Origin of the sequence: Phytoactinopolyspora mesophila (assembly GCF_010122465.1) — a bacterium.
Classification (GTDB): domain Bacteria; phylum Actinomycetota; class Actinomycetes; order Jiangellales; family Jiangellaceae; genus Phytoactinopolyspora; species Phytoactinopolyspora mesophila.
In genome coordinates, this window is the sequence record NZ_WLZY01000008.1 from 1 (window position 1) to 57,671 (window position 57,671).

Consider the following 57,671-nt stretch of genomic DNA (forward strand, 5'->3'; position numbering starts at 1 on the left):
TGTGGTCGCGAACCCGCGACCACAACCCACTGACGATCACCTCATCACGACCACAACCCACTGACGATCACCGCGTAGTTACACGGTGGTCCAGGCGCTGTCCTTGGTAGCGCTCCGCTCGACGGCGGCCAGCACCTTCTGCACCCGGAGCCCGTCCTCGAACGACGGCTCGGGGTCGCGGTCCTCCGCAATCGCCGTGAGCAGGTCAACAGCTTGGTGGGTGAACCCGTGCTCGTATCCGAGGAGATGACCAGGCGGCCACCACGCCTCGAGATAGGGGTGTTCGGGCTCGGTCACGAGGATCCGGCGGAAGCCCGCGGACGACGATTCCTCATCGGCGTCGTAGAAGTGCAGCACGTTCATGTCCTCGAAGTCGAATGCCAGCGCACCGGCAGAGCCGTTGATCTCGATCCGGATGGCATTCTTGCGGCCCGTGGCATACCGCGTGGCCTCGAAGGTAGCCAGCGCTCCACCGGTGAACCTGCCGAGGAAGACCGCGGCGTCGTCCACGGTGACCTCACCCAACTCGGCAGACTCCGCGTCACCGACGTGGCCGCCGAGCTTGCTGCCCGTCCCCGCCGCGGGCTCGGGCTGCGGGCGCTGCCGCCCAAAGGTCTCCATCATGGCGCTGACGCCGGAGATCTGTTCACCGGTGATGAACTGGGTGAGGTCGACGATGTGTGCGCCGATGTCGCCAAGTGATCCGGATCCTGCCCGATCCTTCTCCAACCTCCACGACATCGGCACCTGGGGATCGACCAGCCAGTCCTGCAGGTACTGAGCTCGCACATGGCGGATCTCACCGATGCGGCCCTGTGCCACCAAGGTCTGGGCCAGCTTGACAGCAGGGACGCGCCGGTAGGTGAACCCGACCATGGACCGCACGCCGCGATCACGTGCCGCTTGTGCCGCCTCGACCATGGCTTCGGCCTCGGCAACCGAGTTGGCCAGCGGTTTCTCGCACAGGACGTGTTTACCCGCCTCCAACGCCGCGATGGCGATCTCGGGATGGCTGTCGCCCGGAGTACACACGTCGACCAGTCCGATGTCGTCCCGGTTGATCAGCGCCCGCCAGTCGGTTTCGACTTGTTCCCAGCCGAACCTCTCCGCCACCGCGTGTGCACGCTCGACCTGCCGTCCCCCGAGCACGGCCAGCCGGGGCGCCAATGGCAAGTCGAAGAAGCTGCGTGCGTTGCGCCACCCGTGCGAGTGGGCAGTACCCATGAAGGCGTAACCCACCATGCCGATCCCCAGTATCGGCCTGCTGTCATCAGTCATAGAAGATCCCCTGTAGTTGATTACGGTTTTCTGGTGGCGAATCGTGGCCGAGCCAGCGCGAAGCCGAACTCGCCCGACGCAGGTTTCGTCTCCGAAACACCTCCGTGCTGACACTATTCAACGGCAGTGCTTGTGCGCTGGCGCGGCGACGCCCCGTCGTTCACGATGCAGAGTCCTCGCCGCCGGCACGGCGAGGACCCCGTCCTTACCCGCATGTGTCTTCAGCTACGCCCGCCGATGCCCGACCGCGCCGCGGCGCGAACCAGCAGCGCACGTTCGTTGCTGGTAATGACAGCGTCGGCCAGCAGGTCGCGGGTGACACCGTCGACATGCGAGACGAACTCACCACGGTTGCGCCACTCCCGCCCGTCGTCGAGCAGTTCGCTGACGCAGGTTCCGGTCCCGGCATCCCGGTCTTCGACTCCGGAATCGGCGACACCAAGCACAATCGTGCCCTCGCACACCTGCGACGGCGGCGGCCCCGCCACTCCTTCGCCTATCGCATCGAAGAAGTTCAGGTTGAACAGCTCCGCATCCGCGTCGGCGTCCGGGTTCGTGAACACCAGGTACGCGGTGAACGTCGTGCCCGGATCGTTCACCTCGGTCGACACGAACTCCCAATCGCCCCCGGTGTTGGTCACCTCGGCAGCGCCGAGCAGTTCCCCGTCCGGCGCATCGCGGCGAAGCTCGATGGTTCCGCCGGCTCCCTCGGAGCGGACCCGGAACTCGATCTCGTCGATGTTCAGCAGGTGCACCGGTTCGAAGGCCACCCAATCGCCGTGGTTCACGTCGGACAGCCGCTGACCACCGCTCTCCTCCGGGTCTTGCGCGTTCTGGGTGCTCACCCCTTCGGCCGCGTCGTAGAACTGCGCCTGCTTCCGCTTCGGCTGAAGTGTCACCTGATCGGTACCGGTCAGGGTGGGCAGGCCCTCGGCGCCGCGGTCGGTGTACCGGGCCGTGAGCACCCAGTACACGTTCAGATCCGGACCGTGTCCGGAGTCGGCGGGGGTGTCGAAGGTACCCTCGCATCCTCGCTGCTCACCCATGGGATGAGCATGTTCGTCGTGACCGAGGGCGGAGTTCAGGATCACCTCGTCGCAATTGATGTCGCCGTCTTCGACGTCGGTCACGTCGATCCGATAACCGCCACCTTCGCCCCAGTCGAAGAACCCGCCGTCCACCGGCAGCGCCAGATCGACCTCGGGCGCGGTATTCCCGACGACGATCGTCGTGCCTGCCTGTCCGGTCAGCCCATTGGTGTCGGTCACGGTCAGCGTGACCGGGTAGACGCCGTTTTCGGTGAACGTGTGCGTGGGGTGTGTCTCGGTGGATGTCGCTCCGTCGCCGAAGTTCCAGTGGTACTCGGCGATCTCCACGTCCTCGTCCGGGTGCTCCGTCCCTTCGCTGGAGAAGGCAACTTCGAGCGGGGCCTGGCCGGAGCGTACCGACGGGGTCACCCGGGCACGTGGCGAGCGGCCGTCGGCGACGTAGTCAACCCTGGACAGCTGTGCCAGCGGGTGCTCGACGAAGAACCCGCCGCCGTACTCCAGCACGTACAGTGAGCCGTCGGGTCCCCACTCCATGTCCATCGGAGCGTTCCAGTCCATATCCGGCAGCATGTCGGTGATCTCGTGCACGGCTGTGCCGTCGTCGTCGAGATGGAACTGCTTGATGTAGTTCCGGGTCCACTCGTAGAAGAGTGGCACGCCGTCGAACTCCACCGGGAACGCCGTCGGGAACTGCTCAGCCACGTCGGCGTCGTACTGGTAGGCCGGCCCGCCCATCGGCCCGCCACCGCCACTGCCCAGCTCGGGGAACTCCGGGACGACGGTGCTGTTGTGGTACCACACCTCGGCGGGGGTCATCGGGGGCAGTTGTTCTAGGCCGGTGTTGAGCGGCGACTCGTTCACCGGGGCGTCGCAGTCGAAGGTGTCTCCCGACTCACCGGTTTCGAAGTCGTAATCTACGTACGGGAACTTGTTGCCCACGCAGTACGGCCAGCCGTGGTTGCGAGGCTCGGTGATGACCACCCATTCGATCGTCGCCCGGGGGCCGCGATCCGGATTCGGCGCGCTCGCGTCCGGGCCGTAGTCGCCGAGGTAGACCGCATCGGTCACGGGGTCGACGGAGAACCGGAACGGGTTGCGGAAACCCATCGCGTAGATCTCCGGCCGGGCCAGTTCGGGATCGTAGACCCCATCCGGGAACAGATGGTCCCACTCGCCGCTGGTGAACATGTTGTCGTCCGGAACGTCGTAGGAACCGTCCTCGTTCACGGTGATCCGCAGCAGCTTCCCCCGCAGATCAGCCGTGTTGGCCGAGGTACGTTGCGCGTCGAACCCCGGGTTGCGATACGGGCGAACGTCGATCGGCGTGTAGTTCTGCGATTGGAACGGATTGGTGTCGTCGCCGGTGGACAGGAACAGGTTGCCCTGTGAGTCGAAACCGATATCCCCGCCGTTGTGGCAGCACAGTCCCCGGTTGATCGGCACCTCGAGAATCTCCTGCTCGGAGTCCAGGTCAATGTAGGGGTTCACCGGGTCGTCGACGAACTGGAACCGCGACAGCACGTTGTGCCCGACGTAGTCGTCGAAAATGCTCGTGTCACCACCAGGCTCGACCTCATTCGGCGCGGGCCCTTCCGGGAAGCCGGGGATCACCGGCGAGTAATACACGTACACCCAGCCGTTGTCCTCGAAATCCGGATCCAGCGCGATGCCCTGCATCCCGTCCTCGGAGAACTGGTACACCGGCAGCGACGTGATCACGCGGGTGCTTGCCGTCTGCGGATCGTAGAGGCGGAACTGGCCCTGCCGGTTCGTGTGCAGCACCCGCCGGTCCGGGAGAACCGCCATCGACATCGGCTCACCGACTTCACTCGTCAGGGTGATCTTTTCGTAGTCTTCCCAGTCGGTGTCGGGATGGTCATGCGCGCCCGCGGGGGCCACGCCGGCAAGGCCTGCCGCGGCGACGGCGATGGCCGAGATCACGGCCGCGATTCGGGTTGATATCGACATCATCTGACATTTCTCCTTGTCAGGCAGGTAGTGCGGAGGGTCGGCCCACTTTGCGCGCCTGGTCACTCATGAACGCCGCAATGGGCCGGCCCTCGCGTATTGCAGTCCTCGAACGCCACAGGTGCGCAGTGCCCGGAGACCAGAGGCCGTGATCCGTCAGCCGCGAAGCGTCGACATCGCCTCGTAGCTGCGCTCCGCGGCGCCGAAGGCTCCGCCGAGCTCCGGCGGGGTGCCGGGAGCGTTGTCCTGCTCCCACAGCGAGATATATGCGCCGACGGCCCGGAGTTCGCGATAGAACGACGCGAAGTCGATATCACCCGCGCCGAACTCGACGATGTCGTAGCCGTTCGGGTTGTCCGGGTTGCTGGCGCCGTCCTTGGCGTGGAAAAGGGGATAGCGGCGTGGGTTCGCTTTGACGTACTCGACAGGTTCGAAGCCCGGAGCAATGTGCTGCCCGGCGTAGGCCCAGTAGATGTCCATCTCCAGGTAGACGAGCTTCGGGTCCGTCTCGGACAGGAGCAGGTCGTAGAGACGCACACCTGGATCGTCCGCGGCGAAGCGGAACTCATTGTGATGATTGTGGTGATACCACTTGAGCCCGCGCGCGGCCGCGGCGGCGCCAAAACCGTTGAACTCTTCGGCAGCCGCCTTGTAGCCGGCCACCGTGCGGTTACCTGGAGACACCGGCTCGTTGGCCGTGCCGATGTAGGGCAACCCGAGGGTTTCGGCGATGTCTAGCTCAGCCTCCATGTTGTTGCGGAAATCGTTGATGCCGCGGTGGCCGCCGATGCCGTTGAGCCCGTTGTCGTCGAGCAGCTGCCGGATCCGCGCGGGCGTGATGCCTGGCTCGGCCGACGAGGTGTAGCCGGCGAACTCCACATGCCGGTACCCCATCCGGGAGAGCTCTTCGAACACGGCCCGGAATCCTAATTCGCTGACGAGGTTACGGATCGTGAACAGCTGGATGCCGATTCGCCCGCGTGGGATGAGCCGGGCTCTTGGCGCCGCCGAGGCCGAGAGTGAGCTTGCGATGGTGGCCGTACTGACGGCCGCCGTTGTACCTGCGACAGCGCTCAGAAACTGCCGCCGGTTGATCTCCGGACGTGCCATGTCGTTCTCCTGGTGAATGAGACCGAAGACGATGGGCAGTTGCGCGGGGCGCATATGCGCGAGGTTCACCACCTCCGTCCGGCGCCCGACAGTGACTGGTTGATGTCGAAACATATTGTTAACCAAGCAATAGGTCAATACTTTTCGTCAAACTTTCGACATAAACTTGCGAAAGAACGACGGCCGTCCGCGTTTAGTTGGGCGCATTGGTCGCATGCGGCGTAAAAGTCGCCGAATCCGGTGATCGTCAGTGGGTTGTGGTCGCTGTGAGGTGATCGTCAGTACGCCGTGGTCGTGGGACTACGACCACGGCGTACTGACGATCACCGGCATTTGGGGCGCGCAAGGCAGCCCGTGCCAGGATCCGCGCTCAACCAGCCGCGTAGACGGCTTCGCTGATCAATGCCGCCGCACCGACGACACCGGCATCGTCGCCCATCTCACTGAGCACGATCGGCAGGTTCCCAGTGGCCAACGGCGGCGAGCGACGGTAGACGACGCCTCGCACCTCGGCGAGCAACGGATGCCCGAGCCGGGCAACCCGGCCCCCGATGACGATCAGACCGGGGTTGAAGAATGACACGAGGCTCGCCAGCACCCAGCCCACCCGATTGCCGCCGTCCCGGATCAATTGGACGGCATGCCCGTCACCCCGGCTGACGGCTTGAGCGACGTCGGCCGCCGTCAGCTCGCCTTTCTCCTCAAGCAGTGCGGCGAGGGCGGGCGAGCGACCGTTGCGGACAGCGGCCAACGCGTCCCGCGCGAGGGCCGCGCCACCGAAATACGCTTCCAGGCATCCAGTGTTGCCGCAGGCACACATCGGCCCGACCTCCTCTACGCGGATGTGCCCGATGTCGCCCGCGCAGCCGTCGACGCCGCGGTACAGCTGGCCGCCCACGATGATGCCGCAGCCGATTCCGGTTCCTATCTTGACGAATAGGAACGACGGCGCCGACTTCGCGACCCCCGAATGCTGCTCCCCCAACGCCATCAAGTTGACGTCGTTGTCCAGCAGAACCGGGCACCCGAGCTCGCGGGCCACCGCATCACGCACCGGATAGCCGTCCCAACCCGGCATGATCGGCGGTGCTGCCGGAATGCCGCCGTGGAAGTCCACTGGGCCGGGTACACCTATACCCACACCTGCCGGCCGGTCGATGTTCTGCTCAGCCAGCACCTCGCGAGTCAGCTCCAGGGCCGCACCGAGCACGTGTTCCGGGCCCAAGCGCACATCCATCGCCATGTGGTGACGCTCGCCCAGCACAGCCAGCCGGCCGTCGGTGATCGCCACGGACATCGATGTCGCGCCGATGTCGATTCCGACGAAGCGCAGGTCGGCCGAGAGGTCAACCAGGGTGGAGCGGCGCCCGCCGCGTGAAGCCGCGGGCCCAGCGGGCTCGGCGAGACCGAGCTCGGCGAGGCGGTTGATCTCACCAGCCATCGTCGTGCGGGAGACCCCCATCCGGTCCGCCAGCTGAACGCGCGACAACGGACCTTCGTCCCGCAGCAGTTTCAGAACCTTGGCCTGGGTGGGATTTTCGGCCCGGCCGGCCAGTGTGTGTGGCACGGGTTTCATCCTGCCACGCGGCCGTTTCGCCAACGGTCTCGCCACTCAGCAGCGTCGGTGATCGTTGTCAGCTTTTCGCTGTCGAAAATAGCACAATCGGGACACAAAGCCGCCGGACAACAGCCTGAAACCGGCAACGATCAACGAAGGGCTGGGTACTGGATAGGACCAGTATGCGGCGCACGCTGTGGCAAGCTATGCCCATGATCGATGGCCCGATACATGTCCTGACCACGGTCGCAGCCGTGGGATCCGCTGTCATGGCCGGCTGTTTCCTCATCTTCTCGGTCATGGTGATGCCCGCGCTGGCCCGGCTTTCCGCAACCCAAGGCATCGCGGCGATGCAGCAGATCAACATCGTGGCCATCCGGCCGGTCTTCATGACGACGCTGTTCGCTCCGGCGCTGATCTCGATCGTGCTGCTGATCGTCTCGATCGCTGAACTGGGCGAAACCTGGGCCGGATACGTGCTGGCGGGCAGCGTCACTTACCTCATCGCAGCGATCGTGGTGACCGCCGGCTACAACGTCCCGCGCAACAACGCGCTCGCCGAGCTGGATCCGGCCGACCCGAACGCCGAAGCCCACTGGGGGCAGTATGTCAGGGAGTGGACCAGGAGCAACCACGTCCGCGCACTCGGTTCACTGGCGGCGGCCGTCCTCTTCACCCTCGCCCTCGTTTCCCGTTGATCATGCACACAGCGCCGCGCCACAACGCGGCCTATTGTTCACAGTCCTCTGAGATGAGGGCTTGATTCGATTCATCCGGTACGATATGGCCGAAATGTCTATGTAGCTGCTCGTCAGGTCACCATTACTTGACAATGACGTGAACCGCATAGGCCGAACATGTCATGCACGGGGGTGCACATGGCCGAGCCTGCCGGCGTGCGCGAATGGAACGGCGCACACCTGCCTCTGCCCGGAACTTTCACCATCGACCCTACCCACACCACCGTGGGCTTCGTCGCACGCCATCTGATGGTGACGCAGGTCAGAGGCAGGTTCGAAGAGGTGGAGGGGGTCATCCACGTCGCCGAGAATCCGCTCGATTCCCGGGCCGGCGCGACCATCAAAACAGCGAGCATCGTCACCGGTGCCGCTGATCGCGACGCCCACCTCAGCAGCTCCGACTTTCTCGACGTCGAACACTTCCCCTCGATCTCCTATGTCTCACGAGAGATCATCGGCGGCGACCCCGACGCCAAGTGGGACATGGTCGATGGCAAGGTAGTACGCCGCCGTCGTGGCAGCGGGCGACTCCTGGTCACCGGCGACCTGACGATCAAGGGAATCACCCGGCCGATCACTCTCGACCTCTCCATCGACGGCGTCACCGGCGACCCATGGGGCGGTGAACGCCTGGCGCTCAGCGCCACCGGCGAGATCGACCGAGAAGCCTACGGCATGACCTGGAACGTCGCACTCGAAACGGGCGGCTGGCTGGTGTCACAGAAGATCCGGATCGAGATCCGCGCTCAGGCCGTTCGCGCCGGCTGAGCCGCGCAGCCGACGCGGGCTCCGGTCACCCCACAACAGCACCGGCCCGGGATACGCATAAGCCCATTCAAGAAATGATTCTCACTCTTGTTACGATACCCGTGCACATGGAATGAACCGACCCGTCGGTTCATCATACGAGAATGACGATCATTTCCTGAACTGAGAGGCTGCCGACAGTGACCGTGCCTGCCGGAACACAGCAGGCCACGTCCAACGACCCCCACCATCAGAGCACTCATACCGATGGTCGGGACGCGCCCAGAGTTCGATGGCTGAGCACCCGCGGCGGCATCGCTCTGGCGGTAGTTGTACTTACCGTCCTGCTGGTGGTGTCCGTTGTGGTAGCGATCGGCCTCGGCTCGGCCGTGGTGCCGCCGTCCGACACCGCCCGTTATCTGTGGGCGTCCGTGACCGGTGGCAGTATTCCAGCCGACGAATCCACCCGCTACCAGATCATCTGGCAGGTCCGCACCCCACGGGTGCTACTCGCGGTCATCGTCGGAGCGGGCCTGGGTGTCGTGGGCGTGGTGATTCAGGCAATGGTGCGCAACGCCCTCGCCGACCCCTTCATCCTGGGCGTCTCTTCGGGCGCTTCCGTGGGTGCGGTGACCGTCGGCGTGTTCGGAGCGCTCGCCACCGTGGGGATCTACGCCGTTTCCATCGGCGCGTTCCTGGGCGCGCTCGGAGCCACCCTGCTCGTCTTTCTGATCTCGTACTCCCGGGCAGGTGTCATGCCGTTGCGGCTGGTGCTGACCGGAGTCGCGATGTCGTTCGGCTTCCAGGCGATCATGAGCGTGATCATCTACTTCGCCCCCAGCAGCGAGGCCACGAGCACGGTGCTCTTCTGGTCGATGGGTAGCTTCGGCGCGGCGACGTGGGGCGCGCTGCCCGTCGTGGCGATCGCGGTAGCCGCCGGCCTCGTCGTACTGCACCGGTTCAGCCGACCCCTGGACGTCATGGCGCTGGGCGACGAAACCGCCGCGAGCCTCGGAGTGGACGCCAGCGGCGTGCGCAAAGTCCTCTTCGCGCTCACCGCCGTCATGACCGGCGCGATGGTCGCGGTCAGCGGCGCCATCGGGTTCGTCGGGCTGATCATCCCGCACATCGTGCGGATCATCGTGGGCGCCAGTCATCGTCGCGTGCTCACCATCACACCCTTCGTCGGCGCCATCTTCATGGTGTGGGTCGACCTCGTGTCGCGCACGCTGGTGGCTCCCCGCGAGCTGCCTCTGGGCGCGATCACCGCGCTCGTCGGCGTCCCGGTCTTCATCACCCTGATGCGCCGCAAGAGTTACCTGTTCGGGGGCCGTTGATGGACCTCAACCTTGATCTGCTCTCGGTGCGCCTGAACGGCACAGACCTGGTCCGCGAGCTCTCACTCGACGTCCGCTCCGAGCACGTCGTAGGGCTCGTCGGGCCGAATGGGTCCGGCAAGTCCACTGCGCTGCGGTGCGTGTATCGGGCGCTGAAACCGAGCTCCGGCGCCGTGTGGATCGGCGACCACGATCTCAGCACTCTCAGTCTGAGGCAGAGCGCGCAGCTGGTAGCCGCGCTGAGCCAGGAGAGCGGGACCGACCTCGATTTCACCGTCGAGGAAGTGATCGCCCTCGGACGCACCCCCCACCTGCGTGGCAATCAGCCGCTCAGCGCACGGGAGCGGGAGCTGTGCCGGCGCGCGATGAAGCAACTCGATGTGACCCACCTGGCGCACCGCGGAGTGCTCGAACTCTCCGGTGGAGAACGTCAGCGTGTGCTGGTGGCACGCGCCCTTGTGCAGGAGCCGCGCGTGCTGGTGCTCGACGAACCCACGAACCACCTCGACGTGCGCCACCAAATCGAGCTGCTCTCACTGCTCAAGGGGTCCGGCCTGACCGTGCTCATCGTCTTGCACGACCTCAACCTCGCAGCAGCAGCCTGCGACCACCTGGGCGTGCTCGCCGGCGGCCGGCTGGTGGCATCCGGAACTCCGCGCGAAATCCTGACCACTGCGCTGATCCGGAACGTCTTCGGCGTCGACGCCGAGATCATCGCCCATCCCCTCACCGGCGACCCCCAGCTCTTGTATTCGCTGGACCCGGATCTTGTGAAAGGAACCCCGTCATGACCCCGACCCGCAAAACGCTCGCTGTCCTGACCGCCGGCACACTGCTCGCCGGCTGCGGCGCGGATATCGAGAACGACGACAACACCACCGAAGCGGTCACCGTCAAACGGTGTGGTGAAGACGTCGAATACACCACACCTCAGCGAGCTGTGGTGTACGAAGGCGGCAGCGCGGACAAGATGTTCGCCCTGGGGCTCACCGATCACGTGCACGGATACGTGATGCCTCCGGCCAATCCGCCGGTGGAGGATTCGCCATGGGCATCGGAGTACGAGAAGGTGGAATTTCTCAGCGACGACCTGCTGAACCGGGAACTCGTGGTCGACGCGGAAGCGGATTTCGTCGTCGCCGGCTGGAATTCGGGCTTCAGCGACCAACGCGGCATCACCCCCGAGATCCTCGACGGACTCGGGATTCAGAGTTTCATGCACACCGAGTCGTGCTTCAACTATCCAGGCTTTCCCGAACGGGTGGACCCATTCGACGGGCTCTACGCGGACCTAGAGCGGCTGGGCCAGATCTTCGGCGTCGAGGACCGCGCGGACGAGTTGGTCGAAGAAATGCAGGCGCGCGTCGAAGCCGTCCAGGAACAGCTTCCCGAGGCTGACCAGTTGCGGGTGTTCCTTTACGATTCCGGCACCGACCAGCCGTTCACGGCCGGCAACCAGGTGCCTCCGAACGACATCATCCGTTTTGCCGGCGGCGAGAACATCTTCGCCGATCTCGATGAGCGCTGGGTGCAGGTCGGATGGGAGTCGGTCGTCGCCGCGGACCCTGAGGTGATCGTCATCCTCGACTACGGCGACCAGCCCGCGGACGAGAAGATCGAATTCCTGAAGACGTCATCGGTCACCAGCGAACTGCCGGCGGTGGTCGAGGACAATTTCTTCGTTCTCGACTACAACGAAGGGATCAGCAGTCCGCGTAATATCGACGGTCTGGAAAAGTTCGCTGGCTACCTACGCGATCTCCAGGATTCCTGACAGGATCGGCTCGAAATAGTCACCTAGAGTTATTAGTGCTGCTCCGAGACGGGTTGGGGGATGAATGAAGAGTCATGATTCCCCCAGTCCGGAGAATAAACGACCCTACTCATTGCGCGATAAGTATAGTAAACTCTGACTTCCTGCCAGGTGTACTTCCACCTCGCCCCATTCGATTTGCACCGCATACACATAGCCCGCTTCGGCTGCCCCGCTGGGACCGAGGCGGGTTTCGACGCGCATGTAAAGGGGGGTTGATGACTGAACAGCCAGACGACGACGCCGTGGCCGGACTCTATGTCTCACCGCAAGTATTCACCGCCGCCTTGCTCGGCGCTCTTATTCGCCAAGCGGGTGGCCGGGTCACCGTCTCAGAGCGGGCTTACAAGAAAGAAGCCGCGCGGGTCATGGAGGGCCTACGTACCGGTCTGACCGTCGAGCGGAGCCCGAAGAAGGGACACTTCTCCGTCCGGATGATCTCCGATCAGCACACAACAGACACACCACGCGAGTGAGACAGTAGCCCACCATCATGATGACCGCGGGCCGTCGAGACACGACGGCCATCACGATCGCCGGGCACGTCATTCAGGCGCGCCGCCGCAGCAGCATGGAGAGCGCGGCACCGAGCAGCAGACCCACCAAGCCGGCGGCCACTGCCCATCCCCACACCATGCCGTTGGCCCCAGATGCCTCGGCACGGAAATCCGGAACATCGTCGGGGTCGCCATAGGCGCCCTGCCGGTCGAGCGTGTTGCCGTCGGTCCAGCCGCCGCCCACGTCACAGTTCACCCGGTCTCGGGCCGACACGCCGTCGAGCTCCATGCTCAGCGATCGAGCCGAAGCGGTGGTGCCTTCAGGAACTTCCACGTCGGGTTGCCGCAGCCCACCGTCCTGCCGCAACTGATCCAGTACCGACTCCAGCAGATGGTTGGCCAGCGTCAGCCCGTCCATGGCCTGAGCGGCGGTGTAGGCGGTCAGAACTCGCGCGCCGTCGCCGCCGTTGGAGTACGCGTCCGATGCCTCCTGCAGTACGTCCGGCCACTCCTCGAGGATTCCGGCTTCGAATCCTTCGAGCGCATCGGTGACGTTCGCCAGATGAGCCTCGGGCCGAGCACACGTGGCATACATCAGGCGTTTGAAGGTCTGGGTCGCGTACTCGGTCGCCTCTTGTTCGGCATACTCCGGATTCAGATAGCTCGACGCCGCACCCGACGTCAGGTACCGGTGCTGGGTGTACTCGACCGGAACGGCCTCGGTCCCGATGGCGATCGGAATGTACGGAGCGGTGGCCGCCGCCGTAGACGCCACCCAGAGGGTCGCGAGCTCGGGGTGGTCGAGATCATCACGCAGCTCGGCGACGTGGCCGTAGCCGGCGCGGTCGTCGGACCATCGCGGATCACGGACCAGCCGCATCATGTCCTGCAGAGTGACCGGCGCGAGCTCTGCCAGCTCGGCTTCCAGTGATACCGGGTTCCGGTAAGGTGCGGGATCCTCAGGGTCGGCGACTTGTCCGATATCGAACTCGCCGGTCGGAAACTCCTGCTGGTATACCTCCTGGATATTGAACGGCTCGCCAGCGTCGGGGTCGTACCACTCCTGCTCCACCGCGAAGTCGATCAGCTTGGCTGAGCCGAGGTAGTCCGGATGTTCGCCATCGACCGCCTCGACCGGAAACTCGTGCATATAACCGGGATACGAAACCCTGATGTCGTCGGAGCCGAGGCGCTCGGCGGCCCAGAGACCTTCCCCGCCGGAAAACTCGATAAAGATCCACCCCTCGTTCTCGTCGGCGAACAAGTGCGAGTTGCCGCCGTAGGTGGTGTAGCCGTAGGTGTCGATGAGATCGCCGAGGATCTCGACCGCTTCGCGGGCACTCGTGGCGCGCTCCATCGCGATGCGCGAGAGATCCGAGTAACTCGGCCCGGTCTGGTCCTCGGGTGTCATGTCCCACAGTTCCTCGCGGGAGTTGGACCACACGTCGCGAGCGGCGACGTTGTGCTCATTCAGGCCGCCGTTCGTCAGCGGGGCGGGGAAACCGGCGAACTCGGAGTAATTGGAGGTGATGTAACGCGCGGTCTCCGGCACCTGCGGGATCTCGGTCAGCTGACCAGGCATGTCCGCCTCCTCGGTGGCCCCGACAGTGATCGTCGAACCCTCCGGGTGGGTCTGCCGTGGCACCACTTCGACCCAGTGGCTCGAGGGCTCGTGCCCGAAGCCACCGAGCAGCACGTGACCATCAGCGGTCAGGTCTTTGCCGACGTAGAAGGCGATGCTCTTGTCCGGATCGGCAGCACGCTGGCCAGCGGCGACACTACTTTCGCCAGCATGTGCGCCGGGCTCTGCCGGGGCGGCCGACGCGGGCACCGCCAGCGCCGCGAGCGAGAGTGCGCTCAACGGAATCAGTGCAGGCACAAGGACAAGAGACAGACATCGACGCATGGTGGTACGTGGCTCCTCACTCATGGGACGTGACGGCGCTCAGAGGCCGCTCACACCTTCGGGCCCGCTGCTGGGCGGGCACCCTTCTCAACTCATCTGATCATGCCAGCCACGTCCGTCTGGGCGCAGGTCGTCGCCTATCTAATGCTGCTCGCCGGCGTAGATCACCTCGACTTCGAGCTCGGCCAGCGCCGCCTCGAAGTCTTCAGCCAGCGGACGATCGGTGACCAGCGCCGATACACGTTCGAGCGGCGCTGATGCGAACTGAGCCACGATGCCTATCTTCGTGTGATCGGCGACGACCACCACCGAGCCCAAGGTGCCGGCGATCATCAACCGGGCGATCTCACTCTCGCCCTCGTTCGGGGTGGTCAATCCGTATCTGAGGCTGATGCCGTCGACCCCGATGAAACAGCGGTCGGCATGCATCGACCGGATTGCTTGCGCGGCCAGTGGGCCGACGTAGGAATTCGACCGTTGCCTGTACCGCCCCCCGGACAGGACGAGTTCATTGCCCTCACGCCATGCTTCGAGGGCCGCGGCGTTGTTGGTGATAACGCGCACGCCCTGCTTCAACGCCAGATGCCGCAGCACCTGCAGGTTGGTGGATCCGCTGTTGACGAAGATGATCTCGCCCGGCTCGACGAGGTCGGCAGCGGCCTGACCGATGGATCTCTTCGCACCGACCTCCAACTCGTCCTTGTCGTCATAGCGCGGCTCGGAACTCATCCGCCGCGTCAGGATGGAGCCGCCGTGGGTGCGTTCGAGCACCCCTTTGGCTTCCATGCGGGCCATGTCCCGGCGGATCGTCGTTTCCGAAGCACCGAGCTCCTTGCTCAGGTCGGATACGCGCACCGCGCCCGCCTCGATGAGCCGATCGTAGATACGTTGCCGGCGCTCCTCGGGTATCACGATGATTCTGCCTGTTGGTTCATGGCTGCCTCTTAGTGCGTCTGAGATCCAGCTCCGTCGGTGAGCACCCTGGCGAACTCGGATAGGTCGTCACACACGATAGTCGGTTTCAATGCCGAGGCCTCGGCAGCTGCCAGCGATGTCGCGCCGCTGAGCAAGAGCGCGGAGTTGGCGCCACAGTCCAGCGCCATCCGCACATCCGTTTCGAGGCGGTCCCCGACCACCCAGCAGTCGTCCGTCGTTCCGCCATAGCGGGCCAGCGCCAGCTCGACCATTCTGACCGACGGCTTACCGACAACCTCGTCGATCGGCCAGCCCGTAGCTGTCTCGATCGCGGCGATCAGGGCGCCGCAGTCAGGCACCTGCCCGTCCACGAGGGGGCAGGTGGGATCAGGGTTGGTGGCGTAGACGGGTATCCCGTCCCAGCGGGCCGCGCAAATGGCGTCGAGCTTGGCATAGGTGAAGTCGCGGTCCCAGCCCAGCCCCACGACGTCGGCCATCCGGTGGTCTTCGACCGGGCGGAGGCCGGCCGAGGCGATCTCATCGTGTAACGCCTCCGCTCCGACCACGTACACCGCGGCTCCGGCGCCGAAGACGTCCAGCAGCCGCGTCGAGAGCGCCTCGCTGGCCGTCAGCATCTGGGTGGGCTCCAGCTTGACGCCGAGGCGTTCGAGCTTCTTGACGTACGCCGACGTCGGCGACAACGAATTGTTGGTGACGAACACACATTGGTGACCACGTTCGGCCAGCAGTTCCAGGGCCTCGACCGCGCCCGGAATCGCCTCGTCCCCCCGATAGACCGTGCCATCGAGATCAACAACGATATACATCCATCAACCCTTGTCGTGTCATGAGCGCATGACGCTCGTCGGTGGCCCCTGGCCGGGGCCACACGTGGATAGGTGCGGGAATCGGTGACGGCCATCTCAGCGATTCGGAGACATGCCGCCACTGAGCCGGTAGGCGATCTGCTGCAGCAGCACCACGATCACCACCAGTAGGACGGACAGCGCCGAAGCGGTGAAAATCTCGCCTCGATGTAGTGCTTCGAAGATGCGGTAACTCATGGGTTGCCAGGCGGCCGGAGCCATCAGCACGGTGATACTCGTCTCCTTGATCACCGTGACGAACACCAGGATCGACCCGGCAAGCAAGCCCGGTGCCAGCAGCGGGAAGATCACCGTCGACACGGCGGTGAACCGGGACGCGCCGAGGCTGCTGGCCGCCTCCTCGACGTCGTTGCCGATCGCCTGCATGCTCCCGGCCGTCGACCGCAGCATGTACGGAAGCCGGCGGATCGCATACCCGACAACCAGCAGGAACGCACTCCCGGTCAGCACGAGGGGGCCCGCGTTGAAGGATTGGATGAGCGCGATGCCGAGCGCGATTCCCGGAACGATCAGCGGGATGGTGGTCAAGAAATCCAGACCGGTGGACTTGTGACGGTGCACGAAATAGGTGATGAACGTCCCGGCCACCAGGCAGATCAGCAACGCTCCGGCGCCGAGGATCAGGCTGTTGATCACGTTGTCGAAACCCCGGCCGAAGACCCGCTCATAGTGGGCGAGGGTCCACTCCTGCGGAGCCAGGCTCGCGCTCCAGCGCCGCGAGAACGACATCACGAACACCGACAGCAACACCAGCGTCGGCAGCAGCACGACGATCGAGCTGTACACGGCCAGCCCGCGGCACAGCCCCTTGGACCGGTTGAGCTCGATGGTCGCACCTCTGCCGGTCAGTGTGCCGTACCCCTTGCCGCGCAGCACCAGCCGCTGGAGCCCGAAGAACGCCGCCACGACGGCCGTCATCACGATCACCAGAACCGAGGCGCCGGCCCAGTTGAAGAAACCCGCGATCTCGCGATAAGCCTGTACGACGATCAGGTTGAGGTCGGGCGGCGCGAGCACGATCGCCGCGCCGAAGTCGGAGAACGCGATCGCGAAGATCAGCAGGGCACTGGAGATCACCCCAGGCAGTGCCAGCGGCAGTGTCGCGGTGAAGAACGGCGTCATGCCGCGGGCGCCGAGGTTCATCGCCGCGTTCTCCACCGATACGTCAGCTACCCGGAAGGCCGCCACCATGGGCCAGAGGACGAACGGGAACAGGAAGAACACCATGGCCAGCACGATTCCGGTCATGGAATTGACGTTGAAGATCGTCCCGTCGCCGCCCAGGCGTTGATACAGAGCGGTCGCCCAGCCGGACCGGCCGAACATGATGATCAGGCCGCCGGCGCCGACCATCGTCGGGATCACGATCGGTACCGTGCACAACACCATGAGGGTGCGCTTGAACGGCATGGCCGTGCGCGCGATCCCGTACGCGATCGGCATCGCCATCAAGGTCGTGATCAGCGCCACCCAGGTCGCCAGCACCAGGCTGTTGCCCAGAGCCGAGACATAGGCCGGGCGGGTCACCGTGTCGATGAACGTGCCGAAGGACGCGTCGGCCAGCCGCTCCAGATTGGTGGTGCGCAGCTGCCCGTCGAAGACGGCGCCGAGCAGGTTGGCCGGCTGCCCGGTGAGGCTCACCACCACCAGCGAGATCAGCGGGATGAGCAGGAAGACGGCGAAGAACGTCCAGATCAGTACGCGGACGACCCCTAGTGTGTCGAGATGGCGGCGCAACCAGCCGCGCGGCCCGGATCGCCCGGGGGCCGAATCGGCTTGCGGCCCCGTCTCCGGGGCGGCCGGCTCGCGGGTGCCCACGCCACTCACGGCCGGTCCTCCGGGGCGAGCAGGCGCACCCGCGACGGATGAACGCCGAGCACGACGTTGTCGCCGACCTCCATCAACGACGACGGCCCGCCGAAGGAATGCTCGGCGAGAACCAGCCCGGCCGGCGTCTCGACCTCGTACTGCACGATGGCGCCCAGGAAACCGACGTGGCGCACCCTGCCCAGCAACTGGTTAGGCTCTCTCGTGCCGCCGCCGGCAGCGGAGCCACCATTGTCCGGCGCCCGCGACACGTTGATCGCCTCCGGCCGGATGAGCACCTTGCACTGCTTGTCAGCGGCGTCCCAGCTGTCTTCGGAGCGAAAGCCCAGGCCGCCGACGTCAACGCGTGACCCCACGCCGTCCGATCGCCCGGCGATCTGACCGTCCAGCAGGTTGGACGTCCCCACGAAGTCAGCCGCCCACGGCGTGGCTGGGCGTTCGTAGAGTTCCGATGGCTTGGCGACCTGGACGATCTTGCCGTCTCGCATCAGCGCGATCCGGTCGGCCATGCTCATGGCCTCTTCCTGATCGTGGGTCACGAAGATCGTCGTGATGCCGACCCGCTGCTGGATGTCGCGGATCGTGTACCGCATCTGATTGCGCAGCTTGCGGTCCAGATTAGACAGCGGCTCGTCCATGAGCAGCACCGACGGCTGTTTGACCAATGCCCGCGCCAGGGCCACTCGCTGTTGCTGCCCGCCGGAGAGCTGGCTGATCTTGCGGCGTTCGTATCCGGCCAGATCCACCTGTTCCAGGGCCCGCGCCACCTCGTCGCGCACCTCCGCCTGCCGATGGGCGATCCGGCCGTTCAGCAGGCTGCCGATGGCTCCCGCCCGGCGGCCCACGCCCCCGTGCAGGCGGTCCATGAGCAGGCCGTAGGCCACATTGCGGAAGACGTCGTAATGCGGGAAGAGGGCGTAGTTCTGGAAGACCATGCCGGTGTCGCGTTGCGCGGGCGACAGCCCGGCGACCGCACGCCCGGCGATCTCCACGTGCCCTGACGTCGGCTGCTCGAAGCCGGCGATACACCGCATCGTGGTGGTTTTGCCGCATCCCGAGGGTCCGAGCAGCGCGAAGAACTCGCCCTGCTCGATGCCGACGCTGACGCCCTGGACAGCGACGGTGTCGTTGAACTTCTTCGTCAGGTCCCGGAGCACGAGGAAGCCGTCGCCGCCGGTAGCCGACGCCTGATCGGCCGTCTCGGCCAGCATGTTGTCAGCTGCCATAACGGTCTGCCCACTCCGTCCGGGTGCTGTCGTAGTTCTCCGAGACCCAGTCGACGTCGAGATCCATGGCGAAATCGACAACGTCCTCCGGAGACAGCGGGATCCGCATGTCGACCTCGTCATTGGCGACCAGGTAGTGCCAGTCGGCGCGGATCTGCTGGCCCTCAGGGCTCAGGAACCATTCGATGAACTGCTGCGCACCCTCCGGGTTGGGTCCGTCGGCGATCAGCGTGATCGGGTTGACCAGCACGGGAGTGTTCTCGGGAATGTGGAACTCGACCGGCGCGCCCTGCTGCTCCTGCAACTGGTAGGGCATGAACTCGAAGGCCACGCCGAGCGAGGCCTCGCCCTGGGCCACCGCCTGGGTGGGCCCGGCCCCGGAGTCGGGGATGGCGCTGGCGTTCTCGACGATCTGATCGAAGTAGTCCCAGGCCGCGTCCTCGCCCTGCGACATCACCTGGCTGAGCACGAATAGCGTGGCGGTACCGGACGCCGCCGGGTTGGGCAGCTGGATCTCGCCGTGCCAGCGCTCGTCGGCCAGCTCCTCCCAGGTCTGTGGGAGCTCGTCCTCGCTGACCAGTTCGGTGTTGTAGGCCAGGCCGAGCACGAAGATGTCTGCCCCGATCCAGTACCACTCGTCGTCGCGCATCTGGATCGGTCCCTCGAACAGCTCCCAATCCGAGACGACGTCCGGGGTGTAGGACTCGAGGAGGCCGTTCTCCTTGGCGAACTCGAACGGCATGAACCCGCCGCCGCCGTACCAGACGTCGCCACGCGGATTGTCCTGCTCGGCGAGCATCTGGTTGACGATCTCGTTGGTGCCGCCGGAGGTCACCGTCACGTTACCGCCGACCTGGTCCTCGAACGCCGACGCGATCTCCTCGGTCATGTCCGCGGTCTCGGGTGAATAGAAGTTGATCGTGCCGATGCCGCCGTCGTCGTTCGACCCGCCACACGAGGCGAGAAGCAGCGCGGCTGTCGCGAGCACGGCCGTCGTCCCCAGCGCTCTACGTGATCTCCGCCAGTTGTTCGTCGTACCCATATCGATTTAGTTCCTTCCGTGAGTCCTCGGTGATCGTCAGTGCGTTGTGGTCGCTGTGGGGTGATCATCAGTACGCCGTGGTCGTTGGGTTACGACCACAACGCACTGACGATCACCGGAGGGCGTGGGCGTCCGCCGCGATGAGCTCACCGGGATGAGCTCCGAGGTCACCCCGGTTCACGGCCTGCTCCGCCAGCCGCGCCGTACGGCTCCAGTCCTGCTGATCGATCGCGGCCAGCAACTGGTCGCGGATGTGTTTGGGGACCTCGGGCCCGGTGGCCAGCCGGACCAGACCCTCTGCCGACGCCTCCACGGTGACCACCGCCGACGCCTCGGCTTCTCCGGCCACACCGGTCACCACCGCAAACAATGTGTGCTCGCCCAGTTCCAGGCTGTCGGCGTCAATGACGCTGCCCTGTTCGACGGGCTCGCCGTCGAAGGTGATCTGGATGTCGTGCGCCCGCTCGGTGACGACCGCGGGGACGATGACGTCGCCGCGGCGCAGCACCGCGCCGTCGGCCGGAGAGACAATCTGCACGGTCGGCTCCTCGGGCACGGTCTGCACATGCCGCGCGTTCCATCCGACCAGCCGGCCCGGATGGTCGGTGATCACGCCGTCCACGCCGAGGTCGCGCAGGATCTCCCACTGATCGGGATCGTTGACGGTGTACGGCATCACGGCGATGCCGGCGTCGTGCAGTTCTGCGATCGCCTCCGGGCGATCTTGGAGCCGCGCCCAGGACGGGTTGTAGGAGACAACGTCGAAATCCCGGGCGACCGCGGCCGGATCGGAGTCGATCGTCGAACGCAGCAACGCCAGGCGCAGGTCCGGCTCGATCTCACGCGCGTCACGAAGGACCTGCTCGTCGAAGCTCTGCAGGATCACCTGGTCGAGTTGGTCTCGCTCGCGGATCACATCGATCGTGGTCACCATCTCGTCATAGGTCTCCGGCCCCTTGATCTCGAGCAACAGTTCCGGGGCCCGGCCCTTCATCAGATCGAGGACGTCGGCCAGGGTGGGAACCGGCTGCCCGGCGAAGGCCGCCGAGAACCATGAGCCCGCGTCCAGGCCCGAGACATAGTCGGCGGTCACGTCCCGCAATGCGCCGGTGCCGTCGGTGGTGCGGTCGAGCGTGCTGTCATGTAGGACGATCGGCACCCCGTCGGTACTGCTGTGAACGTCGATTTCGATGTACTCCGCACCGGTGCGCATACCGGCTTCCACCGCCGCCAAGGTGTTCTCGGGCGCAACTCCGGAGTAACCCCGATGCGCGATCACCGCCGGAACCGAGTCCGGCCCGATCGGGCGGGTGATCGGGTCGTCGTCGATCTCAACGACCAGGACGTCATCAAAGGACACTGTTGCTCCGTTCGCTATCAGGCCGAGAACTCCTTCGTCAGAACGATGCAACGCGGCCGTGCTCACGACCACCTCATCGTCGAAAATCCAGGTGGCCCGGCTGCCCCGAACCTCGATCGCGACCCGCACATCGTTCCCCGTGCCGGCGTCGTACGGTGCGGGAGCGGTATCAGTCACGTTCCAGGAGTTCGAGGCCGTGCGCTGGGCGAATTCCAGGCCGTTGTGCGCTGAGGTGCCACTGCGCATGGTCGCGATCCACCACGGCGTCGAGCCGTCGGCGGCGATGTCGAGCGCCACGGCGGCCCAGCGTGCGCTGTTGACCACCTCATCGAACCGGACCGTTACCTCGACGCGGTAGTTACGCAGGTTCGGTCCGAAGGTGATCCGCGATTGCTGCGACGACGATTCGCTCGCGCCGACCAGCCGGCCGTCCTCGACGCTCCAGGCACCTTCGACGGCATTCCAGCCATCCGGGATCTCACCCCCGGAGAAGTCCTCACTGAGCACCACCCGAGGCTCGTCCGGCCCGGCCGCGGCGGGCACGTCGGAGGTGGCCGGCGCTGTGACAAGCAGGGCGGATGCCAGCGGCATGACCGCCAACGCCGAGACGGTGAGTTGGGCCAGCCGCACGGGGCACCTCCTGGACGAGGATCAGGGCAGGGACCAAACCGATCGAGACCGAGCAGAAACGTTCAGGCATACCCGAATTCCCGGGAGTCTAGGTGCCGCATTACGCTCGGTCAAGAGATGATCAAGGAGTAATCGGGCAGAAACCGCCATCTTGCGCCACTCTTGCTTCAAACTCGTGGACCGCGACTACTCTTCCAGCGCAGACCGCACCGGCCCGCTGAGTCGAGGTGGTGGTTGTCGCCTCCATCCGGGGAGTGGTCGGGCGCGCGGAGGGGCGACGAAGGAGCGCCGCAGCGGGCGGGGATGGCGGCGACAACCACCACCTCGACTCCCCCTGCCGGCTTCATCACTCGTAGGGAATCAGTTCGGCGGCCGACGAGTACCCCGCAACGCCTGCCTCGATGACCAGCCGCAGATACCGGGCGCGCACCCCGGGCAGGCTGACGTCCTTGGGCAGCGAATCGCGGTCCCATTCCCCCGCCGCGGCGCGCTCGAACGACACACCGTCAAGACTCACCAGGTAGGTGTAGCGGAAGGCGATACCGCCGTATCCATTGATCCGCGGCTGGTACCGAACCGCTGTCAGTGTCCGCTCCCGGCTCAGGTCGAGGGTGAGCTGGTGCGGGTGGGCGTCCGGAGTTCCCGGTTCCGTACGCGAATGCCAGTACGTGCGCGGATCACCATCGACCACCAGCTCGGGGCCGTACCCCGCCGCGCTACTCGATGCGCTCGCGGTCATCTCCGCGGGCGGCACGGGCACACCGCCCGGATGACCGGGCAGCTCCGGCCATGCCCCAGCCTCCGGCTCGTCGACTGCTGGTCTCGCGGGAGAGTAGCCCGCGCCGCCAGCGGTGTCGCCGGCGAATCGCAGCCGGGAGACGACGGCGCCGTGGTCGGAGTAGAAGGGATACAGGTCGTCGAGGTCGCCGCCTCGATGCTCGGGCAGCCGGCGGGTGCGCGTCGACGACGCGAGGACCTCCACGTCACCTTTGGCGAGCACGTAGTCCAGGCGCAGCGGGGCATACATGAACGAGTGACCGGCCGTCCAGGTTCGTCCCGGGTACCGGGCGACGTCGGGATGGGCGGACCGGAAAGTATCGACGAATCCCGCCTCGGCGAACATCGACATCACCGGCCATTGGAGAACCAGTCCTTCACGCCGCGGCGCCGCGGCCGCCGCTTCGGTCCAGTCCAAGTGCGACTGGGTGTTGAAGTCACCGCCCAGCAGCACCGGAGCGTCGTCGTCGACGTATCGCGGCAACCGGTCTTCGAGGATGAGCTTGGCCATCTCGATCCGGCGAGCGTGGTCGCTGGCCACCAGCTGAGCCTCGGTGTGTGTGCGTTCGATGCCTAGGGCTGTCTCCATGGCCGCCTGGTTGAGCGGCCCCCACGAACTGTCCAAATGCGAGATCCACGTGGTGAACGCATGAAAGTGCCCGCCCGAGGGCAACCCGATCCGCGCACCGCCGAAGTGAAACGACGTCACCGGGAGCTCGCTGATGGCCGGGTAGATCTCCTGCACCGGCAGCCAGGTGAACAACCAGAGGTTGTCCCGGTCGAACGCCTGTTGAGGCTCGCGAGTGATCTGCACGCCGCGGAATACCCGGCCGTCGGAGGTGTCTCGATTGAGCGCTTCCTCGATCCGTTTCCCGAGTCCGTACGTCTCCACGAGGAAGATCAGATCCGGCCGCTCGCGGGCGAGGTAAGCGAGCAACTCGTTCTTGTTCTGCTCCTCGAAGCCGTGGGCATGCTGTTTGTCGAGGTTTCCGCCATGCCAAATGTTGAAAGCCATGACGTCGAGAACGGTTTCTCCGGGCGAGCTCACAGGGCCTCCTACATCGGCAATCGGAAATGAGCACGATGCGAGAACAAGTATGCACGGTACTGCTCGCTTTACGGAAGATCCCATCTTGACCGCGCAACTAGCCGAGTCAATACTTCGCCTTGGGTCCAGTCGGCCAACGCCGCAGGTCATGACCGATCTCAACATACGGTCCCCTGCGGTGCAGTAATCGTGTCACCTGAGGTTCAGCCTGCCGCCACTCGTCGATCGCATGTTGCTCACTTTCTGAGCGTTTTTGCATGAAATTCTCTCCAAACGATTGACAATCAGCACACAGACCAGATACCACAGGCAACACAGAGTCATCGCTTCCCTGAACTGCCCCGTGACGGACCTCGGCCTAGGAGCATGCTCATCATGACCACCTTCCCCGCTCACCCGCCCTCCCGCTCTCGCCGCTTGACGAACCATCGAAACCGGTTCCTCGGCCTCGCGTCCTGCGCAGCACTACTGCTCGCCGCCTGCAGCCCCGGAACCGACGGCGGCACCACTCCCGATGAAGGCGCGGCGTTGCCCGACGCACCGGACGACGCCGTGACCGAGTCGCGTGGTGAAGCGCCGGAGCTGGCCGAGATGGTCGACGCCGGCGAGCTTCCGCCACTGGAGGAGCGGCTACCGGTCGAGCCGCTCGTCGTGGACGTCGTCGACCGCATCGGAGTGTACGGCGGAACCTGGCGGCGCGCGGAGTCCGACGTCGCCGAACTGGAAGCCACCGAGCGCCGGCATATCGGCTACGAGCGCCTGTTCAACTGGACGCCCGAGTGGGAAGGCGGCAGCGAGACCACCCCCAACATCGCGACGGATGTCGAGGTGAACGACGAGGGCACCGAGTTCATCTTCCAGCTGCGGGAAGGAATCCGCTGGTCGGACGGTGAGCCGTTCACCGCTGACGACATCGTCTTCGCCGTGGAGGACTACTACTTCCACGACGATCTGACCGCCGAAGCCGATCCGCGTCACCTCGACAGCGGCGGACCGCCGGAGGTCGAGGCGCTTGATGACTACACGGTGAAGTTCACGTTCAGCCAGCCACACGGGCTCTTTCTGCAAGGCATCGCCGAATGGGCCACTCAGCGCCTCACCGCGACACCCCGCCATTACCTGGAGCAGTTCCACCCGGACTACAACGACGACGACCTCGATGAACTGGTCGAAGAGTCCGGACTCGGCAGCTGGGTCGACAACTTCGTCGACAAGGCCGACCCGATGCGCAACCCGGACCTTCCGGTGATCTACGCCTGGCAAGTGACCCAGCCGTTCGGCCAGGGCACCCAGGTGGTCTTCGAGCGCAATCCGTACTACTGGAAGGTGGACCCGGAAGGCAACCAGCTGCCCTACATCGACCGCCACGTCGTCAACCTGGTCGAGGACAGCGAGCTGATCAAGCTGCAGGCGATGAACGGCGAGCTCGACTACCAGCGCACCGTGGGCGCCCCGGCCGACCGCGCGCTCATCATGGACAACGCCGAACAAGGTGGTTATCGCACCGTCACCACCGAGCCGGACCACATGAACACCATGGCCATCCACCTCAACCAGACGACGCCGGACGAGACCAAGCGGGAGATCTTCCAGAACAAGGACTTCCGGATCGGGCTGTCGCACGCCATCAACCGCGAGGAGATCATCGACCTCGTCTACTACGGCCAGGGCGAGCCGTACCAGATGTCCCCCACCACCGAACTCTTCTACGACGAGGAACTCGCCAAGCAGTACACCGAGTACGACGTCGACCTCGCCAACCAGTACCTGGACGACGCCGGCTACGAAATGGACTCCAACGGCCGCCGCATCGGCCCGGATGGCAACCCGATCTCGATCACCATGGACTATGCCAGCGACGTCACGGACTCGTGGACCGACGCCCTGGAGCTCATCGAAGGTTACTGGGAGGAGGTCGGTGTCAACCTCGAGCTGAACGGCATCAGCCGCTCGCTACACGCCGAGCGGGTCCGCGAGAACGGCGAGCACGAGGCCACCGTCTGGACCGGCAGCGGCGGGCTGGTGCCGTTCATGCAGACCCACTGGTACTTCCCGTCGACGCTGGCCGCCGACTTCGGCTCGGCCTGGGGCGAGTGGTACATGAACCCGGACAACCCGAACGCCGAGGAGCCGCCGGAGGGCCCGCGGCGGCAGATGGAGCTCTACGACCAGATCCTGTCCACCGTCGACCCGGACGAGCAGGTCGCGTTGATGCAGGAACTGCTGGACATCCTCAAAGAGGAGTTCTATTCGATCGGCGTCAGCACACCGCCTGAGGGCCTCGGCGTGGTCACGAACAAGATGCACAACGTCCCCGATCACATGTACAACTCCACCTCCTGGCCGTCGCCAGGACCGACCAACACCATCCAGTACTTCATCGAGGAATGAGCCGGCCGGTAACCAGAACGACTGTCCCTGGAGGTCGGTAGATGCTCAAATACATCGCCCGGCGGTTGCTGGTGATGCTTCCGACGCTGTTCCTGATCTCAGTAGCGTCGTTTTTCATCATCCAACTGCCGCCGGGTGACTTCCTGAGCACGTACGCCGCGGGCATGAGCGCGCAGGACGCGGTCGTCGCGCGCGAGCAGCTGGCAGCGCTGGAGGCACGCTACGGGCTGGATCAGCCGTTCCACGTGCAGTACTGGCGATGGATCTCCAACATCGTCTGCTGTGGCGACTTCGGCCAGTCTTTCGAGTGGAACCGCCCGGTCTCCAGCCTGATCTGGGACCGCCTGACCCTCACGATGCTGCTGGCCGTGGTGTCCACGCTGGTCACCTGGTTCGTCGCGTTCCTGATCGGCACCTACTCGGCCGTCCGGCAGTACTCGGTCGGCGACTACTTCTGGACCTTCGTCGGGTTCATCGGACTGGCCACGCCGAACTTCCTGCTGGCGCTGGTCCTGATGTACATCTCATTCCGGTATTTCGGGCAAAGCGTCGGCGGCCTGTTCTCACCGGAGTACGAGGACGCGCCGTGGAGCATCGGACGGGTCTGGGATCTGTTCCAGCACCTGTGGATCCCTGTGTTCATCATCGCCACCGCCGGGGCCGCAAGCACCATCCGGATCATGCGCGCGAACCTGCTCGACGAACTGCACCGCCCCTACACGACGACGGCGCGGGCCAAGGGCATGCAGGAGTGGCGGCTGATCGCGAAGTACCCGGTGCGGCTGGCGCTCAACCCATTCATCAGCACGGTCGGCTGGACGTTGCCGACTTTGATCTCCGGCGAGATCATCGTCTCGGTCGTGCTCAACCTGCCGACCACCGGACCGCTGCTCTTACGGTCACTACAGAGCCAGGACATGTACTTGGCGGGCAGCTTCATCCTCATGCTCGGCGTGCTGACCCTGATCGGCACTTTGCTGTCCGACATTCTCCTGGCCTGGTTGGACCCACGCATCCAGTACGAAAAGGTGGGCAGCCGATGACACACGTGGAAACATCTGCCGAACCCACGAGCCCGCCGAGCGCGCCGGACCCCGAGCCGCGCCGGAAGAACCTGTACACAGCATCGCAGTGGCGCCTGATGTGGCTACGGTTCCGCAAGCACAAGCTGGCCATGGGTGGAGCGATCTTCCTCCTGCTGGTCTACCTCGTGGTGGCCTTCGCCGAGTTCCTGGCACCGTTCAGCCCGTCGGCCCACAACGCCGACTACCAGCACGCGCCGCCACAGCGGGTGCATCTATTCGAAGACACCGGCGACGGCACCCGGTTCAATCCGCACGTGAAGGGTTTCGACTACGAAGTCGACGAGGACACGTGGCGGCGCACATTCAGCACCGACGAGACCGAGATCTATCCGATCCGCTTCTTCGTCCGTGGCCACGAATACAAACTGTTCGGCCTGGTCAGCACCGACATCCACCTGTTCGGCCCGGTGGATCCGGAGGCGCCGATGTACCTGCTCGGCGCTGACCGGATGGGCCGCGACGTGCTGAGCCGGGCCCTGTACGGCACCCGGATATCCATGTCGATCGGACTGATCGGCGTCGTCCTGGCGCTGGTGCTGGGCATCATCCTGGGTGGCATCTCCGGATACTTCGGCGGCGTCATCGACTCCGTGATCCAGCGAGTCATCGAGTTCCTGCGTTCGATCCCGGAAATCCCGCTGTGGATGGCGCTGACGGCCGCGCTACCGAGGTCGTGGTCACAAGTGCAGATCTACTTCGGTATCACGGTGATCTTGTCGATCGTCGGCTGGACCACCCTGGCTCGCGTCGTCCGCGGGCGGTTCTTCTCACTGCGCGAGGAGGACTTCGTGACGGCGGCCGCCCTCGACGGCGTCAGCAAGCCGCGGATCATCTTCCGGCACATGCTGCCGTCGTTCACCAGTCACATCATCGCGGCGGTCACCCTCGCCATCCCCGCGATGATTCTTGCCGAAACCGCGCTCAGCTTCCTGGGGCTCGGCTTGCGCGAACCCACGGTCAGCTGGGGCGTCCTGCTCCGCGAGGCGCAGAACATCCCGTCCATCGCGCAAACGCCGTGGGTACTGATCGTGCCCGCGTTCGCCGTGGTCTCGACCGTCCTGGCGTTGAACTTCGTCGGCGACGGACTGCGCGACGCCGCCGACCCGTACAACAAGAGATGATTGGTGATCCGGCCATGGTGACCCGCACCGCCCAGGCTCCGGCCGATGCCGAGCTCGCGCACGACACGCTGCTGTCCGTGCGGAACCTGAAGACACATTTCGCCCTTGACCAGGGCCTGGTCAAGGCGGTCGACGGCGCCAGCTTCGACGTCCGCCGGGGCAAGACGCTGTGCGTCGTGGGCGAGAGCGGGTGCGGCAAGAGTGTCACCGCCCGGTCGATCCTGCAGATCGTCGACCGGCCGGGCCGCGTCGTCGGTGGTCAGCTGTTGTTCCGCAAACCCGGGCGCGGGCCCGGAGGGCAGGAGGAGGTGGTCGATCTCGCGACAATGAACCCGAAAGGTGCCGACATCCGGTCGATCCGCGGCCGGGACATCGCCATGATCTTCCAGGAGCCGATGTCCTCGCTGAGCCCGGTGCACACCATCGGCAACCAGATCGTCGAGGCGGTCCACCTGCACGAGAACGTATCCAAGCAGGCGGCCAAGGACCGCGCCGTCGACGTCCTGCAGAAAGTCGGCGTGCCGAAGCCGAAGCAGCGCTTCGACTCGTACCCGTTCCAACTGAGCGGCGGACTACGGCAGCGGGCCATGATCGCCATGGCGCTGGTCTGCAACCCCACACTGCTCATCGCGGACGAACCGACGACGGCGCTGGATGTCACCACCCAGGCGCAGATCCTGGAGCTGATGCGTGAGCTGCAGGACGACTATGGCATGGCGATCATGTTCATCACTCATGACCTGGGTGTGGTGGCCGAGCTCGCCGACGACGTCGTCGTCATGTATCTGGGTCTCGCGGTGGAACGCGGCGACGTCGTCTCGGTCTTCCACGATCCGCAGCATCCGTACACCCGCGCCTTGCTGCGGGCAATCCCGAAGGTGGGCGGTGGCACCCGGGCCAGGCTGGACACGATCCGCGGCATGGTGCCCGACCCGTACAACCGGCCCGACGGGTGCCCCTTCCACAACCGGTGCGACGACTACATGCCCGGCTCGTGCGACCGGGTCGTCCCACCACCGATCGATCTCGCCGACGACCGTCAGGTGCGCTGTCTACTGCACGGCGGCGCGGACGATGTGGTTCCCGGAAACGGAGAGGTGCGATGAGCGTGGCCGGTGATGCCCAGCGGAAACGTGTCCTGCTCGACGTCAAAGACCTCCAGCTGCACTTCCCGATCCGGCACGGCTTCCTGCGCCGCACCATCGGGCACATACGCGCGGTGGACGGGCTTGACTTCTCCATCCGCGAAGGTGAGACGCTCGGGCTCGTCGGCGAATCCGGATGTGGCAAGACGTCCACCGGCCGCTGCATCGTGCGCTCACACGACCCCACCGGCGGGCAGATCCTGTACCACCGCGACGGATCTGAGCCGGCTGACATCGCGGCGGTGCACGGAAACGCGCTCAAGCCGTACCGTCGCGAGATCCGGATGGTCTTCCAGGATCCGCAGTCTTCGCTCAACCCGAGGATGACACTGCAAGACATCATCGGTGAACCGCTGAAAGCCCATGGTGTCGCATCCGGCAGCGAACTCGAGGACCGAGTGGCCGCGCTGCTGCGCGACGTGGGACTGCGCCCGGAATACCGCAGCCGCTACCCGCACGCGTTCTCCGGTGGTGAGCGGCAGCGAGTCGGGATCGCCCGCGCGCTGAGCCTGGACCCCAGGCTGGTGGTGGCCGACGAAGCGGTGTCCGCACTCGATGTCTCGGTACGGGCGCAGATCCTGAACCTGCTGCAGGATCTGCAGGCCGAGCACCACCTGACCTACCTGTTCATCTCGCACGACCTGTCTGTCGTGGAGTATCTCTGCGACCGGGTAGCGGTCATGTACGTCGGCAAGATGGTCGAGATGGCCGACACTGCCGCGCTTTTCACCCGGCCGCGGCATCCGTACACCGAGGCGTTGCTGTCCGCGGTGCCCAAGCCGGACCCGTTGCTGCGCGACCGGCGCGAGCGGATCGTGCTCTCCGGAGACGTCGCCGACCCGTCCGACCCACCCAGCGGCTGCTACTTCCACCCCCGCTGCCGGTATGCCCAGCCGATTTGCGCCGAGGAACAGCCGCCGCTGCGCGACGTCGGCGACGGCACTACCACCGCATGTCATTTCGCCGAGGAGCTCAACCTGCGCGGCGTCGCCACCCCCGCTTCCTAAATGTGGCGCTTCGGTCGTGTCCGTGGCTGGGTCGGGTGTTGTGGCACATGTCCGAGCCCTTTGGGTATGGGTGGCGTGCCTGCTCGAACCGCCAGGGCCGCTGGGCTGCTCGGGCGGCCAGCGGGCCGGGCGCCGGCGGCCGGTCGTGGTTCACACGACGAGCTTCACGACCGGTGTGTGCCTACTCGTGTGAGTTCTAACGGCGTATAGCGGCATTGGCTGGCACGACGATCTTCACGACCCCGCATACCGCCCCGGCGGCCGGTCGTGGTTCACACGACGAGCTTCACGACCGGTGTGTGCCTACTCGTGTGAGTTCTAACGGCGCATGGCGGCATTGGCTGGCACGACGATCTCCACGACCCCGAATACCTCCCCGCCGACCCGTCGTGGTTCACACGACGATCTTCACAACCAGCGGCAACCACCCCGCGAACAGGGCACACCACAGCTGGACCCCGCCGAAAGCCCCCGGGGGAACAACGCGCCTGCAGCGGCCTCCCATGAACTCACCCACGGATAGGTCACCAGAGCCCTAAATGATCATGTTTGGTGGGTTCTCTCGTGCGTCACCATGGCTGCAGGCATGGTGACGCACGAGAGAACCCACCAAACATGATCATTCGGATGGACGGGGATGGGACCGGACTTTGGGGAGGTCGGCCCGGAACCGTGACGGCGGAACGCCGAACACTTCCTTGAACCGGCGCGAGAAGGCGTACTCGTCGTAGAAGCCGAGTTCTCGCGCGATCGCGCGGATGGTCCAGCCGCCCTGCTGGAGCATCCTTGCCGCCTCGTCCATCCGGCGCCGGTTGCGCCAGCGGCCTGGTGATTCGCCCGCTATCTCGGCGAATCGTTTGCGGAACCGCTCGTAGGGCAGCCCCACCGCCGCCGCGACCCCGGTCAAATGCAGCGCCGGCTCGTGAGCCAACAACAGGCATGCCTCTTCGAACCACGACGAAGACTCCGTCGTCTTCTCGCCCGCACCGGCATGCACGGCGGCGAGCAACACCTGCAGCCGCGACCATTCGATCAGCGCGCAGCGCGCACCGCCCGGCACAGGGTCGGTCACCCCGGCTACCAGCGGCAACCATGCCTCTACCGGGGATAGATTGCCCACCGGGCGGGAACGGTCGAGAATCCCGCGTTCTTCGAGCAGCCGAGGCAGGGCGCCGTCGAACAGGATGTACCGCTCCGTCCAGCTCTCCCCCGGCCCCGGGCCGTAGTCATGTTCGAGGCCGGGAAATACGACGACGACGCTGCCGGCGCCGAGCCGGTGCTCAGCACCGTTCTCGTCCCGGTACCGGCCGCTGCCGCTGACCAGATAAACCAGCGCGTACACGTCCAAGATCCTGGAGCCGCCCAGGCCGGCACCGTCGGCGATCGCCCCGGCGTACAGAACCCGGCCGAGCGAGGCGTCGTCGCCTGCCCCACGGACCACTCGGACGCCCGTGAGGGACTGGTCGGAGACGTCGTTCAGCAGATGAAGGCTCGTTTCGCGTCGGGACCGTGGGCGATGGGTTCGGGGCCGATCCAGCGCTCGTCGGCCGGCTCGCTCGCCGGCTGATAACGCGAGTCGGTGGACATCCGGACCTGGTCGGATGTGTTGTCGAGGCTGCCGTGCACCGTGAACATGCCGAAGACGATGATGTCACCAGCCCGGAAGTCGGCGGTGAGCCAGCGGCCGCCGAGCTTCTCCCGCAACGCGGCGGGATCGTGTGACAGGGAACCGTCCCATGAGCCTGGGGTCTCGCCCTTGTTCTCGCAGTAGGCGTCCACGTCGCGGCGGCCGTAGTCTTCGGTGATCTCCGGCAGCTGGTGGCTTCCTTCGAGAATGATCAGCCCTCCGACCTCGAAGCCCGCGTCCGACAGCGGAGTCCAGGTGGTGCGCAGCCGCTGAGAACCCCGGTTCATGAACACCCCGTCCCCGTGCGGGGCGGTTCCCAGCCCGGGCGGCACCACCCGGAGCCAGGTGTACTCGAAATGCACGATCGGCTCACCCAGCAGGGCCTCGTGCAACGCCGCCGTGCGGCCACCGTAGAGCAGTTCGGTCAGCGGTGCGCTTGCCCGGGCCAGGTCGGCGCGTACCCGGGGACCGGTCAACGCCTCGGTCGGCATCAGCCGCTCGGGCAGCGCCCCGGAATCGAGCAGGCCCTCGGCTGCGAAGCGGGTGGCGACATCGGCCCGTACCGCACGAACCTCGTCCGGATGGTGGAACTCGGGCAGGTACAGGTATCCGTCGTCGCCGAGCCTGCGCAGCATCTCGGTCACACCGGCAGCCGGGTCGGTACGGCGTAGCTCCCCGAGGTGAGCGTTCTGCAGCGTCACCTCCCGCGCATGCAAGGTCCCGGCGGAAGCGACCGGTTCACGGCCGGTCAGGCTCGGTGCGCTCATCGGCGTCTCCTCTCGACTTCTCCCCCGCATAGAGAATCTGGAGATCACACTAAGAGGACCGCAGGTATTTTCCCATGGCCTATCTGGAGCTGGCTTGTAGATTCTGGTCACGGGCGATCGCCGAGTCGAGCGCACCGGCGCCCGCTTGCCGGGCCGCCTGCTCCGCGTCTACCTGAGCCTGGTACCGCGCTACCTCGTCCGCGACGGTGGTCCGGTCCCAGCCGAGATGCGCCGCGATGAGGTCCGCGACGGCGGGGGCAGCACTCACCCCGCCGTCGGGAGTCTCGAATGCCATCCGGGTGCGCCGGCTGAGCACGTCGTCGAGATGCTGCGCGCCTTCATGGGTGACGGCGTAGACCGCTTCGACGCATAGATATCCGGCGCCACCGGGAATCGGCGCGGCCATCGCGGCGTCGTTCCCGATCATGTCCAGCAGATCCGTCACCGCCGATCCGTAACGGCCGAGCAGGCGCTCGAGCTCCGCTCCCGTGAGATTCGCCCGGTGGGCCACACTCAGCCGGTCCTCCCACAACTCGTGGTAACCCACCGCGCCGAGGATGGGCAGCCGATCGGTCAACGACGGCGCGACGACGCGTCCCAGACCCGGAGCCGCGGCGTCGACCACGTCGGCGGCCATGACCCGGTACGTCGTGTACTTGCCACCGGCAATCACGAACAAACCCGGGGCCGGTTCGGCGACCGCATGCTCCCGGGAGAGCTGAGCGGTCTGGTCCGACTCTCCGGCGAGCAGCGGGCGCAGGCCCGCATACACCCCGGTCACATCGGCGACGGTCAGCGGGTCACGCAGGACAGCGTTGACATGATCGAGCAGATAGTCGACGTCGGCCCGGCTGGCCGTGGGCTGGGCGCGGTCGTGATCCCACGGCGTGTCCGTCGTTCCGACGATCCAATGCTCACCCCAAGGAATGACGAACAGCACGCTCTTTTCCGTGCGGGTGATCAGCCCCGTGGCCAATCGGATGCGGTCCCGGGGCACGAGCAGATGCACACCCTTGGACATGCGCACGCGGAACGGGCGCGGAGTGGCGGCCAGGGCATGGATCTCGTCGGCCCAGACACCGGTCGCGGCGATCACCCTGCGGGCCCGCACTTCGAACTGGTCGCCGCTCTGGTCGTCACGCACCCACGCGCCGGTGACCCGGTTGCCGTCACGTCTCAGCTCGGTCGCCGCGACGCGGGTGAGCACGGTGGCCCCGTGCTGGGCGGCGGTGCGAGCGAGCATCATCGTGTGCCGCGCGTCGTCGACCTGCGCGTCGTAGTACCGGATCGCCCCGGTCAGCGCCTCCGGCTTCAACGACGGCGCGAGGCGCAGCGCCCGGCGCCGGGAGAGGTGCCGGTGCCGCGGCAGCGCCCGGGCACCCCCGAGGGTGTCGTACAACAGCACGCCGGCGCCGACGTATGCGCGCTCCCAGCCGCGTCGGCGAAGCGGATAGAGGAACGGGACCGGCCGCACGAGGTGCGGCGCCAGCCGGTGCAGGAGCAGGCGGCGCTCCCGGAGCGCCTCACGTACCAGCGAGAAGTCGCGTTGCTCGAGGTAACGCAGCCCGCCATGGATGAGCTTGCTCGACCGGCTGGAGGTTCCGGCCGCCCAGTCCCGAGCTTCGACGAGCGCTACCGAGAGACCCCGCGACGCCGCGTCCAGGGCGGCGCCCGCGCCCACCACACCACCACCGATGACCAGCACGTCGAACTCGGTCTCGGTCAACGTGCGCAGGGCCGCTTCCCGGTAAGACGGATCCAAACGAGAATGCACGAGCAGGTCCTCCAGGCGTTCGGTGGCTGGTCCCCCGTGCCGGTGATCCCGGGTGGGGGCGGGGATGGCGGGTGTGACGGCGGGCTACTCGACGTCGTCGTCCACCCAGTCGAAGGTCTTGGTGACGGCCTTCTTCCACGTGCGGTAGGTACGTTCCCGCTCACCCGCGTCGAGCTTGGGCTCCCACCGCTTGTCCTCCGCCCAGTTGACCCGCAGGTCGTCGAGCCCGTCCCAGTAGCCGACGGCGAGTCCGGCCGCGTACGCGGCGCCGAGCGCCGTCGTCTCCGCCACCTGGGGGCGGACCACCGGCACGTCGAGAATGTCCGCCTGGAACTGCATGAGCAGTTCGTTCTGGACCATGCCGCCGTCTACCTTGAGCTCGGTCAGATCGACTCCGGAGTCGGCGTTCATCGCGTCGAGCACTTCCCGGGTCTGGAAGGCGGTCGCCTCCAGCACCGCTCGCGCCAGGTGGCCCTTGTCGACGAACCTGGTCAGCCCGACCAGGGCACCACGAGCGTCCGCCCGCCAGTAGGGCGCGAACAGGCCGGAGAACGCGGGAACGAAGTAGGCACCGCCGTTGTCGTCCACGGTGGCGGCCAACTGCTCGATCTCAGGTGCGGAGCCGATGATCCCGAGATTGTCCCGCAACCACTGCACCAGGGCGCCGGTGATGGCGATCGAGCCTTCCAGCGCATAGATCGGCGCCGCGTCGCCGAGTTTGTAGCACACGGTGGTCAGCAGCCCGTTTTCGCTGGCGACCTTCTCTTCACCGGTGTTGAGCAGCATGAAGTTGCCGGTGCCGTAGGTGTTCTTGGCCGTTCCGATCTCGTAGCAGATCTGGCCGAAGGTGGCGGCCTGCTGGTCACCCAGGATTCCCGCGATCGGCACCCCCTTCAGCACACCTCCGGGACCACCCGCGCCGTAGACCTCCGACGACGAGCGGATCTCCGGCAACATGGACAGCGGAATCCGCATCTCCGCGGCAATCTCCTCGTCCCAGGCCAGCGTGTCCAGGTCCATCAGCATGGTCCGAGACGCGTTGGTGACGTCGGTGATGTGCACGCCGCCGTTCACTCCGCCGGTGAGGTTCCACAACGTCCAGGTATCCATGTTGCCGAACAGCAGATCACCGTTCTCGGCCTTCTCCCGGGCGCCCTCGACGTTCTCGAGGATCCAGGTGACTTTCGGTCCGGAGAAGTAGGTGGCCAGCGGCAATCCGACCTTGGCCTTGTACCGCTCGGCTCCTCCGCCGAGAGCGCCGAGCCGTTCGACGATCGGCTGCGTCCGGGTGTCCTGCCAGACAATCGCGTTGTAGACCGGCTCACCCGTGTGCCGGTCCCACACCACGACGGTCTCGCGCTGATTCGTGATGCCGACGGCCGCGAGGTCGCCGATGTTGAGGTTGGCTTTGGCCAGCGCCTGACCGATCACGTCGCGGGTGTTCACGGTGATCTCCGCCGGGTTGTGCTCGACCCAGCCGGCCCGCGGAAAGATCTGCTCATGCTCCTTCTGACCGACGGAGACGATCGTGCCGGCACGGTCGAAGATGATGGCGCGGGTGCTCGTCGTTCCCTGATCGACAGCGAGGACGTACTGGGACATGATGCTCCATTCGACGAAGGTGGTTCTGGAATCGGGGACGGGTTCAGGATCGGAGAAGGGTCAGAAGACAACCTGTGAGAGCAGCCCGGCAAGAACGCCGCCCACTATCGGGCCGGCCACCGGTACCCAGGCATACGACCAGTCGCTGGAGCTCCTACGCCCAGCCGGGCGGGGCGGATCGGCGATGCCCTCGGTTCCCGGTCCCACGCTCACCGGCGAGGCCGTGGTTATTCTGCGTCCGGCGACAAGGACCGCATGAGCGATCCGGGGGCCGAGGTCACGGGCGGGGTTGATGGCGTACCCAGTCGGCCCACCCAGTGAGGCGCCGATTCCGACGACGAGCAACGCCACGGCCACCGGGCCGAGCTCGTGTGGCGTGCTGGCGAGCGACAGCACCACGATCACCAGCACGAAAGTGCCGATGACCTCGGTGGCGAAGTTCCAGCCGTAGCTGCGGATCGCCGGGCCGGTGGAAAAGACCGCGAGCTTCTTGCCTTCGTCGGCCTCCGCGTCGAAGTGTTTCTTGTACGCGACGTAGGCGACGCATGCGCCGAGGAACGCACCGAGGAACTGCCCGGCCACATACGTCATCGTCGAACCGATAGTGATGTCGACACCGGGCGCGTACTCGTCGGCGCCGCTGGCCCAGATGCCGAAGGTGACGGCGGGGTTGATGTGACCCCCCGACTTGAAGGCGACGAACACACCCGCCATAACCGCGAGGCCCCACCCGAAGTTGATCAACAGCCAGCCGCCGTCGAACCCCTTCGACTTGGCCAGCAGCACATTCGCGACAACGCCAGCACCGAGCAAGATCAACATGCCGGTGCCCAGCACCTCACTCACAAAAACCGAGCCGAGATCCACTTCTACTCCATTCGCCGTTGAATGTCGTGCCGGATATCCGCGCGTGGATGTCGCAGAAACTACGCAGTCGGCTGGGCCGCCACAACACTCGGCGGTCGGCATTGTCGAACGAGACCGACAGTCGGTCGGCGAGTATGCCGCGAACCTGCGGTTGGTCCATCGTGGCTCACGGCCGTCAAGCCGCGTACGGACACACCCGTGGCCATTCGACATTGTCGAATCCGCACGCGATGGGATAGTTTCCAGCACATGCCGGGTCCGATTCAGGCGATCGAACGAGCGGCGGCCGTGCTGCGGCTGCTGGCCCGTGGCTCCGGCCGGCTGGGCCTCGGCGAGATCGCGGCGTCGCTGGACCTGCCCAAGGGCACGGCCCACGGCATTCTCCGCACCTTACACGGCGTGGGATTCGTCGAACAGGACCAGAGTACCGGCCAGTACCGCCTCGGCGCGGCGCTTCTCCATCTCGGCACCAGCTACCTGGACGCCAACGAACTGCGCTCACGATCGATCAACTGGGCGGACACCCTGGCGGCCCGCAGCGGCGAAGCCGTCCGGATCGGCACTCCGCTCGAGAGCAGCGTTCTCGTCGTCCACCACGTGTTCCGCCCGGACGACACACCTCAGACCCTGGACGTCGGCGCGATGCTGCCGCTGCACGCCACCGCCCTGGGCAAGGTCCTCCTCGCTTACGACGCCGAGCTCGCCTCGGTGATCCAGCGCGGCACGCTCACCTCACTCACCCGGCGGACCATCGTCCGGCCCGCCGCGCTCGCCCGCATACTGGCCGATGTCCGCCGCACCGGCTGGGCGAACGAAACGGAAGAATGTATGCCCGGCGAAGCGAGCATCGCCGCTCCGATCCGGGCGCCTGGCGGCCTCGTAGTAGCCGCGATCGGTATCTCCGGGCCGGTGGACCGGTTGTGCGGCGCGACGTTGACCCCTAAACCCGCGCTCGTCCGTGACGTTCAAGACGCCGCACGTGCGGTGTCCCGTGATCTCATGACCGCAGGTTAAGCCCGACCGAGGATCGCTGAAGATGGCCCAACGCTATGTCATGTCCATCGACCAAGGGACCACATCCACCCGCTGTATCCTCTTCGATCAACGTGGCCGGCTGGCCGCCGTGTCACAACGGGAACACCACCAGTACTTTCCCAAACCCGGATGGGTCGAGCAGGATGCGGTGGAGATCTGGCGCAACGTCGACCGGATCGTGCCGCGGGCGCTGAGCGAAGCAGGGATCTCAGGAACCGACGTCGTCGCGCTCGGAATCGCCAACCAGCGTGAGACCTCTGTCATCTGGGACCGTCACACCGGCGCACCCGTGGGGCACGCGATCGTGTGGCAGGACATTCGCACCGAGGAATTGGTGCGTGAACTCGCACATAAGCCGGGAGCGGAGAAGATCCGTGAGCGGTGCGGCTTGCCGCTGGCAACCTATTTCAGCGCACCCCGTATCCGGTGGATGCTCGATACCATTCCCCGGCTGCGAGAGCGGGCCGAACGCGGCGATGTGCTGTTCGGAACCATGGAAACCTGGCTGATCTGGAACCTCACCGGTGGCACCGACGGCGGCGTCCATGTCACCGACGTCACGAACGCCAGCCGCACACTCCTGATGAACCTGGCCACGCTCTCCTGGGACGACGACCTCCTGGCCTTCTTCGACGTGCCGCGGCAAATGCTGCCCGAGATCCGGCCGTCCACGCAGATCTACGGCAAGACCCGTCGCGTCGTCCCCGGCATCAAGATCGCCGCCGCGCTCGGCGACCAGCACGCTGCCTTGTTCGGTCAGACCTGTTTCTCGCGGGGCGAGACCAAGTGCACCTACGGCACGGGCAGCTTCCTGCTGATGAATACCGGCACCACACTCGTGCGCTCCACCCACGGCTTGCTCACCACCATCGGCTATCAGGTGGCCGGTGAGCGTGTGGTCTATGCGCTGGAAGGATCGATCGCGGTCACCGGCTCCCTGGTGCAATGGTTCCGGGACAGCCTGGGCCTGATCAACAGTGCACCGGAGATCGAGACTCTCGCGCGGACCGTCGAAGACAACGGCGGCTGCTACATCGTGCCGGCGTTCTCGGGCTTGTTCGCACCGCATTGGCGTAGTGAAGCCCGTGGCGTCATCGCCGGCCTGACGTCGTACATCACCAAGGGCCACTTGGCCCGCGCAGTCCTGGAGTCCACGGCGTGGCAGACCAGGGAGGTGGTCGATGCGATGAACGCCGACTCCGGGTTGCGTTCGACAACCCTGAAGGTCGACGGGGGCATGACCGCCGACCACCTGTTGATGCAGCTCATCGCCGATGTCCTCGACATTCCGGTGATGCGCCCGATGGTGGCCGAAACGGTCTCGCTGGGCGCGGCCTATGCGGCCGGGCTCGCGGTGGGCTACTGGCCGGATCTCGAAGGGTTACGGCGCAACTGGCATCTAGCAGCCCGCTGGAATCCACAAATGGACGCCGGGCACCGGGAGGCAGAGTTCACCAACTGGAAGCGCGCGGTGGAACTCACCTTCAACTGGATCAAATGACGCCGACTTCAATACCGTCAGGTCGGACTGGGAGGCGGAATCCGGCCTGAACGCCATCTGGCGGTATTGAAGTGGGCGTCAACGCTCCGTCGCACGGTCCGCCGCCACTCGGAGTGCGTCCAGGCCAGCTTGGATCGACGGCCGGCGATCGGAGTCCGCCCGCCAGATGGCGAAGATGTTCCGTTGCATCGTGGCGTGCACCGGGGCCACCCGGACCCCCGCCGGCACCGGGCCCCGGCCCAGCCGAGGGGTCACGCAGATACCCTGCCCGGCCGCGACCAGCGCGAGCTGGGTGTGGTGTTCACCGGCCACGTGCATTACCTTCGGCTCGATCCCGGCCTCACGCAATGTCAGCATCAGCCATTCGTGGCAGTACTCGCCTTCGGGCCAGACCACCCACTCGTCGTCGGCGAAGTCCTCGAGTTTCACCTCGGGCTGCTGGGCCAGCGGATGAGCCGCGGGCATGGCTAGGTCGGTGGGGTCCTCGAGCAGAATCTGCCGCGACAGACCCTCGGGCAGGACAAGCCGCTGGCTCTCCCAGTCGTTGACAACGGCGAGATCGAGATCGCCGCGGACCACACGAGGCACGATCTCATGCGGTTCGAGCTCCTGCAGCCGGGTCCGCAACTGCGGGTGCCGCTCGCCCAGCTCCACTAGAGCATCCGGCATCAGCCCACGTGCCGCCGTGGGGAACGCAGCGACGTCAAGCTCACCCACGGCCAGCCCTCGGCGCGCCTCCAGCTCGGATTGGGCTCGCTCCACCGACGCGATGATGTCGACGGCGCGTTCGGCCAGCAACCGGCCGGCGTCTGTGAGACGTACCCCGCGTCCACTCTTGGCCAGCAGCGGCTGCCCGACGTCGCGCTCCAACCTGGCCAGCTGCTGCGAGACCGCCGAGGTGGTGATGTGCAAACCGGAAGCCGCGCGGGTGACGGAACCATGCCGGGCGAGCGCGCTCAGGGTACGCAAGTGCTCGAGATTCAACACATAAGCAATCCTAAACAATAGACTCCGTGAATTCTCGCTTGTGCTACGACGTTGTGCACCCGCATCGTGGACCATATGCGGGCTTCCCCACCCACCCAGCGCCCTGACACCGTCGGCAGACGGCTCGAACCATCCACCACCGCCCCGCTCTCGACGCGAACGGAACCGTACGGCCGCTCGAACTCCAACAGCCGGCGCCGGATCGTCCTCGACTGGCGCATCCGCTTCGTCCTCCTTTCCCTCATCTGGGGATTCAGCTTCCTGTTCATCAAGGTCGGCACGGACGGTTACGCGCCACTTCAGGTCACATTCGGGCGGATGGTGTTCGGCACCGCGATCCTCGCGGCCGTGCTGCTCATCAGAGGCGACCGGCTGCCTCGATCACGGCGCACGTGGGCGCACCTGATGGTCTCGGCATTCTTCCTCAACGCACTGCCGTTCACGCTCTTCGCGTACGCCGGGACGATGATCCCGTCCGCGGTGTCAGGCATCTGCAATGCGACCTCCCCGCTGTGGGGGATGGCGCTGTCGCTCGTCGCCTTGTCCGAGGACCGCCCCACCCGGCGCCGTGTCGCGGGGCTCGGGCTCGGTTTCATCGGCGTGCTCACCGTCCTCGGGGCATGGCAGGGCTTCTCCGGTACCGACCCAACGGGCACCGCGCTGGCCCTGGCCGCATCCCTGAGCTACCCGATCGGCTGGATCTACGTCCGCCGCCACCTGGCCGGATGCCCCGAGTCGAACGTGTCGATCGCGGGGTCGCAACTGCTGCTCGGCACGGTTCAGCTCACGGTCGTGACCGTCGCTTTCACATCCGTGCCGTCGTCGTTCCCCGTTGTTCCGCTGCTGGCCGTCGTCGCCCTGGGAGCTCTCGGCACCGGCATCGCGTTCCTGATCCAGTTCGGCATCGTCGCAGAGGTGGGGCCGACGACGGCCCAAATGGTCACCTACTTCATTCCGGTGATCGCAACGGCGGCAGGCGTCGTCGTTCTCGGCGAGACACTGCGCTGGTCGACGCCCGTCGGCGCGGTGATCATCCTGGCCGGAGCCGCGCTGACCCAGACGAAGCGCCGCCGCGCCAAACCTGGCGTCGTCGGGTGAGGCACCAACCCGCGAAGCGCGGTCCGAATCAGCGTTCGATGACCGCGATCAGGTCTCCTGCCTCCACCCGGCGCGGGCCGGGAACGACGAGCCGGGCTACCGTTCCGCCCACCGGTGCGGTGATCGAGGCTTCGAGCTTCATCGCCTCGATGGTCGCGATCGTCTGCCCGGCCTCGACGACGTCGCCCTCGGCCACGGATGCGGTCACGACTCCGGCGAAGGGCACCGGAACATGGCCGGCCTTGGCGGGGTCGGCCTTCTCCGTCTCGGGGACGGCAGCGGCGATCGACTGGTCGCGCACCCACACCGGACGCAGCTGGCCGTTCAGGGTGCACATGACCGTGCGGATGCCGCGTTCGTCGGCATCGCCAACAGCTTCGAGGCGGGCGATCAGCCGCACGCCCTTACCGAGGTCGACGACCGACTCCGTGCCGGCCCGGAGCCCGTACAAGTAGTCGATGGTGTCGAGCACCGAGACGTCGCCGTAGGTCTGGCGGACCTCCCCGAATTGCGCCGCCGGGCCGGCGAAGAGCAGCCGGTTGAGCGTCTCCTGTCGCTCGCGTCCCGGTTCACGCAGTGTTTTAAGATCGTCGCCGCCGACATCCGCTGCCTTGGACACGACGCTGCGCCCTTCCAGCGCCCGGGTGCGCAGCGGCTCCGGCCATCCGCCCGGCGGAGTCCCGAGCTCACCGCCAAGGAAGCCGATCACCGAGTCGGGAATGTCGAACCGCCCGGGGTCGGCGGCGAATTCGTCCGGATCAGCGTCCAGGGCGACCAGATGCAGCGCCAGATCACCCACGACTTTGCTCGACGGAGTCACCTTGACCAACCGGCCCAGAATCCGGTCGGCGGCGGCGTACATGTCCTCGATCTGCTCGAACTTCTCCCCAAGACCCAGCGCGATGGCCTGCTGGCGCAGGTTGCTCAGCTGACCACCGGGGATCTCATGGTGATAGATGCGTCCTGTGGGGCCGGGCACCCCGGACTCGAACGGCGCGTACATGCGGCGTACGGCCTCCCAGTACGGCTCGTACTCCTGGGCGGCGAGCAGATCGAGGCCGGTTTCCTCTTCAGTGTGCTTCAGTGCCGCGATCAGCGCGGACATCGGAGGCTGACTGGTGGTTCCGGCCATGGACGCGCAGGCGGCGTCCACGGCATCCACGCCGGCCTCGACAGCGCTGGTCAGGGTGGCCAGCTGGCCTCCCGCGGTGTCGTGGGTATGCAGGTGGACCGGAAGGTCGAAACGCTCCCGCAATGCTGTGACCAGGCGCCGCGCGGCAGGCGGGCGGAGCAGGCCGGCCATGTCCTTGATCGCGAGGATGTGTGCGCCCGCCTCGGCGATCCGCTCAGCCAGGTTCAGGTAGTAGTCGAGGGTGTAGAGCTGTTCGGACGGATCGGACAGGTCTCCGGTGTAGCACAGCGCCACCTCCGCGACGGCCGTACCCGTCTCCCGGACAGCATCGATGGCGGGCCGCATCTGCTCGACGTCGTTGAGCGCGTCGAAGATCCGGAAGACATCGATACCGGTGACCACCGCCTCGTCCACGAAAGCTCTGGTCACTTGCTCCGGGTAGGGCGTGTAACCGACCGTGTTCCGGCCGCGCAGCAGCATTTGCAGGGCGACATTGGGCACCGCCTCCCGCAGCGCGGCCAGCCGCTCCCAGGGGTCTTCGCCGAGGAAGCGCAGCGCGACGTCGTACGTGGCGCCACCCCAGGCTTCGAGGCTCCACAGCCCGGACAACCGGTGCGCGACGTAAGGCGCGGCGATCAGCAGGTCCTTGGTGCGCACCCGCGTGGCCAGCAGCGACTGATGCGCGTCGCGGAAGGTCGTATCGGTCACGGCGACGGCTGTTTGCTCCCGTAGCTCTCTGGCGAACGCCTCCGGCCCGATCTCACGCAGCCGTTGGCGGGTACCGTCCGGCGCAACCGTGGAGGTGTCGACTTCCGGCAGTTTGTCGCTCGGGCGAACCGTCACCGGCGCCTCGCCATGCGGCCGGTTGACGGTGACGTCCGCCAGCCATTGCAGCAGCCGCGTGCCACGGTCGGCGCTGGTGCGGGCCTGCAGCAGGTGCGGGCGCTCCTCGATGAACGCGGTGGTCACCCGCCCGGCCATGAAGTCATCTTCGTCCAGCACGGCCTGCAGGAACGGGATGTTGGTGGACACACCCCGGATCCGGAACTCGGCCAGCGCGCGCCGGGCTCGCCGCACCGCCGTCTCCAGATCCGCGCCCCGGCAGCTGAGTTTGACCAGCATCGAATCGAAGTGGGCGCTGATCTCGGCATTCGCGTGAGCGGTGCCGCCGTCGAGCCGGACACCCGCACCGCCAGGAGAACGGTACGCGGTGATCCGGCCGGTGTCAGGGCGGAAACCGTTGGCGGGGTCTTCGGTGGTGATCCGGGTCTGCATGGCCGTGCCGTTGCAGTGGATCCTCTCCTGCGCCAGGCCCAGGTCGCGTAGTGTCTCCCCGGCCGCGATCCGCAGCTGTGACTGAACGAGATCGACGTCGGTGACCTCCTCGGTCACGGTGTGCTCGACCTGGATGCGCGGATTCATCTCGATGAAGACGTGTTCGCCGGCCCGGTCCCCGGCGGTGTCGACGAGGAACTCGACGGTGCCGGCGTTGACGTAGCCGATGGAACGCGCAAATGCCAGCGCGTCGGCATGCAGCCGCTGGCGAATGGCGTCGTCGAGGTTGGGCGCCGGAGCGATCTCGATGACCTTCTGGTGGCGGCGCTGCACCGAGCAGTCGCGCTCGAAGAGGTGGATGGTGTCACCGGTCGCATCGGCGAGAACCTGCACCTCGATGTGGCGCGGCCGGAGAACGGCTTGCTCGCAGAAGACCGTCGGGTCACCGAACGCCGCCTCGGCCTCTCGCATAGCGGCCGCAAGGGCGTCGGCCAGCTCGGCCGGATCATCCACCCGGCGCATGCCCCGCCCGCCGCCACCCGCTACCGCTTTGACGAAGATCGGGAAACCGACGTCGGCGGCCGCGGCCACCAGCTCATCCACGTCGGCCGACGGGGCTGTGGAACGTAGGACGGGCACACCGGCCTCGCGCGCGGCGCCGACGGCCCGGACCTTGTTGCCCGCGAGTTCAAGCACCTCCGGCGGCGGCCCGACGAAGGTGATGCCGGCGGCCTCGCAGGCCCGCGCCAGCTCCGGATTCTCCGACAGGAACCCGTATCCGGGGTAGATGGCGTCGGCGCCGCAGGCGGTGGCCACCCGGATGACCTCATCCACGTCGAGGTACGCCCGGACCGGCCGCCCTGGTTCCCCGATCAAGTAGGCTTCGTCGGCCTTCAACCGGTGAACGGAGTCGCGGTCCTCGTGTGGGAAGACCGCGACGGTGCGCGCGCCCAACTCGTATGACGCGCGGAACGCCCGCACGGCGATCTCACCGCGATTGGCAACCAGCACCTTGGCGAACAATTCGGCCTCCAGTCTCGGCTCTGCAGCGTGTCGACACGAGCGACTCGGCTACGGGGTAGCCCGACCCCTACGTGGCCCGATCATGCACTGCCACAGCAAACTCGGACGCGGCGTTCCACCATCCGGATCAGCACAGGTTCCTCCTCCCGGGTGCACAGGGTGCCGTCCCCCTCCCCGGTGATCGTCAGTACGTTGTGGCTGCGAACCCGCAACCACAACGTACTGACGATCACCCTAAAGCGACCGCAGCGTACTGACGATCACCACAGGCGTTCAGGTGGCAAACGAGGGTGGAGGCGGGGCGTCGTCCTCGAGCAGGGCCTCGAGCAGCGGCTGCTCCGCGTCGGAGACGTATTCGGCGTAGTAGGCGTAGAGTGCCTGCCGGGCGAGCCTGGCGGCGCGCTCGCCGTCCCGGTCACGTACGGCCTCCAGGACCTCCGCATGGTGACTCAGCGACTTACGCATCAGTGCCTGCTGATCCGGGCTGTCCGCTATCTTCTGCGTGATCAGACTCAAGACCACACCGCGGACCACGTCACTGCAGACCTGGATCAGCGTGCTCCGGCTCGCGCGCGCCACCGCGTCGTGGAACTCGAGATCGGCCTGACTGAACTGGACATAACCATCACCGATGGTGCTCTCCATCCGAGCCAACGCGATGTCCATCTCGGCGATCTCGGCATCCGTGGCGAGTTTCGCCGCGAGCAGGTTCGCCGAGCCGTCGAGCAGCATCCGGAACTGAACCAGCTCCCCCAGTCCCACCTGGTCGGTGCGGACCAGCCGGGTCACCGACTTGTGCAGCGTGGTGGGCGAGAAAGGAAGAATCTCCGGGCCCCCCGGGTCGCCGTGCCGGGAACGGACCAAACCGTTGCTCTCCAGGACCCGCAGCGCCTCCCTGATCGTCGACCGGCTGACGCCGAACTGTTCCATGAGCGTGCGCTCGCTCGGCAACCGGTCGCCCGGCTTCAGCTGGCCGCGTAGCACGTGTTCCTCGATCTGCTCCACGACACGCTCATACGCGCGTACCGGACGGACCCGCTCGAACGTCACCTCGTCTGCCATCCCATGCTCCGCTCTCCTCGGATCCCCACACCTTGACAGCCGGTGCCAGCCGTGTCACCGTACCTACCCATACTTAGAGTACTGGTCCGACCAGTGAGCGAGGCCCTCCCGATGCAGATCCGTCTCGTGTCCATCCCCGGCGACGGTGTTGGTCCTGAAGTGGTGGCGGCCACGCTACCCGTCATTCAGGACGCTGCGCTCATGCACGGCGCCGGGCTCGATGTGCTCGAGGTCGACTGGGGCGGTGAGCGGCACCTCCGCACCGGCGCTCCGATGCCCGACGACGCCGCCGAGCTGGTCCGCAGCCACGACGCCGTCCTGTTCGGCGCCGTCGGCCGGCCCGACGTCCCCGATCACGAACTGGTCTGGGGTCTGATCATCGCACTGCGCCAGCAGCTCGATCTGGCCGTCAACCTCCGCCCGGTACGCAGCTGGGAGAACGTGCCGTCCGTGGTCACCTCGGCACCGGGGACCGACCTGCTCATCGTCCGGGAGAACACCGAAGGTGAGTACACCGGCGTCGGCGGCCGGACTCATCGCGGCAGAGAGGCCGAGCTGGGCATCGAAGTAGCCGTGCATTCCCGGCCGGCGATCGAGCGAGCGGCCCGGTACGCCTTCGAACAGGCCGGCCGCAGGCGGGGCCAGGTCGCTCTGGTCACGAAATCCAACGCCATGCGCCACGGCTATACCCTCTGGGACGAGATCGTCGCGGAAGTCGCCGCCGAGTTCCCAGCTGTGGAGTGCCAGCCGGTGCTCGTCGACGCGATGGCGGCCCAGATGATCCAGCGCCCGGCCGAGCTGGACGTGTTGCTGTGCAGCAATCTGTTCGGAGACATCCTGGCTGATCTGGCGGCCGTCCTGGCAGGCGGAATGGGGATGGCGCCCAGCGCCAACGTCAGTCCGGCCACCACTCCCGGGCTGTTCGAGCCGATTCACGGCTCCGCTCCGGACATCGCAGGTCAGGGCATCGCCAATCCGACCGCCTGCATGCTCTCCGGCGCCATGATGTTCGACCATGTGGGCCTGCCCGCAGCGGGCGACTCGATCCGCAACGCCATCGCCGTCGCTCTACTGGACTCCTCCAACCACACCCCTGATCTGGGCGGCACCGGCACCACCGACGGGCTGGCCGCAGCCGTCCGTTCCGCGCTGAATCGCGAGAGGAATACTTGATGAGACGATCTCTGCGCTACACCACCGCGGCGGCAGCCGCCGGTGTCCTTCTGCTGGCCGGATGCGGCGCCGGCAGTGGAGACGACGCTGCCGACAGCACCGACGACACCGGCCAGTCCGGTGAGGGAACCGGCGAAGACACACCCGCAGGTGAGCCCACCGCGCTGACGGTCGGATTCACCGCCGAGCCGGCCAACCTCGACTTCACCACCACCGATGGCGCCGCCATCCCCGAGGCGCTGCTGGTCAACGTCTACGAAGGGCTGGTCAAGCTCGACCAGGACACCGGCGAGATCGTGCCACTGCTGGCCGAGTCCTGGGAGGTCAGCGAGGACCGCACCACCTACGACTTCGCCCTGCGCGAGGGCGTGACCTTCAGCAACGGCGAAGAGTTCACCGCCGACGACGTCAAGTTCAGCATCGAACGGGTGCAGTCCGACGACTGGACGGTCTCGCTGAAGTCCGGCATGGACGTCGTGGAGTCGGTGGAGGTCCTGTCGCCGACTGACGTCCGCGTCGAACTGTCCGAACCCAGCAACCGGTGGCTGTTCAGCATGACCACCCGGATCGGCGCGATGTTCACCCCCACCGGGGTCGACGACCTCGCCAACGAACCGGTCGGCACCGGGCCGTACGTGGTCGACGAGTGGAACCGCGGTGACTCGATCGCGCTGGCGGCCAACGACGACTACTGGGGTGAAACGCCGGCCATCGAGGCCGTCACACTGCGGTATTTCGCCGACCCCACCGCGGCGAACAATGCCCTGCTGACCGGCGACATCGACGTCATCGGCACCGTCCAGGCGCCGGAGGCGCTCGGCCAGTTCGAAGGCGACGAGCGTTTCCAGGTCATCGAAGGCACCACCAACGGCCAGGTCACCCTCTCGTTCAACAACGAGTCCGGCCCGATGTCCGATGTCCGGGTCCGGCAGGCCGTCAAACACGCCATCGACCACGATGCCCTGCTGGAGACCGCCTGGGCCGGACGTGGCTATCTGATCGGCAGCCACGTCCCGCCGACCGACCCCTGGTACGAGGACCTCACGGATCTGTACCCGTACGACCCCGAGCGCGCTCGCGACCTGCTGGCCGACGCCGACGCCGAGAACCTCACCCTGGATTTCCGGATCGCCAACCTGCCCTACGCGGTGGCTTCGGCGCAGGTCGTGGCCTCACAGCTGGCCGAGGTCGGTATCACCGCCGAGATCGAGCCCCTGGAGTTCCCGGCCCGCTGGCTGGACGAGGTGTTCACCAACGCCGACTACGACATGTCGATCGTCGCGCATGTCGAGCCGCGTGACATCGGCATCTTCGCCGACCCGGACTACTACTTCCGCTACGACAGCGGGGAGTTCCAGGATCTGCTCGCCGAGGCCGACGCCGGCACCGAGGACGAACAGGTCGAGGCAATGCGGGAAGCCGCCCGGCTCCTCGCCGAGGACGCGGCCGCCGACTGGCTGTTCCTGCAGCCGAACCTCGTGGTCGCGGCCGCGGACGTGGCCGGCCTGCCGGAGAACCGCGTCGGCGAGCCGTTCGACCTGACCGGCATCTCCCGTTCCTGATCCCGCCCGCCACGACCAGACTCCGCACGGAAAGGGGGCCACGGACCAGTGCTGTTACAGCTCGCCAGGCGGACGCTGGTGTTCGCACTCAGCCTGCTGCTGGCCTCAGCCGTGGTCTTCGCCTTCATGGCCGTGCTGCCGGGTGACCCGGCACGGGTGGCCTTGGGCGTCCAGGCGACGCCTGAGGCCCTTGCGGCCACCCGCGCCGAGTTCGGCCTCGACCAGCCGCTCGTGGCGCAGTACCTCGACTGGATAGGCGGCCTCATCAGAGGCGACCTGGGCCGGTCTTACGTGACCCGAGCCGACATCGGACCACAGGTCTTCGACCGGCTACAGGTGACAGCGTGGCTCGTGCTCGCCGGGATGCTGGTGGCACTGGTCGTCGCGCTGCCGGTCGGCATCCTGGCGGCGGTACGGCACCGCCGGGTCAGCGGCATGATGCTCTCCGGCGCCAGTCAGATCGGCATGGCCGTACCCAGCTTCCTTGCCGGAATCCTGCTCGTGTCCGTGGTCTCGGTTCAGCTCGGATGGCTGCCGTCGGGCGGCTGGGTGGTGCCGGCCGAAGACCCGGTGCAGTTCCTGCGGCGGCTCATCCTGCCGGCGCTGGCGCTCGGGATCGTGCAGGGGGCGGTAGTCACCCGGTACGTTCGCTCGGCCGTCCTGGACGTCATGCGGGAGGACTATCTGCGAACGGCCCGGGCGAAAGGCCTGGGCCCCTACCGCGCGCTGATCAAACACGGCCTGCGCAACGCCGCGATCCCGGTCGTGACAGTGCTGGCGCTCCAGCTCGCGACGCTACTCATCGGCGCGGTCGTGGTCGAGCGGGTCTTCGTGATCCCCGGGCTGGGCAGCCTGCTGCTGGACGGTGTCGGCAACCGGGACCTGCTGCTGGTGCAGAGCGTGGTGATGGTGCTCGTCATCGCGGTGCTGCTCGTCAACTACCTGGTGGACGTGCTGTACGCGGTCTTGGATCCCCGACTGCGGAGGGCCGGATGAGCGCTCACGTGGACACGGCCCCGGAGGCGGTTAGCCGTTCGGGAAGGGCCGGCCGGCTCAACCCCAGCCTCGTCGTCGGCGGCACCGTGGTGGCGCTGATCATCGGTGCGGCCCTCGTCTCGTTCATCTGGACCCCGCACGACCCCACCCGTATCGACGCCGCGGCCCGGCTGTCCGGCTCGACCGGCGAGTACTGGCTGGGCACCGACAAGTTCGGCCGCGACGTCTTCAGCCAGCTGCTGGTCGGGGCCCGCACCACTCTCTTCGTGGGGATCGTCGCCGTCGGGATCGCCGCCCTGATCGGAACGCCGCTCGGCATCTTCGCCGGTATGGGGTCAGGGTGGGCCAGCGAGATCGTCATGCGGGCCAACGACCTGCTGCTCGCGTTCCCCGCGCTGCTGATGGCCATCATGTTCGCCGCCGTCTACGGGCCCAGCACCCTGACCGCGATGGCCGCCATCGGCATCGCGACCATCCCGTCGTTCGCCCGGCTGGCCCGCAGCGGAACGCTGAACGTGATGCGCACCGAATACGTCCTGGCCGCCCGGGCAGCCGGGCGATCACGCCGGGCGATCGCCGTGCGGCACGTGCTGCCCAACATCTCCGGGCTGGTCATCGTGCAAAGTTCAGTGGCCTTCGCCATCGCCATCCTGGCCGAGGCGGCCCTCTCCTTCCTCGGGTTCGGCACCCGCCCACCCACCCCGTCGTGGGGGCGCATGCTCCAGGAGTCACAGGAGATGCTGCACTCCGCTCCGCTGCTGGCGCTGTGGCCAGGCCTGGCCATCGCCCTCGCGGTGCTCGGTTTCAACCTGCTCGGTGACGGACTCCGGGACCGTCTCGACCCCCGTCTGGAGGTCCGCAGGTGACTCAGATACCACTCGCGCGACCGGCCGGAGCCACGTCCGCCGACGACAACGGCCACGCCCTGAGCGTGCGTGGCCTCGACGTCGGCACCGACAACCTTGACCTGATCCGCGACGTCTCGTTCTCGGTCGCCGCCGGGGAACGCGTCGGCCTGATCGGCGAATCCGGATCGGGTAAGTCGCTCACCGCGCTGGCTCTGCTGGGCCTCCTGCCGGAAGGGGTGCGAGCCGGCGGCTCGGTCCGGCTGGCCGGAGCCGGCTTCGACCTGGTCGGGGCAAGCGAGCGGCAGATGTCCAAAGTCCGGGGCAACCGGATGGCGATGGTCTTCCAGGAGCCGATGACCGCGTTGAACCCGGTCATGCAGGTGGGTGACCAGGTGGCGGAGGTCATGTTGCTGCACGGCCGGCAACCGGACCGGCGCACCGCCCGCCGGACGGCCGTCGAGATGCTGGCCAAAGTGCGGCTGCCGGATCCGCAGCGAGCCGCCCGCGCGTATCCCCACCAGCTCTCCGGCGGCCAGCGCCAGCGAGTGGTCCTCGCCATCGCGCTGGCCAACGACCCCGCCGTGCTCCTGTGCGACGAGCCGACGACGGCGCTCGACGTCACCGTGCAAGCACACATGCTGGATCTCATCCTGACCGGTGTCACCGAACGGGACGCCGCCCTGCTCTTCATCACTCATGACCTCGCGGTCGTGGCCACGGTCTGCCAGCGGGTGATGGTCATGTACGGTGGCCGGATCGTCGAGTCCGGCCCGATCGACGAGGTGTTCACCCGTCCGCGGCATCCGTACACCCGCGGGCTGCTCGACGCCTCGGACATGGAGGCCGTCGACGCCCGGGGTCGGCTGCACACCATCCCGGGCACGGTCCCGGCGGCCGGCCGGTTCCCCGACGGGTGTGTCTTCCGCAACCGATGCGCACACGCCACCCAGCAGTGTGTGCACGTGCCGTCGCTGGAGAGCCAGGGGCCGCGGGCACACGCCTGCTGGCACCCGGTGGAGGATCCCGCATGAGCCAGCCGAGCACCCCCGTCCTCCGGGTCCGTGACGTCCATCGCCGGTACCGGCGGGCCCGCACGTCGCTGTTCAAACCACCCAGCGAAGTGCCGGCGGTACGCGATGTGTCCTTCGACATCTTCCCAGGCCAGCGGTTCGGGCTGGTGGGAGAATCCGGCTCCGGCAAGTCCACGCTCATCCGGCTCCTTTCCGCGCTGGACCATCCGACGTCGGGAAGCATCGAGTTCGACGGCCGGGAGATAACCGGTCAGCCGGAACGCCGGCTCCGTTTCCTGCGCGAGCGACTGCAGGTGGTCTTCCAGGATCCGATGGGATCTCTCGACCCCCGCATGCGAGTGCGCGACATCATCGCCGAGCCGCTGGTGGCGATGGACCAGCCCAGCCCGCCCGGGCGGATCCATGAGTTGCTCAGCGCGGTGGGACTGCCCGAGGACGCCGGAGACCGCTACCCGCACCAGTTCTCCGGCGGACAACGTCAGCGGATCTCGATCGCCCGCGCGTTGTCCACCCGCCCGTCGGTCCTCGTCGCCGACGAGGCGGTGAGCGCCCTGGACGTCTCGGTGCGCGCGCAGATCCTCAACCTGCTCGCCGACCTGGCCGACGAGTACTCGCTCACGCTCGTGTTCGTCTCGCACGACCTGGCTGTGGTCCGGCACGTGTGCGACACGATCGCCGTGATGCACAAGGGAGAGCTCGTGGAGATCGGTCCCACGGAGCAGATCTACAACGACCCCCAGCATCCGTACACCAAACGGCTGGTCGCCGCCGTGCCGACGCTGCGCCGGGCCCTCGCGGGCGTCAGCGCCGCCGAGTTGGCCCGAGCCGTCGCCGATGCCACCGACACAAAGGAGGACGAGTAACAGTGGTCCAGGGCCAAGGCTTCCCTGTCGACGAGCAGGGCGTCGTCGACTTCACCCGCGACCTGGTGCGGATCCGCAGCGTCCACGAGGCTGGGCACGAGCGGGCCGAGGAAGCCGTGGCTGCGCTCGTCGCGGCCAGGATGCGCGATTTCGGCTGGGAGCCGGAGGTCGTGGAGGTGGCCCCGGGGCGGCCCAATGTGGTCGCCGTCGTCGAGGGTGGTGGCGGCGACGGGCCGACGCTGGCCTTCGAAGGACACACCGACGTCGTCACCGAAGGCGACCTGGACACCTGGACGGTGGACCCGTACGGCGCGCAGATCCGCGACGGCCGTCTCTACGGCCGTGGCTCGGCGGACATGAAATCCGGTGTGGCCGCGATGCTCTACGGCGTGCGAGCACTGCAGCAGGCCGGGCCGTTCCCAGGCCGGATCAAACTCTGCGTCCTCGCCGACGAGGAAGGGCTCATGCTCGGCGCCAAGCACTTCGCCGCCTCCCCCGCCGCCCGTGACGTCGACGCCGCCATCATCTGCGAACCCGAAGAGGGCGAGATCTGCGTCGCCGCCAAGGGGGCGATCCGGCTGCGGGTGGACTTCGCCGGGAAGATGGCGCACGGGGCGATGCCTCAGCACGGCCGCAACCCGGTGGCGCCGGCCGGCTCGCTGCTCATGGCGCTGGCCGAACGGGAACATCAATGGCAGTCCGAACTCGGCGCCCACGAACATCTCGGGCTGCCCTACGTCACACCCACCGTCCTGGAGGCGGGCTCACCCGACCAGATCAACGTCATCCCCGCCCGGGCCAGTGTCTGCGTCGACATCCGCACCGTCCCCGCCCTCGATCATGCCCAGGTGATCACAGAGGTAGCCAAACTGGCCGAAGCCGCGGGCGCGCCGTATGGCGTCACAGCGGAGGTGAGCGTCGTCGACGACCGTCCGGCGGTGGAGATCGATGCCGCCGATCCCGTTGTCACCGCACTCGCCCAGGCGCACGAGGCGGTGACCGGTGAACCCGCGCGCTACGGCGGTGTCCCCGGCGCCACCGACGGCACGATCCTCACCCGCGACGCCGGCATCCCCACCGTCGTGTACGGGCCGGGCGGGAAGTGGATCGCGCACCAGGCCGACGAGTTCGTGGAGGTGGACGACATCATCCGGTGCGCCCACGTCTACGCCGAGGCCGCACATCGTTTCCAGCACGGAGCGGCCCAGTGACCGCGTCGTACCCGGCCGGGCTCCCGATCGGCGATTCGTGGGTCGACACCGGCGAGACCAGCCAGGTCAGGTTCCCGTACGACGGCTCGTGGGTCGACGACGCACCCGTCGGCTCGGCCGAGCACGCCCGCGCCGCGATCGATCACGCCTCGGAACTTGCACCGGTGGTCGCCGAGCTGCCGTCGAGAGTCCGGCGCGACACACTGCTCGCCGCCCGGGACGCCCTGGCTGATCGCCGGGACGACATGGAGCAGCTACTCGTCCTCGAGACCGGGAAACCGCTGCGGGACTGCCGGGTCGAGGTCGAGCGCACCTTGGTGACGCTGGCCGCGTCGGCCGAGGAGGTTTCCCGGCTGCACGGTGAGACGGTCCCGCTGGACCTGTTGCCGTCCGGCGACGGGATGCTGGGATTCTGGGTTCGCCGCCCGATCGGCGTCGTCGTCGGCATCGCGGGGTTCAACTACCCCCTCCTGCTGGCCACCCACAAGATCGGACCGGCGATCGCCGCCGGTTGCCCCGTTATCTGCAAACCCGCTCCGCAGACACCGCTGGCCACCCTCTGGCTCGTACACCTGATCCGGAACGCCGCGGCCGCCTCGGGCGCCCCACCCGGCATGGTGCAGCTGGTCACCGGTGATGTGCCCGTGGGCTCCGCCCTGGTCACCGACCCACGGGTGGCGGCGGTATCGTTCACCGGCTCGGCCGCCGTCGGGCACCGGATCGCCCGCGACGCCGCGCCGCGCAAGGTGCTGTTGGAGCTCGGTTCCAATGCCGCGCTGTGCGTCGCCGCCGACGCCGATCTCGACGCGGCCGCCTCGGCCGTACTCCGGGGCGGGTTCTACGCCTCGGGCCAAGCGTGTATCTCGGTGCAGCGGGTGCTCGTGGAACGCCCCGTGGCCGACGAGTTTCTGGAACGGCTGAGGACAGGCCTGGCCGGCGTCGTCGTCGGCGATCCACGCGACGAGGCGACACACGTCTCGGCTCTGATCGACGAACACTCCGCCAAGCGCGTCGCCGAATGGGTCGAGGCGGCGGAGACGGCGGGAGCCCGGCGACTCGCGACCGCGCCCAGCCCGATCGAGCCAGCTCCCACCGTCCTCGTGAACGTGCCGGACACAGCGGACGTGTGGCGCGAGGAGGTCTTCGGGCCCGTGGTGTGCGTGCGCACCGTCGATTCGATGGACGAGGCGTTCGATCTCGTCAACGCCTCCCGCTACGGCCTGCACGCCGGCGTGTTCACCCGCTCGCTCGCCACGACGATGGCCGCGCTGCGGCGGCTCGAGGTGGGCGGCGTCGTCGTCAACGACGTTCCGGGGTTCCGCTCGGACACCATGCCATACGGCGGCGTCAAAGACTCGGGAATCGGCCGGGAAGGCCCGCGCTTCGCCGCTGAAGAGCTGACCGTCACCCGCATGGCCGTCATCCGACCGATGTAGAGGGATTCACCATGGACTATTCCGATCTGTTCCGGCTCGACGGCCGCCGCGCGGTCGTCATCGGCGCGGGCAGCGGCATCGGCCGCGAAGCGGCGCTCGCTCTCGCGGCTCACGGCGCCGCGGTCACCGCCGTCGACCGGGATCTACCAGCCGCGAAAGACACGGCGTCGGCTCTCGGCGCGGCCGGTTCGGCGCACGAGCTCGACGTTCTCGACCCGGACGCGATCGACGCCACCGCCGGCTCCCTCGGGCCCGTCGACGTACTTGTCTTCACCCCGGCGATGAACGTGCGCAAGCGGCTGCTCGATTACACCCACGAAGACTTCGATCGGGTGGTGGGGCTGAATCTGCGGGCGTCGTTCGATCTGATCCGTGCCTTTGGCGCTCCGATGGCGCAGCGCGGCACCGGCTCGATCATCGGCTTCTCCTCCATCCGGGCCGTGAGTGTCGAGCCCGGGCAGGGCGTCTACGCGGCCACGAAGGCCGGGCTGGTGCAGTTGATGCGCACGGCCGCCGCCGAGCTCGGCGCCTCCGGCGTGCGGGCGAACACGATCTCCCCCGGCGTGGTCGACACTCCGCTGACCGCGCCTATCAAGGCCCAGCCCGAGTGGTACGACGCGTACTCGGCCAAGAGTGCGCTGGGTCGCTGGGCGGCGCCGCACGAGCTGGCCGGGGCCGTTGTCTACCTCGCGTCAGACGCGTCCAGTTTCGTCACCGGCAGCGTGATCGCCGTCGACGGCGGGTGGACAGCCGTCGACGGCCGCTTCGAACCACCCGCCTGACCAGCTTCATCGACATAGTTGCGGGCATGGCACGCTGAGTACACGTTGAGGAACCGGTATCTGGCACCGGTGCACGTGTACTCAGCGTGCCATGACTCGGCCGACACCCCCTAGGATGCTCGAATGAGGCGCTGTCGGCACCGAGAAACGGCCGCCCACCCACCGAGCCGGCGCGTAGGGCTCCAGGGGTAGGCCATGGCGGAACCACTGAAGAACAGCTATGGCCCCGAGATCCCCGAGCGGATCGCCAAGATGATCGAGGCTGTCCATCCGGACTTTCCTACCGCCGAGTTCCTGGCCTTCACCTTGGATGGTTATGACGAGCTCGAGCTGACCCCACGGGCCCGCCGGATCGCCGACGGCCTGGCCCGGCACCTGCCGCCGGATCCGCGCGAGGCGATCGGCATCCTGGTCGCCTCGCTGGGTTCCCCCAGCGAGCAGCTGCGAGGAATGGAGCCGTTCGTCTACCTGCCGCACGTGCTGTTCGTCGCCGAGCACGGCCTCGATTGTCTCGAGGAGTCGTTCCGGGCCCAGTACGAACTCACTCAGCGGTTCACCGCCGAGTTCAGCATTCGCGCCTTCATCGAACGCCATCCGGAACAGACGCTGACCCAGCTCAAGCAATGGGCCACGGATCCCAGCATGCACGTTCGACGCCTGGTGTCCGAAGGAACCCGCCCGCGGCTGCCCTGGGCTGCGCGGCTGCGCCGGTTCCAGGTGGACCCGTCGCCGGTTATCGAGCTGCTCGAGATGCTGAAGGACGACCCCGAGGAGTACGTGCGGCGCTCGGTGGCCAACAACCTCAACGACATCGCCAAGGACCACCCCGACGTCGTCGTCGAGGTCTGCCGGTCCTGGCTGCCAGGCGCATCCGAACAACGTCAGCGGCTGATCCGACATGCGCTACGCACGCTGATCAAGAAGGGTCACCCGGGTGCGCTGGCGCTTCTCGGTTTCGAGCCGGGCTCTCCAGCCACCATCAAAGAGCTAGCGATCACACCTGCGCGGGCCCGGATCGGTGACACACTCATCATCGAGGGCACCATCCACAACGGCACCGACCAGACTCTCGCGGTGCTCGTGGACCTGCGCGTCCATTTCGTCAAAGCCAACGGGTCCACTAGTCCCAAGGTGTTCAAAGGCGCGACGTTCCACCTCGCGCCCGGCGAAACCGGCTCGGTATCCAAACGCATATCGCTGGCCCAGCAGAGCACCAGGACGCACCATCCCGGCGAGCACAGCGTGGAGGTTCTGGTGAACGGCCAAACCAAGACCAGCACCACGTTCACTGTCGAGTGATCACACCACCGGCGCGTTGATCAAGTACGGATTGTGGGCGTTATAGCACCCATATTCCGTACTTGATCAACACCCGTGCTTGACCAACGATGTCTAACTCGCGTCCAACGACTTAGGATGCTACAGATGACGCGATACCGGCGACGGCTGACAGTCGCCCGTCTACCGATCAACTGCCGGCCGCGATGAGCGAGATGCTCCGGATCGGACATTCCACCGCCGTCGGCGCACTGCCGCTCACGCTCACCACCGGCGG

General features: G+C 66.6%; 45 protein-coding genes (1 of these 45 running past the window's edge). 25 read left to right on the plus strand and 20 right to left on the minus strand.

Going from position 1 to position 57,671, the window contains the following annotated elements:
• Positions 1-78 precede the first annotated feature (78 nt).
• The 4 genes from F7O44_RS20920 to F7O44_RS20935 all read right to left on the minus strand — a co-directional run bounded on the left by F7O44_RS20920 (position 79) and on the right by F7O44_RS20935 (position 6,960).
• Positions 79-1,278, minus strand: a complete 1,200-nt coding sequence (locus F7O44_RS20920) for a Gfo/Idh/MocA family protein (protein ID WP_162452251.1) — start codon at positions 1,276-1,278, stop codon at positions 79-81.
• Positions 1,279-1,499: 221 nt separating this feature from the next.
• A complete protein-coding gene (locus F7O44_RS20925; RefSeq protein WP_162452252.1) occupies positions 1,500-4,298 on the minus strand; it encodes a PQQ-dependent sugar dehydrogenase in 2,799 nt (932 codons plus the stop codon).
• Between the two features lie 153 nt (positions 4,299-4,451).
• Positions 4,452-5,459: a sugar phosphate isomerase/epimerase family protein gene (locus F7O44_RS20930; protein ID WP_222851559.1), complete on the minus strand. Its 1,008-nt coding sequence runs from the start codon at positions 5,457-5,459 to the stop codon at positions 4,452-4,454.
• Between the two features lie 316 nt (positions 5,460-5,775).
• The gene (locus F7O44_RS20935; protein ID WP_425501417.1) at positions 5,776-6,960 is read right to left on the minus strand and encodes an ROK family transcriptional regulator; all 1,185 of its coding nucleotides are present in this window, start codon (positions 6,958-6,960) and stop codon (positions 5,776-5,778) included.
• A gap of 215 nt (positions 6,961-7,175) precedes the next feature.
• Between F7O44_RS20935 and F7O44_RS20940 the strand changes: the two genes are divergently transcribed.
• The 6 genes from F7O44_RS20940 (at position 7,176) to F7O44_RS20965 (ending at position 12,076) form a co-directional block, all read left to right on the plus strand.
• Positions 7,176-7,661, plus strand: coding sequence for an anthrone oxygenase family protein (locus F7O44_RS20940; protein WP_162452254.1), 486 nt, complete (start codon positions 7,176-7,178; stop codon positions 7,659-7,661).
• Between the two features lie 180 nt (positions 7,662-7,841).
• Positions 7,842-8,471 (plus strand): YceI family protein, encoded by a 630-nt coding sequence (locus F7O44_RS20945; RefSeq protein ID WP_162452255.1) that lies wholly within the window; start codon positions 7,842-7,844, stop codon positions 8,469-8,471.
• A 179-nt stretch (positions 8,472-8,650) separates the two neighbouring features.
• A complete protein-coding gene (locus tag F7O44_RS20950; protein WP_222851561.1) occupies positions 8,651-9,787 on the plus strand; it encodes a FecCD family ABC transporter permease in 1,137 nt (378 codons plus the stop codon).
• Positions 9,787-10,578, plus strand: a complete 792-nt coding sequence (locus F7O44_RS20955; RefSeq protein WP_162452256.1) for an ABC transporter ATP-binding protein — start codon at positions 9,787-9,789, stop codon at positions 10,576-10,578. The genes F7O44_RS20950 and F7O44_RS20955 overlap by 1 nt, the downstream gene beginning before the upstream one ends.
• Positions 10,575-11,561, plus strand: a complete 987-nt coding sequence (locus F7O44_RS20960) for an ABC transporter substrate-binding protein (RefSeq protein WP_162452257.1) — start codon at positions 10,575-10,577, stop codon at positions 11,559-11,561. Before F7O44_RS20955 ends, F7O44_RS20960 begins: the two co-directional genes overlap by 4 nt.
• Before the next feature lie 257 nt (positions 11,562-11,818).
• Positions 11,819-12,076, plus strand: coding sequence for a hypothetical protein (locus F7O44_RS20965; RefSeq protein ID WP_162452258.1), 258 nt, complete (start codon positions 11,819-11,821; stop codon positions 12,074-12,076).
• A 73-nt stretch (positions 12,077-12,149) separates the two neighbouring features.
• Here F7O44_RS20965 and F7O44_RS20970 read toward each other — a convergent pair whose 3' ends face one another.
• From F7O44_RS20970 to F7O44_RS21005, 8 genes are all read right to left on the minus strand, one after another.
• Positions 12,150-14,003, minus strand: coding sequence for a C69 family dipeptidase (locus F7O44_RS20970; protein ID WP_162452534.1), 1,854 nt, complete (start codon positions 14,001-14,003; stop codon positions 12,150-12,152).
• Positions 14,004-14,144: 141 nt separating this feature from the next.
• Positions 14,145-14,915: a DeoR family transcriptional regulator gene (locus tag F7O44_RS20975; protein ID WP_162452259.1), complete on the minus strand. Its 771-nt coding sequence runs from the start codon at positions 14,913-14,915 to the stop codon at positions 14,145-14,147.
• Between the two features lie 32 nt (positions 14,916-14,947).
• Complete coding sequence (locus tag F7O44_RS20980; RefSeq protein ID WP_162452260.1) at positions 14,948-15,745, minus strand: HAD-IIA family hydrolase; 798 nt, start codon at positions 15,743-15,745, stop codon at positions 14,948-14,950.
• Positions 15,746-15,841: 96 nt separating this feature from the next.
• Entirely contained in the window at positions 15,842-17,632 is a 1,791-nt protein-coding gene (locus F7O44_RS20985) for an ABC transporter permease (RefSeq protein WP_222851563.1), read from the minus strand.
• On the minus strand, positions 17,629-18,858 hold the full coding sequence (locus F7O44_RS20990; protein WP_222851564.1) for an ABC transporter ATP-binding protein: 1,230 nt from the start codon (positions 18,856-18,858) through the stop codon (positions 17,629-17,631). The genes F7O44_RS20985 and F7O44_RS20990 overlap by 4 nt, the downstream gene beginning before the upstream one ends.
• The gene (locus F7O44_RS20995; protein WP_162452261.1) at positions 18,848-19,900 is read right to left on the minus strand and encodes an extracellular solute-binding protein; all 1,053 of its coding nucleotides are present in this window, start codon (positions 19,898-19,900) and stop codon (positions 18,848-18,850) included. Before F7O44_RS20995 ends, F7O44_RS20990 begins: the two co-directional genes overlap by 11 nt.
• A 112-nt stretch (positions 19,901-20,012) precedes the next feature.
• Positions 20,013-21,890: a glycerophosphodiester phosphodiesterase family protein gene (locus F7O44_RS21000; protein WP_162452262.1), complete on the minus strand. Its 1,878-nt coding sequence runs from the start codon at positions 21,888-21,890 to the stop codon at positions 20,013-20,015.
• Between the two features lie 346 nt (positions 21,891-22,236).
• Positions 22,237-23,715: a discoidin domain-containing protein gene (locus F7O44_RS21005; RefSeq protein WP_162452263.1), complete on the minus strand. Its 1,479-nt coding sequence runs from the start codon at positions 23,713-23,715 to the stop codon at positions 22,237-22,239.
• Between the two features lie 375 nt (positions 23,716-24,090).
• Here F7O44_RS21005 and F7O44_RS21010 point away from each other — a divergent pair, with 375 nt between their 5' ends.
• The 5 genes from F7O44_RS21010 to F7O44_RS21030 are packed head-to-tail and all read left to right on the plus strand — an operon-like array spanning position 24,091 to position 30,464.
• Positions 24,091-26,106 carry an ABC transporter substrate-binding protein gene (locus F7O44_RS21010; protein ID WP_162452264.1) on the plus strand — a complete coding sequence of 672 codons (2,016 nt, stop codon included), beginning with the start codon at positions 24,091-24,093 and terminating at the stop codon, positions 26,104-26,106.
• 41 nt (positions 26,107-26,147) lie between these two features.
• Positions 26,148-27,149: an ABC transporter permease gene (locus F7O44_RS21015; RefSeq protein ID WP_162452265.1), complete on the plus strand. Its 1,002-nt coding sequence runs from the start codon at positions 26,148-26,150 to the stop codon at positions 27,147-27,149.
• Entirely contained in the window at positions 27,146-28,312 is a 1,167-nt protein-coding gene (locus tag F7O44_RS21020; RefSeq protein WP_162452266.1) for an ABC transporter permease, read from the plus strand. The genes F7O44_RS21015 and F7O44_RS21020 overlap by 4 nt, the downstream gene beginning before the upstream one ends.
• 14 nt (positions 28,313-28,326) lie before the next feature.
• Positions 28,327-29,418, plus strand: coding sequence for an ABC transporter ATP-binding protein (locus F7O44_RS21025; protein WP_162452267.1), 1,092 nt, complete (start codon positions 28,327-28,329; stop codon positions 29,416-29,418).
• Positions 29,415-30,464, plus strand: a complete 1,050-nt coding sequence (locus F7O44_RS21030) for an ABC transporter ATP-binding protein (protein ID WP_162452268.1) — start codon at positions 29,415-29,417, stop codon at positions 30,462-30,464. Before F7O44_RS21025 ends, F7O44_RS21030 begins: the two co-directional genes overlap by 4 nt.
• Positions 30,465-31,083: 619 nt before the next feature.
• Here F7O44_RS21030 and F7O44_RS21035 read toward each other — a convergent pair.
• From F7O44_RS21035 to F7O44_RS21055, 5 genes are all read right to left on the minus strand, one after another.
• The gene (locus tag F7O44_RS21035) at positions 31,084-31,905 is read right to left on the minus strand and encodes a helix-turn-helix transcriptional regulator (RefSeq protein ID WP_162452269.1); all 822 of its coding nucleotides are present in this window, start codon (positions 31,903-31,905) and stop codon (positions 31,084-31,086) included.
• A 35-nt stretch (positions 31,906-31,940) separates the two neighbouring features.
• A complete protein-coding gene (locus F7O44_RS21040) occupies positions 31,941-32,858 on the minus strand; it encodes a phytanoyl-CoA dioxygenase family protein (RefSeq protein ID WP_162452270.1) in 918 nt (305 codons plus the stop codon).
• A gap of 79 nt (positions 32,859-32,937) precedes the next feature.
• The gene (locus F7O44_RS21045; protein WP_162452271.1) at positions 32,938-34,632 is read right to left on the minus strand and encodes an FAD-dependent oxidoreductase; all 1,695 of its coding nucleotides are present in this window, start codon (positions 34,630-34,632) and stop codon (positions 32,938-32,940) included.
• A gap of 84 nt (positions 34,633-34,716) precedes the next feature.
• Positions 34,717-36,234 (minus strand): glycerol kinase GlpK, encoded by a 1,518-nt coding sequence (gene glpK, locus F7O44_RS21050; RefSeq protein WP_162452272.1) that lies wholly within the window; start codon positions 36,232-36,234, stop codon positions 34,717-34,719.
• A gap of 60 nt (positions 36,235-36,294) precedes the next feature.
• Complete coding sequence (locus F7O44_RS21055; protein WP_246221318.1) at positions 36,295-37,056, minus strand: MIP/aquaporin family protein; 762 nt, start codon at positions 37,054-37,056, stop codon at positions 36,295-36,297.
• Positions 37,057-37,350: 294 nt separating this feature from the next.
• Here F7O44_RS21055 and F7O44_RS21060 point away from each other — a divergent pair, with 294 nt between their 5' ends.
• Entirely contained in the window at positions 37,351-38,115 is a 765-nt protein-coding gene (locus F7O44_RS21060) for an IclR family transcriptional regulator (RefSeq protein ID WP_162452274.1), read from the plus strand.
• A 22-nt stretch (positions 38,116-38,137) separates the two neighbouring features.
• Entirely contained in the window at positions 38,138-39,637 is a 1,500-nt protein-coding gene (glpK, locus tag F7O44_RS21065) for a glycerol kinase GlpK (protein WP_162452275.1), read from the plus strand.
• Between the two features lie 78 nt (positions 39,638-39,715).
• Here the strand turns inward: glpK (F7O44_RS21065) and F7O44_RS21070 are convergent, their stop codons facing one another.
• Positions 39,716-40,624 carry a LysR substrate-binding domain-containing protein gene (locus tag F7O44_RS21070; protein ID WP_162452276.1) on the minus strand — a complete coding sequence of 303 codons (909 nt, stop codon included), beginning with the start codon at positions 40,622-40,624 and terminating at the stop codon, positions 39,716-39,718.
• A 75-nt stretch (positions 40,625-40,699) separates the two neighbouring features.
• Between F7O44_RS21070 and F7O44_RS21075 the strand changes: the two genes are divergently transcribed.
• Positions 40,700-41,722 carry a DMT family transporter gene (locus tag F7O44_RS21075; protein WP_162452277.1) on the plus strand — a complete coding sequence of 341 codons (1,023 nt, stop codon included), beginning with the start codon at positions 40,700-40,702 and terminating at the stop codon, positions 41,720-41,722.
• 28 nt (positions 41,723-41,750) lie between these two features.
• Here the strand turns inward: F7O44_RS21075 and F7O44_RS21080 are convergent, their stop codons facing one another.
• Positions 41,751-45,152 (minus strand): pyruvate carboxylase, encoded by a 3,402-nt coding sequence (locus tag F7O44_RS21080; protein WP_162452278.1) that lies wholly within the window; start codon positions 45,150-45,152, stop codon positions 41,751-41,753.
• Positions 45,153-45,425: 273 nt separating this feature from the next.
• Positions 45,426-46,214: a FadR/GntR family transcriptional regulator gene (locus tag F7O44_RS21085; protein WP_174255965.1), complete on the minus strand. Its 789-nt coding sequence runs from the start codon at positions 46,212-46,214 to the stop codon at positions 45,426-45,428.
• 93 nt (positions 46,215-46,307) lie between these two features.
• On the opposite strand from F7O44_RS21085, the gene F7O44_RS21090 reads away from it, so the two are divergent.
• From F7O44_RS21090 to F7O44_RS21140, 11 genes are all read left to right on the plus strand, one after another.
• On the plus strand, positions 46,308-47,387 hold the full coding sequence (locus F7O44_RS21090) for an isocitrate/isopropylmalate dehydrogenase family protein (protein ID WP_222851565.1): 1,080 nt from the start codon (positions 46,308-46,310) through the stop codon (positions 47,385-47,387).
• Complete coding sequence (locus tag F7O44_RS21095) at positions 47,387-48,949, plus strand: ABC transporter substrate-binding protein (protein ID WP_162452279.1); 1,563 nt, start codon at positions 47,387-47,389, stop codon at positions 48,947-48,949. Before F7O44_RS21090 ends, F7O44_RS21095 begins: the two co-directional genes overlap by 1 nt.
• A 48-nt stretch (positions 48,950-48,997) precedes the next feature.
• On the plus strand, positions 48,998-49,945 hold the full coding sequence (locus tag F7O44_RS21100; protein ID WP_162452280.1) for an ABC transporter permease subunit: 948 nt from the start codon (positions 48,998-49,000) through the stop codon (positions 49,943-49,945).
• Positions 49,942-50,811: an ABC transporter permease gene (locus tag F7O44_RS21105; protein WP_162452281.1), complete on the plus strand. Its 870-nt coding sequence runs from the start codon at positions 49,942-49,944 to the stop codon at positions 50,809-50,811. The genes F7O44_RS21100 and F7O44_RS21105 overlap by 4 nt, the downstream gene beginning before the upstream one ends.
• 5 nt (positions 50,812-50,816) lie before the next feature.
• The gene (locus F7O44_RS21110) at positions 50,817-51,824 is read left to right on the plus strand and encodes an ABC transporter ATP-binding protein (protein ID WP_174255971.1); all 1,008 of its coding nucleotides are present in this window, start codon (positions 50,817-50,819) and stop codon (positions 51,822-51,824) included.
• A complete protein-coding gene (locus F7O44_RS21115; protein ID WP_162452282.1) occupies positions 51,821-52,687 on the plus strand; it encodes an ABC transporter ATP-binding protein in 867 nt (288 codons plus the stop codon). Before F7O44_RS21110 ends, F7O44_RS21115 begins: the two co-directional genes overlap by 4 nt.
• 2 nt (positions 52,688-52,689) lie before the next feature.
• Positions 52,690-53,898 carry an ArgE/DapE family deacylase gene (locus tag F7O44_RS21120; protein WP_162452283.1) on the plus strand — a complete coding sequence of 403 codons (1,209 nt, stop codon included), beginning with the start codon at positions 52,690-52,692 and terminating at the stop codon, positions 53,896-53,898.
• Positions 53,895-55,334 carry an aldehyde dehydrogenase family protein gene (locus tag F7O44_RS21125; protein WP_162452284.1) on the plus strand — a complete coding sequence of 480 codons (1,440 nt, stop codon included), beginning with the start codon at positions 53,895-53,897 and terminating at the stop codon, positions 55,332-55,334. The genes F7O44_RS21120 and F7O44_RS21125 overlap by 4 nt, the downstream gene beginning before the upstream one ends.
• An 11-nt stretch (positions 55,335-55,345) precedes the next feature.
• On the plus strand, positions 55,346-56,116 hold the full coding sequence (locus F7O44_RS21130) for an SDR family NAD(P)-dependent oxidoreductase (protein ID WP_162452285.1): 771 nt from the start codon (positions 55,346-55,348) through the stop codon (positions 56,114-56,116).
• 195 nt (positions 56,117-56,311) lie between these two features.
• Complete coding sequence (locus F7O44_RS21135; RefSeq protein ID WP_162452286.1) at positions 56,312-57,415, plus strand: DNA alkylation repair protein; 1,104 nt, start codon at positions 56,312-56,314, stop codon at positions 57,413-57,415.
• 185 nt (positions 57,416-57,600) lie between these two features.
• Positions 57,601-57,671, plus strand: the start of a protein-coding gene (locus F7O44_RS21140; RefSeq protein WP_162452287.1) for a hypothetical protein. 1,207 nt of this gene lie beyond the right edge of the window; the window shows 71 of its 1,278 coding nt (coding positions 1-71); its start codon is at positions 57,601-57,603; its stop codon lies beyond the right edge, outside the window.

What these genes read in the sequence shown, in the direction of transcription:
- F7O44_RS20920 (WP_162452251.1), bottom strand. Translation starts at nt 1,278, where the DNA reads ATGACTGATGACAGCAGGCCGATACTGGGGATCGGCATGGTGGGTTAC.
- F7O44_RS20925 (WP_162452252.1), bottom strand. Translation starts at nt 4,298, where the DNA reads ATGATGTCGATATCAACCCGAATCGCGGCCGTGATCTCGGCCATCGCC.
- F7O44_RS20930 (WP_222851559.1), bottom strand. Translation starts at nt 5,459, where the DNA reads ATGCGCCCCGCGCAACTGCCCATCGTCTTCGGTCTCATTCACCAGGAG.
- F7O44_RS20940 (WP_162452254.1), top strand. Translation starts at nt 7,176, where the DNA reads ATGATCGATGGCCCGATACATGTCCTGACCACGGTCGCAGCCGTGGGA.
- F7O44_RS20945 (WP_162452255.1), top strand. Translation starts at nt 7,842, where the DNA reads ATGGCCGAGCCTGCCGGCGTGCGCGAATGGAACGGCGCACACCTGCCT.
- F7O44_RS20955 (WP_162452256.1), top strand. Translation starts at nt 9,787, where the DNA reads ATGGACCTCAACCTTGATCTGCTCTCGGTGCGCCTGAACGGCACAGAC.
- F7O44_RS20960 (WP_162452257.1), top strand. Translation starts at nt 10,575, where the DNA reads ATGACCCCGACCCGCAAAACGCTCGCTGTCCTGACCGCCGGCACACTG.
- F7O44_RS20965 (WP_162452258.1), top strand. Translation starts at nt 11,819, where the DNA reads ATGACTGAACAGCCAGACGACGACGCCGTGGCCGGACTCTATGTCTCA.
- F7O44_RS20970 (WP_162452534.1), bottom strand. Translation starts at nt 14,003, where the DNA reads ATGCGTCGATGTCTGTCTCTTGTCCTTGTGCCTGCACTGATTCCGTTG.
- F7O44_RS20980 (WP_162452260.1), bottom strand. Translation starts at nt 15,745, where the DNA reads ATGTATATCGTTGTTGATCTCGATGGCACGGTCTATCGGGGGGACGAG.
- F7O44_RS20990 (WP_222851564.1), bottom strand. Translation starts at nt 18,858, where the DNA reads ATGGCAGCTGACAACATGCTGGCCGAGACGGCCGATCAGGCGTCGGCT.
- F7O44_RS20995 (WP_162452261.1), bottom strand. Translation starts at nt 19,900, where the DNA reads ATGGGTACGACGAACAACTGGCGGAGATCACGTAGAGCGCTGGGGACG.
- F7O44_RS21010 (WP_162452264.1), top strand. Translation starts at nt 24,091, where the DNA reads ATGACCACCTTCCCCGCTCACCCGCCCTCCCGCTCTCGCCGCTTGACG.
- F7O44_RS21015 (WP_162452265.1), top strand. Translation starts at nt 26,148, where the DNA reads ATGCTCAAATACATCGCCCGGCGGTTGCTGGTGATGCTTCCGACGCTG.
- F7O44_RS21020 (WP_162452266.1), top strand. Translation starts at nt 27,146, where the DNA reads ATGACACACGTGGAAACATCTGCCGAACCCACGAGCCCGCCGAGCGCG.
- F7O44_RS21025 (WP_162452267.1), top strand. Translation starts at nt 28,327, where the DNA reads ATGGTGACCCGCACCGCCCAGGCTCCGGCCGATGCCGAGCTCGCGCAC.
- F7O44_RS21030 (WP_162452268.1), top strand. Translation starts at nt 29,415, where the DNA reads ATGAGCGTGGCCGGTGATGCCCAGCGGAAACGTGTCCTGCTCGACGTC.
- F7O44_RS21040 (WP_162452270.1), bottom strand. Translation starts at nt 32,858, where the DNA reads ATGAGCGCACCGAGCCTGACCGGCCGTGAACCGGTCGCTTCCGCCGGG.
- glpK (WP_162452272.1), bottom strand. Translation starts at nt 36,234, where the DNA reads ATGTCCCAGTACGTCCTCGCTGTCGATCAGGGAACGACGAGCACCCGC.
- F7O44_RS21055 (WP_246221318.1), bottom strand. Translation starts at nt 37,056, where the DNA reads ATGTTGATCTTGCTCGGTGCTGGCGTTGTCGCGAATGTGCTGCTGGCC.
- F7O44_RS21060 (WP_162452274.1), top strand. Translation starts at nt 37,351, where the DNA reads ATGCCGGGTCCGATTCAGGCGATCGAACGAGCGGCGGCCGTGCTGCGG.
- glpK (WP_162452275.1), top strand. Translation starts at nt 38,138, where the DNA reads ATGGCCCAACGCTATGTCATGTCCATCGACCAAGGGACCACATCCACC.
- F7O44_RS21075 (WP_162452277.1), top strand. Translation starts at nt 40,700, where the DNA reads ATGCGGGCTTCCCCACCCACCCAGCGCCCTGACACCGTCGGCAGACGG.
- F7O44_RS21085 (WP_174255965.1), bottom strand. Translation starts at nt 46,214, where the DNA reads ATGGCAGACGAGGTGACGTTCGAGCGGGTCCGTCCGGTACGCGCGTAT.
- F7O44_RS21095 (WP_162452279.1), top strand. Translation starts at nt 47,387, where the DNA reads ATGAGACGATCTCTGCGCTACACCACCGCGGCGGCAGCCGCCGGTGTC.
- F7O44_RS21105 (WP_162452281.1), top strand. Translation starts at nt 49,942, where the DNA reads ATGAGCGCTCACGTGGACACGGCCCCGGAGGCGGTTAGCCGTTCGGGA.
- F7O44_RS21115 (WP_162452282.1), top strand. Translation starts at nt 51,821, where the DNA reads ATGAGCCAGCCGAGCACCCCCGTCCTCCGGGTCCGTGACGTCCATCGC.
- F7O44_RS21130 (WP_162452285.1), top strand. Translation starts at nt 55,346, where the DNA reads ATGGACTATTCCGATCTGTTCCGGCTCGACGGCCGCCGCGCGGTCGTC.
- F7O44_RS21135 (WP_162452286.1), top strand. Translation starts at nt 56,312, where the DNA reads ATGGCGGAACCACTGAAGAACAGCTATGGCCCCGAGATCCCCGAGCGG.